Here is a 57671-nt window from a genome sequence, read left to right as displayed (position 1 = left end):
AAAAGATCCTCTCCTCTTCGGATTTTACGTATTAAGTTCTGCCTCATCTCATCCTTGACGGACCTTACCTGATAGCCTGAGGATCTAAGCTCTCCTATAGTTCTCGCCTGTCTCATAACCCTCTCTCTTTCCAGCCCTTAAAAGGGAGCTAAATAGATTACCTACAACTCGTTTCTCCAAGGGGAATACTCACGACACAACCAGATACTAGGGGCCTTACAAGACCACCGAGGAAGCCTACAACTTCTAGGCACTGCAACTGGCGAAGCGATTTACCCCTCGCCAAACACCTTCTCCCTTCCAGGGAAGACTACAAATTAGCCTACATGTTTAGTCTCAATATACTCCAACACTGAAGATATGTCCAATTAGTTCCTACCATAACGCCGCATCTTGTGCAACTGATCAGAAGTATTGATATAGTTAGTGAAAGAAAACAGGCAGCTAGAAAGAAAATGACATGAAGGTAAAGTGGATTCATACAGCTGATGTACATCTGGGATTCCACCAATATGGCATCTCAGAACGAGCTGATGATTTCGCCAGGGCATTCAAGTACGTCTGCGATTACGCTATAAGCTCCAAAGTCGACTTCATGCTCATCGCAGGCGATCTTTTCCATAAACGAAACATAGACGGACGCACCATATCTCAGGCTTACTTAGCTCTAAGGAGCTTGAAAGACGCTAACATCCCAGTAATTTGTGTCGAAGGGAATCATGAGAGAGCATTCCTCAACTCAGGTTGGTCCTTCCTAGACTTCCTATCCTCAGCAGCAGAGCTGATTCACTTGCTATCTCCCGTGCATAGGGGAGGTAGCGTTCTCATGGAACCATGGGATCACGAATCAAAGCTAGGATCATTTATAGACCTTGGCCCTGTACGAGTGTACGGCATAAAGTACTATGGCACTAGCACAGGAAAAGTACTTGAACAGATAAGCAGCAAGTTACAGGTAGACGGCAACCGATTCAATATATTCATGGTTCACGAGGGACTAGAGGGTCAAATCCCCAGAGCTATAGGAGGAATCACCAGCTACCACCTCGACCTTATTAGGCCGCACTGCAAATATTTGGCTATGGGACACGTACACAAGAGATATGAGATAGACAACTGGGCCTTCAATCCAGGCTCATTGGAGACCTGTAGTGTTGAAGAGGCCGATTGGGAAAGGGGCTTCTATGAGGTAACCGCAGACATAAATAAAGGAGAAGTGCTCGAGGTCAAGCATATCAGTGTGCCCACAAGACGTCCTTTCTACCGAATTTTCTTAGACGTCAAGTACTACGATACCCCAGAAGATCTTGAGATAGCAGTCATCGATAAGGTTCGCTCTAGGATACCCAAATATAACGAGAACCCTTCACAACCCATTATCCACATTACACTGAGCGGCAGTCTCAGGTTCTCGGAAGAACTCTTAGCACTAAAGAGCTTGCAGGAAAAGATCTACGAAGAGGTGAATCCTCTGACTGTACAGATCAAGAACAACACTCTCCCGAGCGGTTACTCTCCAGACGTGCCATTGGATAGCACTGGACAGATAGATCGAAGATCTCTTGAGCTCGAGGTTTTTGAGTCCCTTATTCAAGATTACCCTGCTTTCAAGGACAGAAGGCGCACATGGGCTGAGAGCATACAGAAGATTAAAGATCGGGCATTACTCAATGTCCCTCCTGAGGAGATAATAACCCTCATAGAAGAAGCCCTGAGAGAGGAATTTTCCCAACAAGACAACACGATAATCAATAAACTAGAGATATGAAGATACTTAAGCTGCATCTAACAAACATAAAAAGCTACGATAATACCACCATTGAGTTTGAGGCCGGCACAAACTCCATACACGGCGAGAATGGTGCTGGCAAGACCACTATCCTTGAGGCTATCGGGTGGGCGCTATTTGACTTCCTACCCTACAGCCAAGATGAATTCCTACGGGAAGGCGCTAAATACGGCACTGTCTCCGTCACACTGGTACCGCCAGATGGCAGAGAATACCAAGTAATAAGACAAATCAAGAAGTCTCCGCCATGGTACGTATTAGACCTGGAAACTGGTTACCGTGTGGCTGAAGGCAGTGCTGACGTCAAGGAATGGCTCAAGAAGGTTATGGGGCTCCAGGATGAGATGGATCTAGGGGATATATTCGAGAACGCAGTGGGTGTTCCCCAAGGGGCGTTATGCGCACCTTTCCTGATGACCTCAAGCAAGCGCAAAGATACTTTTAATGCCATGCTTCATCTGGAAGAATATAAGACTGCTTTCGATAACCTCAGAGAGACCGATAGGTACATCCAAAACCAGCTGCTAACTCTAGGGAATAGGCAGGAAACCCTCAAGGTCTTTAGAGAGAGGATACCTGAGCTCGAGGGGAAGATACATGGACTTGCGACCGAAAATAACAGAATAGATGATGAGCTAAGAGCATGCGAGGATGATCTAACGTCTGTACGCAAGATCAAGCAGCAACTGGAACAAAAACAGAGACAAATCGAAGCTCTTGAAGGCGAATATAGGCGACATGAGGAACGCATCAATAGCTTGCAGGATCATCTAGCCAAAGCCCGGCAAGATTTGGAGCTAAGCAAACAGGCGCGGAATATTATGTTGAGAACGCGTGAAGGGCACTTGGCATACGAAAGAGCCGTGCAGGAGAGAAGAGAGCTCGAGCCGCAGCTCGAAACCTACCGGCAACTTTGCCAAAATCTGCAGCTTCATCAATCCGACAGAAATTATCTCAGTATTGAGATAGATAAAAAACAAGCAGAGCTAAGCAAGGCTCTCAGTGCTCAGGAAATACTGCCACGTCTACAAGCGAAGGTAGATGAACTTAGGGAAGTTCAAAAAGAGCATCAGCAACTTGCCATTGAGGTAAGTCAGCTTAGGGCACTAGAGACAAAAAATGCAGATATCACTGAAAAGCTTTCCTCTTTGTACAGGGAGCTCAAATATTGTGACGAGACTATTCGAACTATCGAGCAAAAGCGCCCGCTGGCGGAGAAGCTTCAAACGCTAAAAGAAGAGTATGATAGCGTTCGGACCCAGCTGTTAGCAGCGACAGAAGCCAAAGAGAAACTGGATGACATTAGAAAGAAGCACTCTGCTGTTGAAGAGGAAATCGTCGCTCTCAGTGCAGAAATAACCAAGTTAGAGTCAGAAATCTCCACAATAGAGCTGCTACGAGAGAAGTCAGCAAACCTACCCCAACTACACAGTCATAGAAGCCTACTGCAGAATCGCCAGAAAGCACTGGAGATAAATATCTCCAAGCTCGAACAGAGGCTGGAGCTAGATGTGCCCTACTGCCCGCTTAATAGAGAAGACTGTCTGCATATACAGCAGGGAGAAAGAAACTGCGAATTGCTTTCACAGCAAATTCAAGAGGCCAGAGCTGAGCTCCAAATCGTAGCACAAGATCTGCAAAGCACAGAGCAATCGATTCAGCACGCAGAGGCAGCGTATGCCAAGCTACTTGAGGCTGAGAAAGCTAAAGCCGCTTATGATCCTAAGCTGTATAACCTGCGAATCAGGCAACAAGAGAAAGCTGCTCTAGAGAAGGAGTTAGAGGAGCTAATCAATAAGGTGGAACAAATACCTAGCCTCCAAAACAGCTTCAGGCGCATTAAGTCGGAGGTCAATGCCGCGGAGCAAGCAGATAAAGAACTCCACAAATTACCAGTTCTAGAGAAGAATATTTCTGCTCTTACAAGACAGATTGAAGAGCTGGAAGAAGAACAAAAGCAGATCACAGCACAAATCGAAGATCTGTATTCTAAGAAACAGCTCGTTGACAAGCTAGAAAAGCAGCTTAAAGACAAAGATACTCTCGAAGAGAAGCTAACAAAGGCCAAACTATTGGTCGAAAATCTACCTGAAATTCGTGTATCTCTGGAAGATCTAAAGAGAGCTCTGCAAAATCTGGAGAAAGATATAGAGCAACTTAATTCGCAGATCGATAATATGAAACACCTAGAGCAAAGGGACAAGGAGCTTCAAGCGATTATCCACAAGCATGAACCAGAGCACAAGCAGTATATCTCGAATGAGCAGCTCGCTATGCAGCTTGAAGAGAAAGAGGCTCAGGTTAGCAAGCTACAAAGCGAGATAGACGGCACAGTAAAGCAGCTTGAAGATATCAAATCCCAACTCGATAAGGCCGCAAAGACCTGGAACAAGCAGGACCTCGAAAATGCGGAGTTGAAGATAGAAAAGCTCAATGCCGATATATCAAGCCTTAGGACTCAAAAAGCCAACAACCTCAGACAGATTTCTGACCTTGAACAGGAACTATCTGATTGTCGAGAGAAGAGCAGAGAGTACGATAGAGTTCAACAAGATATACAGAAGTTCGAGAAGATAAAGCAGATACTGCAGCACATTCGAAACACCATCAAATCTGCACAAGAACCCATAGCTAAGTCTCTGATATACGGCATATCACTTGAAGCTCGCAATATATTCTGCGAGATTATGGGAGATTACTCTCAGAGGCTGGAGTGGACAGACGACTATGAGATCAGGTTGGAAAGAGGCTCGGAGAGGCTGACATTCCAGCAGATGTCTGGTGGGGAGCAGATGAGCGCGGCACTAGCCGTCAGACTCGCGCTTCTCAAGAGGCTCTCAGAGATCAATATTGCATTTCTGGATGAACCTACGCAGAACATGGACACCACACGCAGGATGAACCTCGCCGACCAGGTAGTAAGCCTCAAAGGCTTTGAACAGCTCTTTGTTATCTCTCATGATGACACCTTTGAGCAGAAGATGGACAGAGCCATCATCGTAAGCAAGCGCCATGGGATTAGCCAAGTGACCTATTCGTAGGCCAAGTCCTGAGGAGTTAACATGCTTCATTCCACCAAGATAGCTAAAGCGCTCGAAGAGAAGATTCAACAGTTTAGAGACTACGATATCGGCATTCGTGACGAGATGTCTGTCTATAGCAACGCACTTGATAAGCTTGAGACACTCACATACAACGAGATCCTAGACTTGGTGGAATTACCGTCAGGAGCCCTACCCTCTAGAGAGTGGAAGGAGAACAGAAGTCTTATTTACCCGTTTGATCGGGAGTTCCACAACCACGAAGAGGCTAGGGCATATGCATCGCAAATGCTATTCGACAGAACTACGTTCTCAGTAGATGGGAGTCAGATCCAGCCCGTACCAGATATTTCCATCCCTGTAGCTGCGGTGCAGGTCGGATGGTTTGAGAACCCTCATAATCCGTCCAAGAATTATGTTAAAGATATCAAGATAGATATTCTGCCTCCAGAAGACATATTCGTGGATCGCAACGGGGTTTCCGTTTTCTCTGATCAAACAGTCAGCCAACGTAGGTTTCAGCTGGAGATAGAAGTACTTTGTGACTGGATGGAAAAAGTAGAGGGTATGCAACCCACACCAATGGCTTTCCTTGATGGCTCGCTTATCCTCTCATTCACAGAGAGGCTGGACCAAGCACAGAGAGAAATATATCTAAGACTTATCTTACGTCTACTGGAAACTTCGTATAGAACCAAGATACCAGTAGTAGGATACGTATCTGAGAGCCGAGCTAGAGATCTTATGACGTTGCTAGCTCAGATCGAGAAGATAAAACACAAACCACACACTTTGAGCGATGCCATGATCCTGTATAACAGGATGCGATGGGGAGACCGAACTCCCGTTTGGATTTGCAATCGGCACGGAATCTTGACAGATTATAGAGATAAGAGCACTGATACCTACTGGGGAGATCAAATCTGCTTTTTCTACCTTAAGACTTCCGAGCAGAACGTACCCTCAAGGGTAGAGATTCCGAGATGGGTAGTAGAGGAAGGTATGACAGAAGAAGTTGCTCAGATAGTAAGAGCAGAGGTCATAGTTGGGAACGGCTATCCTTACGTCATAGAAACCGCTGATGCACTTGCAGTGCTCAGCAGCGAAGATAGAATCAGGTTCTACCAGATCTTTGAATCCTTTGCTGACAAAAATAACATCAAGCTGAGGATAGCTAGCAAGATCCAGAGCAAGATGAGAAGAAGGCAATGATAGATGGGTAAGACCATAGGCAAGATAATAAGTAGCGCATCTCAAATAGAGTACATCTGTCAGGTTTACGGTAAAGGCGAGGTTGCAAATCCTCCGGCGCCGGAAGATTACAGATTTGGGGCTTGGGTCAAAGTACCAGTTGGCTCCCTCCCTGATACATATGCAGTCGGAGTGATCAGCGATACCCAGCTGCATAACCCAGATTACGGAGTTTTTGGACCGAGGCTATCCACGCCGGAGCAGCTTGAGGTATTCTCACCGGACTATCTCAACGAAACGGCTGTACTGGTGAGAGTGCTGGTGCTAGGGCAAGTATCCGGTGGCAAAAAGACCGCCCTTGGGTTTTGTTACGTCCACCCCGAGATAGGCGCTCTCGTTACCCGTATGGAAAATGAGGAAATAGTAGCCTTTCATAGAGGAGAGGATGGATTTGATATAGGGTACTATAGCTTGATGCTCTCTATGAGATCTCCACTGGCACAAGCCCTACTCATGTCTGTGCTCAATGACTTAGCGGATGTAATCCCAGATGCAGGACCTATACTGAACGCACTCAGAGCTAATCTTGCATGGCAGTCACAGATTAGGATGGCAGCAGGGGAGAGGTAGGATGATAACAAAGCAGGAAGTATTACCTGTAGGCATAGCCAAAGGTCCGGGAGAAAGCCCACACGAATATACCTTCATAAGTCCGGACCACAGCCAACAGCTAAAAAACGGCGAGTTCGTTTACTACTACATGGATATCGATGGACACCCTCACAAGATCATAGGGCAGGTCGTATCCAGAGAGCCCGTCAAGCTTTTCCCAGATGCTTTCCTGTCTGACCCTCTTATCAGTCCTATAGATATAGCTAGGACTATAGGCTACAAGGATAAGAACAGCGAACTCTTTGAGATAGGAGTAGCGGTACTCGGATACTACGACGAACAGTTTGGAGCATTCGTTAACCCGAGGATACCTCCAAGCTGTGGTAAGCCTATCTATCTAGCAGAAGATGAGCTCCTTAGAGATACGCTTAGTAAAAAGAAGATAGGAGAGAGAGGCAGTGCCCACATAGGTTCGCTCCTTAGCAGGACTAGCGATGCCGTACCCATAGTCCTTGATGTTAAGGAGTTCACGAGCACCCACATGGCTATCATAGCTAGCACAGGCGCAGGCAAAAGCTATCTGGCCGGTGTGATCGTTGAGGAGCTGATGAGCCCTGCAAATAAAGGCTGCGTACTGATCATAGACCCACATGCCGAGTACGAGACCTTAACAGAACTGCCCAACGTAGAGCAACTTAGGGAGAAGAATAGCACAACTGACTACAGGCCTAGAACTCGTATCTTTCCTCCCAAGCACATAAAAGTCAAACTATCATCGCTTGAGTTTTCAGACTTCCGATACCTTTTGCCGAACATATCCGACAGAATGGAGCATATCCTGAGAGAGGCTCATAAACGCCTCATGAATGACAAAGATAATAATTCCAACTGGGGGAAAGATGAGCTCCAGGTCGCTATCAGGCAAGTGGCAGAAGATCTAGAGAGCTCCCAATCAGGCTCATCAGACTACTCCAGCACTGCAGAGGCCCTATGTTGGAGAATAAGTCACATATTTGGACAAAATAACTTCACTAAGTCAGAACACCTGGATCTGAAGGAGGTTCTTAAACCAGGACAATGCACTATAATCCAGCTAAACAACATTGATGAGAAGCAGCAGCAGGTAATAGTATCCACATTACTACGCAGGATCTATAGATCTAGGCAGCGCACTATGCGAAGGGAAAATACGCCTCTGGATGAGGATTATATCCCATACCCGGTATTCATCCTGATAGAGGAGGCTCACCACTACGCACCTGCAAGCGGTGACGCGGTTAGTACAGGTATACTCAAGCAGATACTGGCAGAAGGCAGAAAATTCGGGGTAGGTGTAGGACTTATTAGCCAGAGGCCAGGCAAACTTGACAGCGATGTACTCTCGCAGTGCATGACACAGTTCATCATGAAGGTAGTCAACCCGATCGATCAGAACAGCATTGCCTCCTCAGTCGAGAGCGCTAGCCGAGAGATACTACGAGAGTTACCCTCACTGAGTAAGGGGCAGGTGATAATTACGGGCAACTCGCTGAACGCTCCTGTGCTATGCCGAGTACGCACCAGATACACATCCCACGGTGGCCAGAGCATAGATGCTCCCGACGAGTGGAACAGATGGTACGAGCCTGATTCCATAGGGCTAAGACAAGCAGAGGAGTCTGTGTTCGTTCCCAATGGCAAGAAGGGCAGGAACAGCCTGTTTTAATTTATAGGCATCTGTAGCTGCTAACAAAGAATAAAGACTTTGTGAATTTTATTGGCGAACGGATTGCAAGCCGTAAACACGCATTGCTAATCTGCAAACAAGATGGCATTTACCAGGAGTACTATTCCCATGAACCCGAAACAGGTCTGGCAAGCCGTACTTGGAGAACTTGAGGTCAGACTCAACCCTGCACAGTTTGAGACCTGGATCAAAAACACTTCTCTCGTGTCGTTGGATGATGATGAAGCCGTTATATCTGTCCCCACAAGCTTCGCCCAGATGACTATAGAGAGGAAATTCGAGCCTGAGATAAGAAGATCTCTGAGCAACATATTGCATAGGCCTGTGCAGGTTAGTTTCGTAGTAAATGGCATAATCTCCTCAAATGAGCGTAGCTCCAGAAGCACTGAGAACTCTGTGGAGGCACCCTTACTGAACGCTGCGCAGAACACAAGCACCCAGTTTGGCGCGCCGAACACACCGCTCAATCCCCGCTATACCTTCGAGAACTTCATTGTCGGTAGCAGTAACAGGATGGCTCATGCTGCATGCATGGCAGTAGCTGAACACCCGGCTGAAGCCTATAACCCTTTGTTCCTGTATGGAGGCGTAGGACTAGGCAAAACTCACCTGCTGCACGCAATTGGCAACCATGCTCTGAAGTTGAAGCCATACCTGCGGGTGCTATATGTGAGCAGTGAGCAATTTACTAATGATCTAATTAATGCCATTAGAGAACACAGAACAGAGGAGTTCAGGGCTCGTTATAGGAGCATCGATATCCTTCTTATCGATGACATTCAGTTCATAGCAGGCAAGGAAAGTACCCAAGAGGAGTTCTTCCATACCTTTAATCATCTTCATGGGGCAAACAAGCAGATCGTGATGACGAGCGATCGACCACCCAAGGCTATAGCGACCCTACAGGACAGGCTAAGGTCCAGGTTCGAAGGCGGCCTCATGACCGAGGTCAACCTTCCAGACTTAGAGACCAGGATCGCGATACTCCGTATAAAGGCTGAGAACAAGGGTGTAGACCTCCCTGATGATGTACTTGAGCTAATAGCTCGCAAGGTGCAAAGCAATATACGAGAGCTAGAAGGAGCGCTGAACAGCATTGTGGCGTTAGCTAGGCTTACAGGGGAACCTATAACCCTGGCGACTGCTGCTGAAGCACTCAACGATACCACTATGGCCAGGAAGAAGAGACAAATCACTCCTGAGCGCATCCTACAAGCTGTGGCCTCATACTACGGCGTAGATGAAAAGCTGCTGAAGGGAAAGACGAGAGCAAGAGAGGTCGTAATACCTAGACAGGTAGCAATGTACATCATGAGAGAGGATACTGATCAGTCCCTTTCAGAGATCGGAGCCATCCTAGGGGGTAGAGACCATACAACCGTGCTTCATGGTATAACGAAGGTAGAGAAAGATATAGAAGTAGACACCAAGCTCCGGCAAGACGTCATGACAGTAAGAGAGATGCTCTATAACAACTAGCACACAATCCTCATGGACCAGATAGATCTCGACAAACTCCAACAGATACTATCGCACACAAAAATCCTGAGGAAGGTGGTCTTCTTCGAAGAGATAGATTCCACTAACTCGTACCTGAAGAGGATCATCAACAACGCAGATGAGGGAATAGTAGTAATAGCTGACCATCAAAGTCAGGGTCGCGGACGAAGAGGTAGAACCTGGGTTTCGCCAAGAGGGTCTTCTATAAGCTGCTCTATTCTTCTACGTCCTCCTTTGACTCCAAACAGGTCCTACATACTAACTGCGGCCTGTGCGCTTAGCGTTCGAGACTCCATTACGCCCCTGGTGGATAAACCAGTAAGTATCAAGTGGCCAAACGACGTGCTGATAGGCAACCTAAAGGTATGTGGTATCCTGGCAGAGTCACAGATAAACAGCAATCAGACTACAACTACTACCATATTGGGATTTGGCATTAACGTTTATGAGTATCCTAAGTCTGTAAACGCAACCTGCATAGCAGACCATGCCACCACCCAAATCAACAGGACAGAGCTTCTCATATCTATCCTGTTAAGTCTAGATTCCCGCCTACAGGTGATCTACTCAGGAAACTGGTTACAAGTACATGAAGAGTGGAAGAACTCTACATCTACTATAGGTCAGGAAGTAACTGTGATAACGGACAGCTCTGATATCCAAGGAATAGCAATTGGAGTCTCCACAGAAGGAGGATTGATTATAAGGACACCGGACAATGAGCTCGTTACTGTACAAGCTGGTGAAGCCTCTATCAGAAAGCCAGTCCATTAGAAAACCAAATCCTAAGGACTAGCAAAATTTTGAGAACACGCAGTCATATAGACTTATAATCATGTACGGAATTCAACAGGGGCATGTAGTATATACATTGTGAACATCAGCAAGCATGCGCATAAGGCTAGCAAAACTATCTGATTCCAAGCAGCTGGTCGATATCCTCGCATCTTCCTTTGCGGAGGAGATATCGCTCTCTAACCTGAACCGGGATTCGATCAAGGCTCAGGTGTCCCTAGGGACTATCGCCAGCTATCCCTGGTTACGGCACCTTCTCAGAGCAATCGGGGTAACCCTGGAGTTCTGGGTAGCTGAAGAAGATGGTCAGGTATTAGGTTGCGTGATGCTGCATTCTACAAAAAGAAGGCTCCCCTTGAACATAAGCAGCCTAGCAGTACATCCTGACCATAGGCACAAGGGCATCGGAAGGAGCCTAATAAGCGTCATGTTTCAAAGAACAAAACAGCTTGGCAGAAGTATCGTTACCCTCGAAGTCATGACCGACAATACTCCTGCCATGAACTTATATCGATCGTTGGGGATGGAGGAATACGACAGGAGGCTCAGCTACCGGTACATAGTCAACCCTATGACTATCGGCACAGACCTTTCTGAGGTTTCGCTCTCCCCTGTAACCAGAGCAGATATACCTCTATGGAGAGAGATCATAAGCACAAGTCCAAACGTACCTATCAAGCTAGAGGAAATTATGAGGGTGTACGAAGAGGAATACATCTCCAGAGCCTGGAGAAACTTATGGCTACCCTCAATACTTGGTAGATTATCCACTTACCAGCAGTATGCAATATATAACCAAGGGAAAACCGTAGGGTTCATTGCGGCAAGAAACATACTACGTGGCAACCCCACCGAGAGTCTTCCACCTTTGTACTCGCCTCAACCGGGATTGAACATGACGAGCGTCTTCATTAGGTTACAAGAGATGCTCCTACAATACGGAGCTCGAGTTCATCGATTATACGTCTCGGCTTTTGACGGAAACCAGATAGAAGCCGCTCAGATACTTGGATACAGATTCGAGAAGAGCTGGTCCTATATGTACAAGACCCTCTAGGTATGGGAACTCTTCAACTTTTCTAGGTACGGTTCCACTTCCTTAGGTACAAGTCCTTCTACGGAACCTCCTAGTACAGACACTTCCTTGACCAGGCTTGACGAGAGAAAAGAATACTGCGTGCTGGTAGTGAGAAACACAGTTTCTATCTCCGGACACAACTTCCTGTTCATAAGCACTTGTTGCATCTCGTAATCAAAGTCGGCTACTGCCCGAAGTCCCCGAATTATTGCCTTAGCACCTATGGACTTAGCATACTCTACTAGCAACCCATCGAAGCTATCTACTTCCACATTCGGTATGTGGGCTGTAACCCTGCGAAGCATCTCGAGCCTATCTTCCAAACTAAAAGCAGCTGGCTTCCTTGGATTTACCCCAACAGCTACAACAAGTTTCTTAAAAAGGGGACTAGCTCGCTCTATTAAGTCCAGATGACCGTTGGTAACGGGGTCAAAAGAGCCTGCGTATACAGCTATAGCCTCCAAGTTAGCCCTCTCCTGGCAATATCTACAGAGATCGTATGAATTATAAGATATTCGGCGAAACCTGTGGCACAAAGTATGATAGTGAATGCGCAGCGTACATCTATAAGGAGGATTAATAAGTGGAGGCGGATACTGAGAGATTCCTGCAACTACAGTATATGGAAAACACTCTACTAATAACCTTAAATAGGCCGCCCGTCAATGCCATCAACCTTCAGGTAATTGAACAGCTTGAAGAAACCCTCACATCATACGAAGAAGATAAAAACACCAAAGTAGTAATTATCACTGGAAATGGTAGATGCTTCTCTGCTGGAGCAGATATAAAGAGCTTTCTAGAGCAAGATCCAAATTCACCAGAGATACCGCTTATAAGAAAAGCAAACGACTTACTTAACTTCATCGAATCCTATCCTAAAGTGGTCATAGCAGCTGTAAACGGAATATGCCTTGGCGGAGGAAATGAGTTAGCTCTAGCTTGTGACCTAAGAATAGCCTCACAAAATGCTATTTTCGGTCAGCCTGAGATCAAGCTTGGGCTACTTCCTGGATGGGGAGGTATACAAAGGCTGACGCGGCTACTCGGTAAAGCTAGAGCTCTGGAGATGTGCCTGATAGGCGAGCCCCTAAACGCAGATCGAGCTCTTCAGATAGGACTAGTTAATGAGGTTGTATCTCCGGAAGGACTTATTGATAGATCGCTAGAGATATCTCAAAAACTTTCCAGCCTGCCAAATCTTGCAGTCAATCTTATAAAGCAAAGGGTTCACAAAGGGACTGGAGTCTCCCAAGGGCAAGCCATAAGAGAGGACGAGTGGGCATTCCAGGAGTTGCTTAGTTCGCCTTATGGTCAGGAAGGGATCAAAGCCTTTCTCGAGAAACGAGAGCCCAGATGGCACTAGTCTACTAGGTAAGAGGTAAATATCATGAGCAGGCAAAAAGACTACGACGTCATCATTATAGGAGCGGGACACAATGGTCTCGTGTGCGCAAACTATCTGGCCAAAGCCGGTTGTAAAGTGATTGTCCTGGAGAGAAGGTCAGTCGTGGGTGGGGCATCAGCCACTGAAGAGATGTTTGGGAAGTATAAGATCGACGTAGGCAGCGCTGTCCACACCTTGATTCACGAGACAGGCATTATAGATGATCTCAAGCTTGAAAAGTTTGGGCTGAGATATTTGCAACTCGATCCCTTTGCATTCGCCCCCTTCCCAGATGGCACATACCTGCGTTTCTACAGGGATTTGGACAAGACATGTGAGGAGATAGAGAAAGTATCTCCAAAGGATGCAGAGGCTTACAAGAAGTTCGTAGAAGATTGGACGGAGTTGAATCGTATCCTTACAGCTACCTTCACATCAAAACCATCAGCACCAAGTATGTCCTACAAAGCCCTATCAAAAGATATAGTGTCCTTGCTGAAGATGGCTGCGAGAAGATCCTTGCAGAACAGGATACACCAGCTACTTATGGACTACGGCAAGCTGCTATCTATGACTTTTGAGAGCGAACACGTCAAGGCTCCGTTGGCTTTTCTTGCTGCTCAGGCTGGAATATCTCCAAGCACTCCCGGAACCGCTAACTTCGCAGGATGGCATGCACTGAGCCACTCTACCGGCGTAACTCGTCCCCAAGGAGGCTCTGGCAAGCTATCAGAAGCCCTACAAGAGTCGTTAATTAGTATGGGCGGAGAGGTACGCTTAGATACCGAGGTCACCAGCATACTTGTCAGAAACGGCAGAGCTACAGGTGTAGAGACTTCTTCCGGGGAGAAGTTTTCCTCCGATATAGTTATTAGCTCAGTTGCTCCCGTCAAAACCCTATTGGAACTCGTCCCGTCCGAGGCGCTGAATGACAACTTCCGGAGAAAGGTTAGGTCTATCAAGGTATCCCCGATAAGCGGGGTATATATAAGAGGCATAGCAAAGAACTTACCTAAGTACAAGGCCGTTGGGGGATCCGATAACAAGGACCACTATAGAGGTATGCAACTGCTTTGCCCAACTTTAAGTAGTCTAGAGAAAAGCTTTAAAGAAGCAGCGATAGGCAACAAGCCAAGCAAACCAGCGGTGTACCTACTCACTCCTTCAGTTATAGACCCCTCGCTAGTCCCAGAGAAACATCTAGTCTACATATGGGCGCAGCCCTACCCTCTTCAGCTTGCCGGCGGTCAATCCTGGAACGACGCAACCCAAGAGGTAGTCGCAGATATCTTCAACACGGCATCAGAGTATATAGAAGGATTGGAGGACATCATAACCGAACACAAAGTTATAAGAACGCCATCTCAGTTGGCGGGTGACTTGCAACTACCATATAGCAATATAATGCACGGAGACATGACTATAGACCAGATGTTCTTTATGAGACCTATTCCAGAGTTATCGGGCTACAGGACACCCATCAAGGGGTTGTACTTGACTGGGGCAGGCACACATCCAGGTGGAGGAGTACAGGGTGCTGCGGGCAAGAACACGGCTGAAGTTATACTGTCAGACATGGCCAAGTCCAAAAGATGGATAAAGCCCGCACTCGTAGTTGCGGGCTCATCTATAGCATTTGCTGCATTGAGGAGGAGCGTTCGTATCAGCGGCTAAGGCTGCTCTTCCCCAACTCTGGCGCGCAAGTGTGGGAAGAGTATCACATCACGTATAGAAGGACGATCAGTGAGTAGCATCACCAAGCGGTCTATTCCAATGCCCAATCCACCTGTTGGAGGCATACCGTACATGAGGGCTTGTATGAAGTCCTCATCATAGGGATTTTCTTCTCCATCTGCACTCCTATTAGCGAGTTGAGCTTGAAAACGCTTGGCCTGGTCGATAGGATCATTCAGCTCGGTGAAAGCATTACCTATCTCCATACCGCCGATAAACACCTCGAATCTCTCAGTAAGCTCCGGATTATCCTCTTTTCTCTTAGCAAAAGGAGATAGTTCAACTGGATAGTCGATGACAAAAGTAGGCTGTATCAGCTCGTGCTCTGAGTTGTCCAGAAGCTCATCTATCATCTGTGCCCTTGTAGCTCCTGGCCTGAGCTCTATACCGGCCCTTCTTATAGCCTCTGCCAGTTCTACGTCATCTTTGAGGGCGTAGAAATCTATACCTGTCGCATTTAGCACCACATCCCTGAGGGGCAACCTACGCCATGGAGGTGTCAGATCAATCTCATGCCCCCTATAGGTTATCTTTAGCGTCTGAAGGACATTAGTGGCTGTAAAGGTTATAAGATTCTCGACCAAGTCCATGATGGAGTTGTAATCTGCGTAGGCTTGGTAAAGCTCCATCATAGTAAACTCAGGGTTATGCTTGGTACTCAACCCCTCGTTCCTGAAGTCCTTGCCTATTTCATAAACCTTCTCAATACCGCCAACAAGTAAGCGCTTTAGGTAAAGCTCTGTAGCTATCCTCAGGTAGAATGTCTGGTCCAGCGCATTATAGTAGGTGGTAAACGGTTTGGCGCTAGCACCGCCATACAGGGGTTGGAGGACGGGCGTTTCAACCTCTATAAAGCCAAGATCATCTAGATATCTGCGCACACTGGAGATTATTTTAGCCCTCTTAATAAATACGTCCCTAACCTCAGGATTAACCATGAGGTCTAGATAGCGCTGCCTATAGCGTTTCTCCACATCCTCCAAGCCGTGCCACTTATCTGGAAGAGGATTGAGCACCTTTGCGAGTATGCGCACGCTCTTGACATCAACAGTGGGCTCGCCGGTACGAGTCCTCATCGGAGATCCTGTGGCCTCTACTATATCACCCAGATCTATAAGCTCTTTGAAGAAACTGAGGGTATCAGGTCCAGCAGTATTAAGACGAACAAGCAGCTGGATCTTACCCGAAGCATCCTCGAGATCTGCGAACACCGACTTACCCATGTCTCGTCTAGCGGTCAGACGCCCAGCTACAGTAACCTCTTGCCCCTCAAGACTATCGACAGAGGAATACACCTCATGCGCCGTATGAGTCCTATAGGACCTAGGGGGATATGGGTTTATACCCATATCCCTCAGCTTACGTAGCTTTTCCAAGCGTATCTGTTGCTGATCATTTAGATCCTGTAGTATCGAACCTGCTAGATCCATAACAACTACTCTACAGACAATATCTTGAAGGTTAGCTTGCCTGCAGGCACTTCGACTTCTACAGAGTCTCCCACCCTACGACCAAGCAGAGCTGACCCTACCGCAGACTTGCTAGATATTCTAACCTCCCCATCTCTACCTCGACCAGCTTCAGCACCGTCAACGATAGTGTAAGTATATGTCCTACCATTCTCTTCAACGGTCACCTTAGAACCAAGCCCAACGGTGCCTGCTGGTTGGGTGCTTCTATCTATAACCTCAGCATTAGCTAGAAGCTTCTCAAGCTCCTTTATACGACCCTCAAGAAAAGCTTGACTGTGCTTGGCGTCCTCATACTCACCACTTTCAGAGATATCACCGCCCTCCTTAGCTTCCCTGATGCGGGCGGATATCTTTGCACGCTCAACTGTACGAAGACGTTCCAACTCTTCTCTCAATTCCCTCAATCCCTGTTCTGTCAGACGAACACGCTCATTTGTACTCACTTTCACCTCTCCTGCAAAACACCATATGGTGAGTTTTGGACTTTTTATATAACCTCATACACAATAAGAAAGGAACTGAGGGCTATCAGGCACCTCAGTTCCGCTCTGCCAAGAATTATATGACAACTGCTTGGGATTGTAAAGTAAGCCTAAACTATTTACGCTTCCTCCACTTACGGAATCTCAACGCGGGTAGTATTGCAGCACCAGCTAAACCTAAGGCTCCGGCGGTAGCTCGAGCAGAGCGATCAGTAGATATATATTCTCCCCAAGCCCAACCTTGGAAAGATCGACCGAAACCATCCTTGTAGATCACCGGTACCCAACCATTCACGCTCTTGCCAATTACCTGGACCGGCATACCTTCCCACATCTTGGTCACAACCTGATACTGCATACCTGGTCCCTTGCGCAGATTCAGTGCTCCAGGAGTACCCCTTATGTATGCCTGTACAGGGCTTGTCTGTGCGAAACTACTATTAGAGGCCGAGTCCCCGGATCCTCCACTAGCAGGTGTGCCCCCTGGTCGCCTGATGACCCTCAAGTTTTCGTACCATATGTAACCTGTATGCCCACCATAGACAGTCTTGACCCAACCATCGATCTTGCTCGTGATCTCCTGAATCACAGCCCCTTTTGGAACTGTGCCCAACACTTTGTAATTCATACCTGGTCCAGCCCTCAGATTTACAGCAGGTGCAACCACCACATAGGTAGGTTCCTTATTGACGCTAGTACTACTGTCTGGATTACTAGGCTCTGCCGGCGGAATAACCTTCAAGTACCCATGCCATAAATAACCGGTCTTACCCTTGTAGGTAGTCTTGACCCAACCGTCAATAGGACTAGGAATCTCTTGAACGATGGTGCCATCCGGTAGGATCGCCAGTATGGGAGATCTGTCATCTGGTCTGGCTCTCAGGTTTAATCCAGTGCCGCGAGTATTCACAACCTCGTAAGTCAATCCTGGTCCCCATGATTTAGGTGTCCCACTAGAGTTATTACTGCTACTACCAGTATCGTTGCTAACAGTAGAACCCTTGATATAACCCAGCCTTATAGCTACATCTCGCCTGATCTGAGGCAGCAATCTTCGCAGATAGTAACCAGGATCCCTATGTGTGTTACCACAACTGCCCATCAGATCGTAGTGAGTTGCTATGTTGGGAATATCATAAGGGGCATACGATCCAAGGCTGCCATGACCGAGAGGGTTAATATGGTTCTCGCTGAAGATCCATGCAATCAAATCTTCTAAGGACTTAACCATCCTTGGAGATGGAGGCATTAGAGAATGATCGCCTAGGGCAGCTATGCCTACCGTTCCCCAGTTGTAGCAGCGGGCATGACCGCCAACTACGTTTTCACCACCTGCTCTACCCTCATAGATGTTACCTTGCTCGTCTACTAGGTAGTTATACCCTATATCTCCCCAACCACGTATAACAGCATGGTAGTAGTAGATAGCCCTGATGGTAGCTGCTGGATTAGGATCATTATTAATAGTTACAGTGTCATGCAGTATTACCTTCCGGGGGGTGGTATACTGGCGAGGCCATATCTCATGCCCTTGACTATCGAACCTAAGACTCTCATCTGCCCCCCACTCCGCTCTGGTTATAATTCTAGGTTTGGGCTCAGCGGCCATAGCAACGCCGGAACGAGATGCAGACATACTGGCCGGATTAGGTCCATTTTCTGAATCTATAAACGTCAGTCTGATCCAGTTCAATTTGGGCATCTGCCCACTAACCTTACCAACTAGCTGTACCCTCAGCTGAGCCTCATCACCCCGCTGCACTACTAGGGCACCGTAATTTGTGCCACTATTCATGCCATCATTATCGTCCGGCTGCAGACTAGCCCATTGACTCCAATTACCATCATGACTTCTAGAGCGCACAAATATTCTCACTACAGAGCCTTCTGTAAGCTCTATGTTCCATGAAGGCGCTATTGCATTAAAATGGACATATGCATTCCGAACAGCAGAATCGTAGGTTTCCGTGCGATAACCGTTACGTTCTCTCCAGCTATAAGCAGCTGCGGACGATTTAGTTGCAGGGCTCCTTACAAACCAGTCCTTAGCAACTATAGTAGCCTTATTCGGAGCTCCTGTAGCCGGTAATATAGATGGATTGATAATAGCCATGAACATTGCTAACAAAGGTAATAGCCTAATGCTTAAACGCATACTAGCTCTCAAAAGCATACAAACCTCCACAAACAGTTGTGCTAACTACAACTTTTCTTGGAGGTTACACTCTGAAGCTAAAAGACAACGTAAAAAGCTTCCGGTCAGCGTAAAGTTGATGTAAACCCAAAACAGGGAGGTCAGCTGTGAACAGACAAGAGGCATGGGAACTGTTGAACGAGTACGTAAAATCTCCGAACCTTATAAGGCATTGCCTAGCAGTGGAAGCAGCAGTAAGAGGCTACGCTCGTCTGTATGGTGAAGACGAAGATTTATGGGGATTGGCAGGGTTGCTACACGACTTCGACTACGAGATACACCCTACGCTTGACCAGCACCCATCGATGGGCAAGCCCATACTCGAAGCCAGAGGAGCGCCTCAAGAAGTTATATATGCTATTCAAAGCCACTCCGACTTCACGGGAGTACCTCGAGTACACCTATTGGACAAAGTGCTCTATGCTTCTGATGAGATCTCAGGTTTCATAGTAGCTGTAGCACTCGTCAAACCCTCTCGCAGCATCCATGAGGTAGACGTCAAATCGGTCAAAAAGAAGTTGAAGGATAAGGCTTTCGCACGCAATGTGAACCGAGATGACATATATAGAGGAGCTGAAGAGCTGGGAGTAGACCTAGACACCCATATTGCTAACGTCATTGAATTCCTGAAGCCCATCTCAGATGAGCTTATTCCAAAGGAGCAAAATGTCTCTTCCTAGCATTAGGGCTCCAATCCTAGGCACAGGTCTTGAGGATATATTCGGAGAAAACAATCGTCTGGAGGAGTAACATGATCATACGTGGCAAATCTGAGATGGGCGAAGCTGAGATCATCGAACATGCCATGAAGTACTTCATAGGAGATCACAACCTAGAGGTCATATCACAAACAGTTAATGCCATTAGCTTCTCAGGGAACAAAGGTACAGTAAATATTACCGTGGATGAACAGGGCCCAGATAGTGAGGTGCAGATAATCACAGAAGGTCTAGAAGCCGAGAGCAAGGCATTCCTTCAAAGCGTAGCATACGAGATTACTCAAGGAGAAACATCTTCTTGATACAAGATCAAATTTGCTAAACTATGTCCAGTTTAGTCAGATAGTGTAATCCGACTAATGCTTGCGTTATATGGAGGAATGAGTGGATCTAGAAAGTAAAGTGGCCCTGGTGACAGGAGGATCCAGGGGAATAGGACGAGCCACAGCCATCAAATTAGCATCACTTGGTGCTAAGGTAGTGATCAATTACAACCGCAGCAAGGAAGCTGCAGAGGAGGTAGTGCGCGCGATCTCAGAGGCCGGTGGTGAAGCAGTAGTCGCGCCTGGAGATGTAAGCACCAAGGAAGGTGCTGAAAATGCGGTCAACACAGCCCTTAACACATGGGGCAGAATCGATATTTTGGTGAACAACGCCGGCATCACTCGCGATACCCTCCTAATGAGGATGTCCGAAGAGGAGTGGGAAGCTGTAATAGACACCAACCTAAAAGGAGCCTACCTGTGCAGCAAACTGGCCGTACGGTCTATGCTACGTAACAGGTGGGGCAGAATCATCAATATATCGTCGGTCGTGGGTCTGGTGGGAAACGTGGGACAAGCGAATTATGCCTCCGCGAAGGCAGGGTTACTCGGCCTGACGAAATCTATAGCCAGAGAATTTGGCAGCAAAAATATAACGGCCAATGCCATCGCACCAGGATACATAGAGACTGACATAGTGGCCGCCCTCTCTGAGGACATAAAGAAAGCCATTCTGTCACAGATACCAGCGGGGCGCTATGGCAAGCCTGAAGAGGTAGCAGAGTTAGTTGCCTTTCTAGCTAGTGATAAAGCGGCTTATATAAATGGCCAGACCATCAATATTGATGGTGGGATGGTCATGATATAACCAACGGAGGACCAATGATAATGAAGCTACTAGACCCCGCTGTAATAGGTACTATTATTGGTATGTCATCCAGGAGGATAGCCCTCGTCTTCCCTGGCCAAGGCTCCCAGTATGTAGGTATGGGCAAGGCATTACATGACGCCTCCGAGGCAGCTAGAGAAGTCTTCAAAAGAGCTGACGAGATACTGGGCTTCCGCCTCTCACATCTTTGTTTCTCGGGCCCAGAGGAAGATCTACAGGACACAATCAACGCGCAGCCAGCGATATTCACTGTCAGTCTGGCAACTCTTGCGGCGATAAAAGAAAAATTACACGAAGCAGGCGTAAAGCTGAATCCATCGTTCGTAGCTGGTCATAGTCTAGGAGAATACACAGCGTTGGTAGCAGCCAACGTTATAGACTTCGAGGACGGTCTGCGCCTCGTCCGCGAGAGAGGAAGACTAATGAAAGAGGAAGGCGAGAAGATTCCAGGTGGGATGGCAGCTGTTATTGGCCTTGAGGAAGAGGTCATCCAAAGAGCATGTGAAGAAGCATCAAGTGAGGGGATAGTAGGTATTGCCAACTCAAACTCACCAGGACAGATAGTGATCTCAGGAGAGCTAAAAGCACTGCACAGAGCTATGGAACTCCTGCAACAACAGGGGGCCAAGAAGGTGATCAAACTCCCCATAAGCATAGCCTCCCACTCACCGGTCATGCAGCGTGCAGCTGCCCAATTTGCTGAGATCGTGAGCCATATGAGACTTCGAGATCCGCAGATCCCCATAGTCGCTAACGTGACTGGCCAGATATTGACTAACGTGGAAGACATAAGACGAGAACTATCTCATCATATAACTGGCCCAGTACAGTGGACGAAGAGCATTCGGGAGATGCTATCACATGGTACGAACGGTTTCATTGAGCTGGGACCCAAGAGAGTCCTAACAGGACTTATACAGAGGATAAGCCCTGGCGTAGATACTATCAGTACTGATTCCTAGTGAGAGGGAGCCAAGTTGTTTGACAGAAGGGTAGTAGTAACAGGACTAGGAGCTATAACACCTGTAGGCAACAATTTAGAAGATACTTGGAAAGCCTTAGTAGAAGGCAGGTCAGGAATCTCTTATGTAACCAGATACGACCTAGGCGATATCCCAGTCAAGATAGGGGGGGAAGTAAAGGGCTTTGATCCTGCATCGGTAGTAGATCCCAAGGAAGCCCGTTACATGTCCAGAGCTACCGTTTTCGCAATAGCTGCAGCAGACGAAGCTATAAAGCAGGCAGGGCTGCAGATTACCGCAGAAAACGCCGAACGTGTGGGTATTTATATGGGTAGTGGCGCAGGTGGTATAGAGCTGCTCCTAGAGCAACAAAAGGTCTTAGAGCAGAAAGGCCCAAGGAGGGTTAGTCCATACCTGATGCCTAACTTCATTGTGGACTCCGCCAGCGGCCACATGGCAATAAGGTACGGAGCTCAGGGACCTAACATGGCTCCCGTATCCGCCTGTGCAACCGGAGGCCACTCTGTAGGTGAGGCCTACGAGACGATCAGGCGAGGAGATGCTGACGTCATGATAGCTGGAGGTACTGAGGGTGGTAGCCATCTACCCATTATGTTTGCTGGCTTTAGCGTGATCAAAGCACTAGCTAACGATGACCCTCCAGAGAAAGCATGTAAACCATTTGACCTAAACAGATCTGGATTCGTGCTATCCGAAGGAGCGGCAGTACTAGTACTTGAGGAGCTGGAGCATGCTTTATCAAGAGGCGCCAAGCCTCTGGCTGAGGTAATAGGCTACGGCACGGGAAATGATGCTTTCCATATGGCAAGCCAGCCCGAAGGTGGGGCGGGTGCAGCCAGGGTAATGCGCATGGCAATTCGTAAGGCCAACATAGCTCCTGAAGAAGTCGACTACATCAACGCCCATGGCACAGGTACCCAGATAAACGACAAAGGGGAAACTGCAGCTATTAAGGAGGTGTTTGGCGATCACGCTTATAAGCTCGCTATCAGCTCCATCAAATCCATGATAGGACACACCATGGGAGCAGCAGGCGCAATAGAAGCGGTAGCATGTGTCAAGACAATCATCGAAGGGTGTATCCCCCCTACAATAAATTATGAGACACCGGATCCCGAATGTGATCTTGATTATGTTCCTAACACAGCAAGATCTGCTGATGTAAGGGTAGCACTATCTAACTCCCTAGGGTTGGGAGGTCATAATTCCTGTCTTATCTTTCGAAAGTTCGAGTAGTTATACATATTCTGCTTTGGAGCGAGGAAGCCCACCTAGCAAACAGCTAAGGATTAACTCAATCAGGGCTGAGTACGTACTCAGCCCTCACTCCTTAAAGAGACTCGATATAAACAGAGCAAAAAAGCCTCCTTCTGCTTTAGTAGAGGCTTTAGTCTTACCTCAAAAAGCTCAAAAGGCCGGATTAAGACTCATCAGCTTCTTCCTGATTTTCGGAGGTGGTGGATACTGGTAGTCTCTTCACGAGCACTCTCCCTACCCTCCTCTTCTCTATATCAAGCACCTTCATCAGTACGCCCTCCACTTCCACCTCATCACCAGGTACTGGCAGTCTCTCAAGTTGGGCGGTAATAAAACCTCCAAGCGTATCGTACTCTTCTGCCGGCAGACGGATCCCTAACAACTCATTGACATCATCCAGATCGATCTTCGCTCGGATTATCCACTCATCCTCAGATATCTTCTCGATATCTGGAAGCTCGACATCATACTCATCCTGTATCTCACCCACTATCTCCTCAAGAATATCCTCTATAGTAACTAGTCCAGCAGTGCCACCGTACTCATCCACCACGATCGCCATATGTACCTTGCTGCTCTGAAATTCCTGCAATAGCTCACCTAGCCTCTTGCTCTCGGGAATAAACACAGCTGGCCTGGCTAGGTCACGAAGACTCAAGTTGCTAGAGGATACGATCGCCCTTGCCAAGTCCTTCAGATATACTATGCCCAACACATTATCGAGACTTTCCTCATAAACTGGGAGTCGAGAGTGGCCCTTCTCCAGTGCAATGTCAAGCGCTGTCCGGAGATCCGTATCGACATCCACAGCTACTATGTCTGGCCTTGGAACCATCACTTCATGGGCAGCTATATCACCAAACCTCAGGATACCAGCTATCATATCGCGTTCTTCCTGCTCTATTACACCTTCCTCTTCACCCGCATTCACCAGCATACGCAGGTCATCCTCAGTGATGAAGGGGTTACGAGGCATATCCTTTACACCGAAGATACTCAGAAAGGTATTGGTCACCCACTCTGCTACTCGTGCAATCGGGCTTATGAGGAAATACGCTACACTCAGCATACGGGTGATACGCAGAGCCGTCCTCTCAGGTCTTCTAACGGCTAGAGATCGAGGGACAAGCTGCCCAAAGATAAGCACAAAGAGAGCTAGCACGATAATAGTAAGAGTTATCAACCACCACTGCGCACCATTGCTTGACAACTGAAGCGCGAGGATCGCAGTGAGGGCTGACAATCCCGCCAATGCAAAAGTGTTGATTATAAGGGTAGTTGCCGTGATCCTATGTGGATACTCCAGCAGCCTATCCATAGCCTCTGCCCTACCGAATCCCTGCTCAATCAGCGCTCTCAACCTCACCTGATTTAGCGCGCGCAATGCTGCATCAGCCATAGATGAAAACACAAGTAGGCAGAACAAACATACACCCACTAGGCCAGAAAGCCATAATGAGCCACTCACTTTGCTTTCTCCGGGAGACAGGTATATGAAAGATGGAGGTTTAGGTAGGTACTTGAGGGAGGTTCATCCTCTTGGGGTATAGTAAACATCGGTTAAGACCTTCCTAGTAGCGTTATCGAAACAGCTCACTGACAGAGAGATCTTTATGGATCCTCATTATAGCCTCTGCCAGCAGAGATGCTACCGATACTATCTCGATCTTGGAATCAACTTCCTCAGGGGGAATATATATAGTATCAGTCACAACTATCTTCTCTATAGCATTACCTTCAAGAATCTTCTTGACCTCCTCGGCAGCCGGCGATCCCACAAAGGCAGCATGGGTGGCAACTGCATGCACCGACTTGGCACCCCTTGAGAGTAGCATATCGGCAGCCTTTGCCAAGGTACCACCAGTACCGATTAAATCGTCCACTATAATGGCGTTCTTGCCCTGCACATCCCCTACCATATCTAGCACTTCGGCGGTGTCGGGCCTAGGACGTTGCTTAGCAATTATTGCTAGTGGCACACCAAGCCTGAACCTGAAATCATTAGCCCTCAGCACTCCACCAGGATCTGGAGATACCACTACAGCATCTGGGAGGGGATTCCTCTTGTAATAGTCGACCAGCAACGGAGCAGCACGCAAGTGATCCACTGGAATATCGAAGAAACCCTCTATTGCAGGCGCATGCAGATCTACTGCCAGAACTCTATCCGCTCCAGCCTGCATAATGATGTTAGCCACTAACTTAGCGGATATAGGCTCGCGACCAGTGGTCTTCTTCTCTTGCTTGGCATAACCATAGTATGGGATGACCGCGGTGATCCTGCTTGCGGATGCCCGACGAGCAGCATCTATCATCAGCAGGAGTTCCATAATATGGTGATCCACAGGCATTGAGGTGCTCTGGATTATAAATACGTCACACCCTCGGACATTCTCCTCAAGCCTTACCCTAGTTTCACCGTTTTTGAAGGTGGTTACAAGCGCATCTCCGATCTCTATATCGAGGTTGCGGGCGATATCGCAGGCCAGCTTCCTGTTTGCGTTACCAGTAAAGATGCGCAAGCGATTCATCTATTTCTCATCCTCCAGTTCTTCTGAAGCCTCGTCTTTGCGAGCATGTTGAGGTACTTGCCTAGCGGGCACACCTACCACGAGCTTGCCAGCAGGTACATCCTTGGTGACAACTGCTCCAGCTCCTGTCTTGGCACTCTCTCCCACCTCTACAGGCGCTATGAGCATCGTGTCGACACCTATAAATGCCCTTCTACCGATCTTTGTCGGGTTCTTGTTCACACCATCGTAGTTAGCAGTAATCGTTCCTGCGCCGATGTTAGCCTCCTCACCAACCTCGGCATCCCCAAGGTAGCTGACATGACCACACTTGACCCCAGCGTGGAGCACCGTGTTCTTAGTCTCTACAAAGTTACCTATATGGACGCCAGCTTCTACCCGGGTTCCCGGTCTCAGATGCGAGAACGGACCAACGTCCGAATCCGCTCCTACGTAGGACTCTTCTACAACCGACATCTGCACTTTGCAGTTTTCGTCTAGATAAGAGTCCCTAATGTAGGAATAAGGACCTACAACAGCTCCGCTTGCCACCTTTGTCTTACCAATGAGATGGGTTCCTGGTAACAGGATCGCATCTGTACCTACCTGTACATCCACATCTACGTATGTACTATCAGGATCAGTCACAGTTACACCTGAGAGCATGAGAGACTCGAGTATACGCTGCCTCATAATCTTTTCTGCAATCGCCAGTTGCAGTCGGTTGTTGATTCCCAGAGCCTCGCTAGGATCCTCGACTTTCACGTACTGCACAGGCCATTTGGTATCCATAGGTTCAGAGATCTCTTGAGAAGCCGTCTCCGGCGTATATGCACTCCAATGTCCATCTATATCCTCTCGTACAGCTATATTTACCAAATCAGTGAGTTGGTACTCGCCTGATACTGGGGAAGGCTGGAGGCTCTCAAGATGTTCCCACATCCAATCTGCTTGAAATACTGCTACACCGCTGTTGCGCTCCCTTATCTTGAGTTGCTCTTCCGTGGCTTGCTTTTCTTCCACAACAGCAATTACTCTACCCCACTCATCCATCAGTACCCTACCGGGATCATGCGTCTCACCAATCAAGATAGTAACTCTTGGGCTTTCAGCAAGGTGGTGATCGATCAGCCTACGCAGTGTCTCGGGCCTGATGAGGGGAGTGTCTCCATAAAGTACCATTACATGCTTCACGTCATCCATTGCAGGCCTGCTAACTCTCACGGCATCGCCCGTGCCTCGAGGGGAATCTTGGAGCACAAAATCTACTTGATAATTACGCTTTATTACATCAGCTACCTGGTCTGCATTGTGTCCCAGCACAACTACTAATTTGGAGGGTTCTAACTGGAGGGCGCTACGAAGCACATGCTCGATCATGGGGATACCGGCTACAGTATGTAGCACCTTGTGAATGTGCCCCTTCATCCTAGTGCCCTGACCAGCAGCAAGGATGACGATGCCTAATGATTCGGGCAAGACAATAAACCTCCGGGCACAGTATAACTATATGTTATTTCGGATTCTTCCACAGATTAATTATTACAAAAAGATACTAAAGACAAAAGTAGCACATGTCAACAAGGCGCAGTCAGGCAAATACCTGCTAGAATGTCCGCTGGATCATATTTTCGATCCTAAAGTGCACAGGAGGATTCATGAGCAATAGATACGTTATAGGTGTAGACCTCGGAGGTAGCCGAGTAAGAGCAGTATTGGCCAACGAGAAGGGAGAGTTTTTGGATCGTTGTGAGTTCCCTACGCTAGCAGATAAGGGGCTCTACTTTGTGCTAGAGAGGATCTTGGAGTGCGTCCGATCTGTATCCTCCAATGCCCCTAGAATAGATGCTATCGGCGTTGGAGCACCTGGCCCTATCAACTCCAAGGAAGGTGTGGTGAGTAATCCTCCAAACCTGCCTGGGTGGGTCAATGTACCGCTTGCAAAACTCATAGAAGAGAAGACGGGCATCCCTACTTTCTTGGGTAACGATGCTAACCTGGCAGCACTTGGAGAGTTCACTTATGGCTCTGGTAAGTATGTGCAGCACCTGATTTACATCACCGTCAGCACAGGTGTAGGTGGTGGCATCATTATAGACGGGCAGCTGCTGGAGGGGCACAATGGTGCTGCTGGGGAGGTGGGCCACATGGTCGTTCAGCCTGGAGGACCTAAGTGCTCCTGTGGAGGATACGGCCATCTCGAGGCGCTCTCTTCTGGCACAGCCATAGCCAAACGGGCTCGGGAGGCCGCGTCCCTTAACAAAGACACAGTCATGATTGAGCTTGCGGGCTCCGTAGACAAGATCAATGCCAAGATCGTGGATGAGGCTGCCAAGAAAGGCGACCCACTCGCCCTCAAGCTTCTGGAGCAAGCAGGACAATGGCTAGGATACGCACTCATCAACCTAATACACATCTTCAATCCTCAAATGATCTCCATAGGAGGGGGTGTATCCGAAGCTGGCGAGCTGCTGCTAGGACCCGCCAGAAAGGTCGTATTCGAAGGACTAATGCCGGTCTTCAAGCAGGACCTACAGATAGTTAAAGCTAGCCTGGGAGGTGATGTGGGCTTGGCGGGGGCAGTAGCCCTAGCTCTTCAGCAATCTGCCAAATCTAAAGTCTAAGATAGTTGTGTCAGGAATATTCCTGACACAACTATCCAATGGGAATGAGGTCGCAGTAATAGAACCTGTTGTCCCGAACTACTACCTCTCCCTTCTTAAAGGAAACTCTGCGACTGAAGATAGGGCCATCGTACACAAATGAGTGAAACTCTCCATTCTCCCCTGCAGGATCGACTCCTTCAGGTAAAGAACTTAGAAACCCTAGATCAATATCGCTACCCAAGAAGGAAGGATCTAGTAGGGTAGAATCCACACAAACTACCACAGATCTAAAGCCATACTCACAAAGACTAAGCGTGATGTCCTTCGAACTCCTCCCCCAAAGCGGAAACAGCGCCCTTACACCAACCTCTAACAAGCGGGATTCCCTATAGGCTCTTATATCTTCCAGGAATATGTCACCAAATGCGACTGTATTTATACCTAGGCTCATCAGCTCAGAGAGGGCATATCTCATTCTATCGTCATACACTTGGTTTGAGCAGTTCTGGGGAATATAGATCCTGTAAAGCGGAATACCTAGAGAAGCTGCTTGTGCCTCTATCAATTCTACTCTCACCCCATGCATGCTCACTCGTTCGTAGCCTTCGGTCACAGTACAGATGAGCCTCTCTACAGAGAATCTATCATCCATTAGGAGCTTGTATAGTGCCAGGCAGCTATCCTTACCACCACTCCAACTAAGTGCCAACCTGTTTCTCATGACGAGTTGATCCTATCTCCTCTCCATAGCAAATATAGTGGCTCTCATACCTAGCACCCACACCTTAACTGTGACTAGCTCCCTCCAATCTCGCCTGGTCAAGTGATGCATCAGTTTATCCTCCGTAGTCACTAGTACCAGCCTGCCACCAGGCTTGAGTATTCTACCAGCCTCCTGCAGAAAAGCTGGGTAGAGCTCTTTATTACTCTCTTTGGAGCCATAGCGGTGACCAAAGGGAGGATTGGTTACTATCGCATCCACAGAATCGTGCTCAAGAGGTATGTAGGTGGCATCCCATTGATGAAGCTCTATTGGTTTATACCTTGGCCCGATGTTAGACCTGGCCACCTCAATAGCTTCTCCAGATTTATCACTACCTATGATGAGTCGGTATCTACCAGCTAGAGCCCGTTCTATCAGTATGGTACCGGCCCCACAGAAAGGATCAAGGAACACGTCATCGCTTCTCGGGCGAGACAACCACACCATAGCCGCGGCTATCGATGGCCTTAGCGATGCCTCTACATGATATTGTTTGTAAGCATATCTTTTCGAATGCTCAGGAGTAAGCCTTACACCTCCCCAGATCTCATTGTCTATAACAGTAATCCAAACTTCTACAAGGGCTTTGTCCTCAACTAGTCGCCAATTTCCAGGCAAAGTTGAGACTAGAATTTCTTCTGCAGTAGCCCTGAGCTGAGCTCTAGTGAAAGCATGACTGCCCTGGAGTCGAACTACAGGACGAAAGGTAATTACCCTATGTTTTCTTCGGCTTGTAGGCAGTTGCTCAAATCTGTACCTAACGGCTTCTTGCCACCTGTCTGTTTTGATAGCTGACGCCAAGACTCGACCTAAATCCCTTAGCCCCTGCATGTTAGGTTTTATGTTATCCCTGTAAAGGAACAGGAAGAACGCATCCTCCACGACCCTGGATATTAGGACCTCCTGCGGAGAGTCAACATCGACTACCAATAGGTCGTTTTTATCGCTGACAAATCTTCTGGAGAGAAATCTAATATTCCCTGCAGACGACCGAAGCTGTTTCTGAAGGATCTCACCAAGTCCTGGCGCTGTATGTAGCATAAATCTCATGTTTCAAAGCGCCTAATCACAATCGAAGCATTTATTCCACCAAAGCCGAATGAATTACTCAATATCGTATCGACCTTGGCTTTACGCCCCCTATTTGGCACGTAGTCTAGGTCACAATCGTCCGAGGGGGAGATCAAATTTACAGTAGCAGGTATATAGTCACATGCTAGTGCCATACAGCATATAGCAATTTCTATAGCCCCACTAGCCCCGAGAGCATGCCCGTGCATAGACTTAGTAGCGCTTATTGGGATCTTATATGCTCGTTCTCCAAACACCTTCTTGATAGCCAAAGTCTCGGTAGAATCATTAAGTGGTGTGGAACTGCCGTGAGCATTTATATAATCTATCTCATAGATCGAGCAGCCAGCATTAGCCATGGCTAAGGCCATACATCTCGAGGCCTGCTCCCCAGTAGGCAGAGGAGCCGTCATGTGATATGCATCACTGGTACTAGCATAACCTATAATCTCACCCAGTATCTGGGCATTACGCCTAAGAGCATGCTCTAGGTCCTCTAGCACCAGTACAGCAGCGCCCTCACCCATCACAAAGCCATCCCTATCTCGATCAAAGGGCCTACAAGCTGTCTCAGGATCATCGTTACGAGCACTCATCACCTTGATCAAGGAGAAAGCTCCAAAGGTAAGAGGGTACAGAGGAGCCTCTGCACCACCTGCCAAGATGATATCAGCTCTACCAGATCGTATCGCCATAAAAGCTTCTCCTATGGCGATAGTGCCGCTGGAACATGAATTGGCATTGGAAAGCTGAGGGCCAGTTATACCAAAGTGCATAGATATATTGCTACTGCTAGCTCCTCCAAACACGGAGAGAGCAAGAGAAGTGCTTACAGCCCTCAAACCCTTCTCCACAAATATGGAGTGCTGTTCCTCGGCATAACCTACCCCTCCCAAAGCGCTTCCTATGAATATGCCGACTCTATCCCTATCTAGAGCATCAATATCCAATCCAGCGTCATCTACTGCCTGCATAGCAGCTACTATTGAGAACTGTGAGAACCTATCCAACCTGGCAAGTTTCTTAGGGGGCAGATAGTCCGAGGGGTCGAAGTCTTTGACCTCAGCAGCCACTTGTGACCTGAATTGTGAAGGATCGAAACGCGTTATCCTACCAACTGCAGACTTCTCCTTACATACCCCCGACCATAGTCCTTGACGCGTAGTTCCAATAGGTGTGACTGCTCCTATACCGGTTATAACCACGCGCCTATCAGTTTTCATGCTGGCTATGCCTTTCTTCGCTCGACTCGGCAAGTTCCTTAAACCTTCTCAAGGTCCTGGAAGCTATGTGCTCTATAAAGAACTTGGTTATGACCAACTCGCCGATCTGCCTGAACACTGGCGGCCACCTTAGTCGCAGGTCGTGGTAAATCTCCACGTCGGTGCCTCCTTCTGATGGCCTCAAGCGCCACTCCACGTACATCCCCTTGGTGATACCCCCTACATGGGTGAACCTAAGTTTACGGGACTCAGGAAAAGCCTGAAACTCAGCCACCCATGATACAGGTATACCACTTCTGGAGGCCCCCATCTCAAAAGTTCTAACGCTTCCATCATCCCCAAGAGCTCTTACATACCTGTAATGAGGCAGATACTCCTGCCACCTCTGAACATCACCCACCAAATCCATTATCTTCTCTGGAGGCGCTTTGATGAATATACTGTTAGTTGCTTGCATAGCTTATGTCCTTCAGGTACTAAAATAATCAAGGTCTAAGCAACCTAAAGAGAAACCTGAGATTTAGATTGTACAGCGGATCTTGAAGATCTCCAATTCCACGACTAAGGGACAAGCGAAGCGATTCTCTATCCTGCAGCTTGTCCGCTACATACTCCAGCATGTAAGGGTAGGAGATAAAGACCTGTATCAGAGATACAAGCAAAGACTTGCGCCGAAACACACGTGCTCTTTCAGTCGCATACCTTTCCAGACCTTCTTTAATCCTATCAACCTTTAGGTAAGGGGATACTACCTCCCCCAACAAGATCCCACCCCTAACAGCTTTGTATATTCCCTCCCCAGTGAAAGGATCAAAGAACCCTGCTGCATCACCTACTAGCGCCCAATTGCGGCCACATACTTCTTTAACCCCATGTCCGATAGGTGATATACCCATGATACGATCAAAGCTAGCAGCTCCACATATCTGCTTATGGACCTTAGGAAAAAGCTTGAGGGAATCCTGAAAAATGGCTTCTCTACCACGTGTAAGCACCATCCTCCTCAAATCGAGCACTATCCCTACGCTAGCACTTGAGTTACTAGTTGCCGCTACCCCGCAGTAACCCCATGGATGCAAATACATATCTCCGTAGTCTGCATCTATCCCCGAAAGGTTGATATGAGTAACAAGTCCCATTCGTTTGGGCCAGATGAGGGGATACCTTCTGGACAGATTACGCGCCACCACTGACCTCAGGCCATCGGCTCCTATCACCAGCTTGGTTCGTATATCCATCTGCGCTCTGTCCGGAAGCTGCACTCTAAGGAGGGAACAGTTATCTTGGGGTACAACCGACACCACTTTGGCCTGATATCTAACCTCTACACCCTTATGGGCAGCACGATCAAGGAGCATCTTATCGAACACATGCCTCTCCATAGTGGGGGCATAATATCTTCCGCGATGCTCATCTATGTACTCGATAGTTATCTGGCTTCCTGCAGGGGTATGTATCCTCATACCCTTTAGCATATGCATACCTGAGAGATCAGCATCTATCCCGAGATTTGAGAGCAAAGGAAGGATTCCAGGACTCATGTATTCGCTACAGGGTTTTGTCCTAGGGAATTTAGACTTATCCAGAAGCAACACATCATGCCCAAGAGAAGCTAACACGTTCGCAACTGAGGACCCTGCGGGTCCACCACCCACAATAACTACTTCTCGTTCCTCTATCACAGGGAACTCCTTCAGAGCTGCTAGGCTGATAAGTCTTTTTCACCAAGTGTCTCACCTAGCCGCTGAGACATTGAAACACGATGCTTCAGATAAGGCAAGATCTCAGCTACAAACAGTCCCGCCATCATGAAGACAGCACCGATCCACTGAAGTACAGTCATCCTGTCGCCCGCAAAGGTATATCCGCCGATGGCCGCAAACACCGGCTCCATCGCCATTATGACAGCAGCCCTAGCAGCAGACATCCTTTGTTGAGCATAAGTTTGCATCCAGAAGCCAAAGGCACTTGCCCCCAAACCTGTTATCAACAACGCCAACCATACACCCAAGTTGTTAGTTATCAATGGAGTCCCAGTCAAAAAAACAACTGGTAAGTACATGAGCATCGAAGTAACTGTTTGTACGAATGCTAGCGCTGCAGAGTCTAGACCAGGGGAATACCTACTAAGTAGTGCTATCTGGATACCAAAGAGCATGGCACACCCTAACGTCAGAGCATCTCCAGGATTCACACTATAGAAACCGGCCTTACTTACCAGGAATAATCCTATAGTGCTCAGTATTACAGCCACCCATATTCTGGGATGAAACCTAATGCGAAAGCAGATGGCAGATATTATCGGTGCAAATACCACATACAGGCTTGTGATAAATCCCGAGTTTGTAGCAGTTGTGGAGCGAAGTCCAACAGTCTGAAGTAACATACCTAGCCCCAAGGTAGCTCCTACGGGCACGCCCACAAGCAACTCCTTCTTGCCGATACGGGTTGCTGAGAAGGGAAGTAATGCTAGAGCTGCAAGAGCAAACCTCAGGGTAAGGAAAGAGAAAGCGCTGTAATCAGCTACAGCACTTTGTACAGTAACAAAGGTCAAACCCCATATGGCGGTGACGATCAACAGGCCAAACGTTACCAACTCTATCTTTCTCCACTAATTTTCCAGGTTCTCTTCATGGGCTGTAGAAGTCCTGTCGACGTAGTCTCAAATAGAGAGGCCTCAGCAAGAAACTCTCTGCCTATAGTCAGCAGGTCTGTGGTAGTCACTAATGCCTGTTGTGACAGCTGTAGCACGTTCTGGAGCAGATATCGCCTTCTCTCAGGGTCGAGCTCAGACACCACATCGTCCAATAGCAAGATGGGGAGATCTCCAGTAATGCTCTTCATAAGATCAACCTCAGCAAGCTTTATGGCCAGTATCACAGAGCGTTGCTGCCCTCTAGAGCCATAAACTCCGATATCGACGCCTCCCACAAGAAAGCTTATGTCATCTCTATGGGGGCCAACCAACGTCATGCCGCGTCTAAGCTCCTCTCGACGCAGATCATGAATCTTCTTTATGTATAGATCCCTTATTTCCTCCTCGCGCGGATTATCTAACTGTAGGGACATTGAGTCGAATAGTGTGGATTTGTAAGCAATACTCAGTTCCTGAGATGATCCAGTCAGCTTCCTATGCACCATGTTAGCTAGCTCGTTCATCCTACTCAGGATCTCCAACCGCCTGGCAAGCAGGTATGCCCCTTGATTGACTAGCTCGTTGTCCCAATAGGCAAATTGGTCGTTTATAGACTCATCACTCAGCTTAAAAGCTCTTTCAGATAGGGCCTTGATTAGGGTATTACGTTGGAGCACTACACGCTCATAGGTCTGAAGCGTCCTTACATACTGATGATCCAATTGAGAAATCGTAATGTTAAGATAACGCCTTCGGAGGCTGGGAGCTCCGACTATAAGGTCGAGATCCTGGGGCCCGAACATGACCACGTTCACCTGCCCTATAAGGTCTATAGCCCTCTTATTTACACCGTTGATACGTATACGCTTGCGTACGTTCTCACCCTGTACGGTGGATTCCTTCAGGATAGTGATCTCCACCTGTATTGGACTACGCCTTCTCACCTCTGCTGCCACACGTGCGAAAGCCGGCACACCCTCTTCGCTCTCCGCGTTCCAATTGATGAGCTCTCGATCCGAGCCAGCCCGATGTGATTTAGTAGTAGCAAGTAGATATATAGCCTCAAGCAACGTAGTCTTGCCGCTCGCGTTGGGGCCAAGGACGAGTATAGGGCCGTTGGGCAAATCGACCTGCAGATTAGTGTAGTTTCGAAAGTTGGTAAGACTTATAGAGGAACAATACACACTCAGGGATTATACCATTGAGATGATAACGATACTCTATACCCCTACAAAAAGGATAAGCAGTAGAATGGCTACGAAAAGCACCCAGCCCACAACAATACTGGCAAAGGCTTTTTCTACCCCTTTCACCTTACGACTGCGTACCTTTTCATCAGCAAAGGCCATTAGTCCAAGTACGTGTCCGGTCACAGCTGAAAGCGCAAGGATTATCAGCACTATCCAACCAAACGTCGAAAAGGTTCTACCATAACCCTTAGGAACTACGAGGATTTCATTAGTTATAGCCCCTATGATCAACAATACGACACAAAATATACCAACTAACAGACTACTGAAAGCATAGCGAGCCAGGTTACTCTCGTTACCTCTATTAGACTGCATATCTGCTAACACCCACCAGGGAAAATCTAGCCCTCACCCATAGGGGAATTATTGTCCGGAGGATCGATCCACCTGCCATGAGCCTTGATCAAATCTACTAGTTTGTCTGCAGCTATTTCTTCCGGTACATTCTTCTCGACACAGGTCTTGCCTACAAATAGATTTACCTTACCCTCGCCGCTTCCCATGTAGCCGAAGTCGGCATCTGCCAGCTCCCCAAGGCCATTCACGATACAACCCATCACGGCTATCTTGACGCCTTTCAGATGACCGGTTTTACTCTTGATCTTTTCAGTGGTCGTCTGTAAATCAAAGAGCGTTCTACCACAGCTAGGGCAGGCTATGAACTCTGCCTTGCTGATCCTAGCACCCGAAGCCTGGAGGATATTGAACACCAAACTTATCTTTTCCTCATAGGACTTATTGCCTTCTATAGAGACCATAGAACCTATACCATCGCACAACAGAGAACCGAGGCCAATCGAGGCATCGATCAGGTCATCTTCGGTGACCGTCAAAAGGAGGTTCCAATCCTTCCCTAGCTCCCTTAGCCTCGAATCTAGTAGTCTATAGGCCCTAATACGGTAAGACCTATCAGGTATTCTCAGAGCAAGGATAAGATCACTTACCCCAACCTGCTCACCCTTCAGTGCATAACTTATTAGCTCATCAACCACAGAATAATCATGCTTACTCTCAAGATCGCGTGCTTGATCATAGGAAATATCAGCAATAAGTTCTAGAACAAGCGGACGCTTGTGCTCAACAGCAAGCCGTGCAACCATAGACAAACTATCCTCTTGGCCCTGTTCTATGGAACACATATAGGCCGCGGCTTCAAGATTTCCTACATCCACAGGGGATCTAAGGGTCGCAATCAAGGCTGGCTTGTTGGATGCAAACTGCAAACCACTAGCCGACGTCTGAAAAACGTCCTTGTCCTTCTCAGATACCACCTCTAGAGACAGTGCATCTGCCCTCAGGCTATCGCGACCAACGGGCCTATTTATGCTGACCACCCCATTAATCGATAGAGGAGATGACTGCTTGTAGAGCACTAGGGGAGGATTATTAGCTCCAAGCACGTGCTCTCCCAGGAATATTTTCCTGGTCGGTCTTGGAGAGTAGTCAAAAGGTGACCTAAGATCCAGCAGAGTACCTATAGATGAGGCCTCATCGCTGTCCGGGACTATACCATAAGCATATCTCTTGATCAGTTCGTAGGCGAACGGTATTTCATTTTCAGGATCTTCAGTAAGGGAAACCCTTACAGTGTCGCCTATCCCATCCTCAAGCAAAGTACCTATACCAATAGCTGACTTGATACGCCCATCTTCACCATTGCCAGCCTCTGTGACACCCAAGTGGAAGGGATAAGTCATACCGTACTCAAGCATCCTGGCAGCGAGGAGTCTGTAGGCAGCTATCATTACCTTCGGATTGGAAGCTTTCATAGAAAGTATTATGTCCTTGTATCCCCACTCTTCGCACATACGCACGAACTCGAGGGCAGACTCCACCATGCCCAGAGGGGTATCGCCATACCTGGACATTATTCTGTCGGAGAGAGAACCATGATTAGTGCCGATGCGCATTGATATTCCTCTCTCCTTGCAACGCATCACCAGAGGATATAGCTTCTCAGCTATCTTCTCCAGGTGCTTAGCATACTCCTCATCGGTGTACTCTTTTATGTGAAAGAGCTTAGTATCCGCAAAATTACCTGGATTGATCCTTACCTTGTCCGCCCATAGCGCAGCCTCCATCGCTGCGTGAGGACTGAAGTGAACATCAGCCACTATAGGAATGTGTATATTCTTGGACTGAAGCTCCTTCTTGATATCCTTTATGGCCCTGGCATCAGCAGGCGTGGGAGTAGTAACTCTCACTATCTCGCATCCCACATTTACCAAGGACACTATCTGGTTAACAGTCGATTCCACATCCTTTGTCCTGGTCGTGGTCATCGACTGAACTCTTATCGGATTATTCCCCCCAACTCCCACATTACCAACCATTACCTCATGAGTACGCCGCCTCTTGTAGGAGTAGGGGTCTACACAATATCTGTTGCTAGCAATTTCCTGACTCTTTGCCATACCTCTAATCCAGAATCACCTTGAAAAAGAATCTTAATAAGTTGTTTCAATCTTATTGTACCAAGGTGGATAATTAGCATCGTCTCGCGCCTACGAATCAGCACTTTTAGTTTGACAAACACTAATGTAAGTAGCACTATAGTACCATAGAATTCAAAAAGGGATCACAAAATGGCACAGCAGTCCACTAATAATAGCATAGCCCTTACAAGAGGAGAAAAAACCACTAATATCAAGGTCAAGCTGTTGTTCCCAACTAAGGAGATAGCTGAACAGTATTATCTCCCAATCGCTTACACTGCAGCCAGGACATGCTATTCTGAGAAATACCCAGAAGATATATGGGAAGACGCTCTTTCAGGGAAGATTCCCGAAGAGAAGATGCAGAAGCTCATCGAGAGCATAATAGAGAGTGGGCATGGCACAGTAATAGAGCACCTGTGGTTCACATTCGCCATCTCCGGAGTGTCAAGATCCTTATCTCATCAGCTGGTACGCCACAGGATGGGCGTGAGCTTTGACCAGCAATCTCAAAGGTATGTTCGTTATAAACACCCACAGTATACAGTGCCTGAATCCATAGCCGAAGATTCAGATCTCTTGGAGAAGTTTGTCCAGGCTATAGAAGGTAATATGGAGCTTTACTCCGAGATGCTATCCCAAGGAGTGCCTGCAGAGGACGCACGCTTCCTATTTCCCAACGGCATACAGACCAATCTTGTAATGACCGTCAATCTACGCGAGCTTATACACATGAGTGGATTGAGGCTGTGCACCATGGCGCAGTGGGAGATCCGCAAGCTATTCGCACTCATCAAGGCTGAGGTGCGCAGAACACATCCCTTCCTAGCGCAGTTTCTAGTAATAAAATGCGTTAGGATGGGCTACTGTGATGAGGCTCGTAACGCGGATGAGCATTGCAAAGTTCGACCTCATAAGAACACAGTCTTCAAACTAATAGAAGAATATAGGCACTCACAGAGGACCACAATCAGAGATCAGAATACCAGCGAATAAAGCTTTATCTGACTGGAGAGTTGTAGATCACCCCTGGATCAACAGCTGTTCCAGTGGGTATAGGAATCACCTTGCCCGGGGCCGGTGAGACTACCGAGGGAGTGTTGCTAACGATTGACTGTGAAAGGAAATATCCGAAAGCAAACCAGGCAGTTATAGCAGCCACCAGCACCAGTCCTACAACAAACAGCACAATACTACCTCTCATCTAATCTCCCCGAGGTTGTTTCTAATTTCTAGGGTGTTTCTTGACGTTTATAGCCCCCTTGTCTTCTTCCTCGTCAGGAAGAAGACCTTCTTCTATGAGAAGCTTGCGCCTCAAGGCATTCCTCTTAGCTTCTCTTCTATCAAAAACCCAAAATCCGAGAAACACAGCGAGAATATCAAGCACCACCCAACCTATGATCAGAGCAGCGGGCAGAAAAATGAGTTCTGGTTTGTTTATGCCTATACTTGTAAGGATACCAGCACTAAGGAAGAGAATCTGAGCTCTAGTTTGAGGAACTATACAAAGTGCTATGGACGCTATACCTACCGAGAGGGTAACAATAAGTCTTATCAAATGGAACCTACTCATGATACAGCCCCAAAAGTCTCCTTCTTCTCCCTCTGCATTCTACGTCAAAAAGTATTATGAGTAAACTAGATGCGTTTGGATAACGATAAATGCTAGAATGCTCAGAAGAAAATGAAAACATATACTCCAAAAGGTGAATCATATGGCGATAAGCGAAAGTAAAGTAAGGTTTCCCTCGCTGGCAGAATTCGACCCTGAAATATATGAGGCTATACAGAACGAAAAGCATCGCGAGATGAGTACTCTGGAGCTTATAGCTTCGGAGAACTTCGTTTCCAAAGCGGTGATGGAGGCTCAAGGTTCTGTACTTACTAATAAGTACGCCGAAGGACTCCCAGGCAAAAGATACTATGGCGGCTGCAAATATGTGGACGTTGTGGAGAGCCTGGCTATAGAGAGAGCTAAGCAGCTATTTGGGGCCGACCACGTCAACGTGCAGCCTCATAGCGGTGCACAAGCAAATACCGCAGTATACCTAGCTACCCTTAAACCCGGAGATACGGTGCTGGGCATGGACCTTACTCATGGTGGCCACCTCACACATGGGCATCCAATTAACATATCAGGTATGTACTTCACTTTTTTCCGTTATGGTGTCTCGAGAGAGACTGGATACATAGACTACGACCAAGTAAGGGACCTAGCTAAGCAGCACAATCCCAAGATGATTATTGCTGGCGCTAGCGCTTACCCAAGAGAGATAAGGTTTGACATCTTCAGAGAGATAGCAGACGAGGTCGGAGCCTATCTGTTCGTAGATATGGCCCACATAGCAGGACTGGTGGCCGCTGGACTGCATCAGTCACCCATTCCATACGCCGATTTCGTTAGCACTACCACCCACAAAACCCTTCGTGGCCCAAGGGGAGGGTTAGTCTTCTGTAAAGCAGAACATGCCAAGGCTCTCGATAAAGCCGTATTCCCTGGCGTGCAAGGTGGACCACTAATGCACGTCATCGCTGCTAAGGCTGTGGCCCTCAAGGAGGCTCTACAGCCTGAATTCAAGGAGTATCAGAGACAGATAGTGAGAAACGCCTCAACTCTTGCCCAATCCCTGACAAAGCATGGATTCAACCTCGTCAGTGGTGGAACAGATAACCATCTGATGCTCGTGGATCTAAGGAATAAAAACATCACTGGCAAGGAGGCCGAATCTCTGCTGGACGAGGTGGGAATCACTGTTAACAAAAATACCGTGCCCTACGATACACAGTCCGCCTTCGTCACCAGCGGTATAAGAATAGGCACTCCTGCAGTGACCACCAGGGGGATGAAGGAACCAGAGATGGAGGAGATCGCCGATATAATCTCTACGGTAATAGATGCAAGACAAGGTGAAGTACTCGACGAGGCTCGAGAAAGAGTGAGGCGCCTGACAGGCAAGTTTCCTTTCTACACAGACTAGATGATTAGGCATTAAGACGCACGATAGGGGGGGCAGCCAGCTGGCCCCCCTATCGCTTACTTCAAGTGATAGGGCACGTTTATTACCACCGTGCCAGGCCTAAACAATAGCGCTGCCTTCAACCTGAGTGCAGTCTGATTATGTAGCAGCCTTTCCCACCAATGCTTAGGCACGAACTCGGGCAGTACTACAGTTATGGTATCATCCGGTCTCTTCCTGTCTACCGCATCTATATAAGCCAATATCGGACCAACGAGAGACCTATAAGGAGACTCCATGATAACCAGGCTACATGGGCTGCCAAACTTTTCCCATTCCTTCCTAAACTCTTCCGCTTCTTCTTGATTCTCTACTACGTGTATAGCTGTGACGTTCGGGCTTATAGATTTAGCATATGCAAGACTTTGCAAAGCTACTTTATTCAGGCTGGCTACCGGTACTATGATCGTGTGCTTGATATCAGATGGATTAATGGGAATCTCGGGTTGTAGCTCCCTCTGCGCTCTCTCGTAGTGGCTACGGATTGACATCAACATCAATATCATAAGAGGTACGAGTACAAGAACTATCCAAGAGCCTGCATGTACGGTGAAACTGCCTATGTTGAACAGGGGAACACCACTGGAGAACTTAGTCACTGCCACTATCACGGCCACTATGCCCGTGATAGTGGCCCCTACACCGTTTACAGCAGCCTTCACCCTCCATCCTTTTCCTCTCTGTCTACGCCAATGAGCAACCATGCCGGACTGGGAAAGAGTGAAAGCCACAAACACACCAACCGTATACAGAGGGATTAGAGCTGTCACGCTACCACCAAATATTATCAGCAAGAGGGAAGCTATTACTGACAAAGAGATTATCCCCACAGAAAATGCCAGCCTATCACCTCTATGCAAGAACTGGTGAGGCATATAGCCATCGCGTGCTAGGAAATAAGCCAATCTAGGGAAGTCGGAGAAAGCCGTGTTAGCAGCCAATACCAGTACTACCGCAGTAGCTGCCTGAACTAGCAAGTAATAAGGGCCTGTACCTACAAGGGTACGAGCCAGTTGGCTGAGGACAGTCTCTTGTTCCTCAGGGGCAGGAATTATGTGCAGTTGACCCGAAAGGAAGCTTATACCTAGGAATAGTATCCCGAAAGTCCCTGCCATGAATATAAGGGTTATCCTAGCGTTTTTCCATTCAGGTGGTTTGAAGGCCGGCACCCCATCTGAAATGGCTTCAGTACCGCTTAGACCTACAGAACCTGAGGCGAAAGCCCTTAGTATTAGCAATATACTTAGTGCACCTAGAGATCTATGCTGCCATTCCTCTACCCAACCAGGAGGCGGGTTATACTCAGGCAGATCGCCGTTAACAAATCTGTAAAAGCCATAAGCTAGGAGACCAAGGATAGAAATTATATAGATGTAAGTAGGAGCCGCAAAAATTGTTCCAGCCTCTCGCACTCCCCGCAGATTACCTATCATGATGATCATTATCAACACAATTGATACGAGCACTCTATGGTTATAGAAGAAGTCACCAGCGCTTGATCCCAGGAAGAACGGAGCCGCAGATCCTAATGCCGCCACACCGGCAGCAATAGATACCGAAACAGTAAGCACATAATCGTTGAGAAGAGATGCAGCTGCCGTCAGTCCTGGAAGCTTCCCCAACTCGTTGGACGCTACTATGTAGGCGCTAGCGCCATGAGGATAGGCTCTTATTGTCTGTTGATAGGAAATAACAACTATTATGAGGACACCTATAACTGCTAAGGTTATAGGTAGGGTTAGAGACAATGCAGATATTCCACCCAGCAACAGGATCCTCATAATTTCTTCAGTAGCATACGATGAGGAGGAGATATTATCCGAACCTAGAATTGCCAGTGCTTTTATCTTCGTGAGGCGCTCATGAACCTCCCTTGCAGTCTCTATTGGCGAACCAATTAGAAACCTTCTAACACTCCTTAGCGCCTTGCCAACGAAAGTCCTAGGCTCGGTTGCTCTGGGAGTAACCGATATATATCCACGGCCAACTTTTTGAAATCCTGGATTATGCTGGACTCTTACATACCTATCACCCGGATGTCTGCCCCGCCTAACTTCCTTTACATCTAACTCTGAGCTGGGATCATGACCGTTAGTCATGTTTTAGAAATCCTCCAGCATTTATAAAGTTCATCTCAAAGATCACACAACAGTATAGCCTTTTATGAGTCAAGCATACAGATCGTTTGTTATATATCGTTGTCTCCGGTTATTCCCTCATACAGATAAGGCTTAAGTACTCCTATATAAGGAAGGTTCCTATATAGATCTCTAAAGTCCAATCCGTATCCAACAACAAATTTATCTGGTATCTGAAATCCCAGATAATCTATAGGCACATTCACGCGCCTTCTGCTGGCCTTATCCAGCAAAGCGCATACTTTGATGCTGGCTGGATGCCTGGCTTGCAACGTCTCAAGAAGGTAGGATAAGGTCAAACCCGTATCGATTATGTCCTCAACGATCAATATGTGTCTGCCGCTGATATTACGATCTAGATCCTTGATGATCTTCACTACACCGCTACTTTCAGTGCTATCCTGATAAGAGCTAACTGCCATAAAATCTATGTTGAGCTGAATGGGGCAAGCCCTTATAAGGTCAGACACAAACATAACTGCTCCATTTAGCACCCCTATCAACACTGGTATCTTATCCTTATAGTCCTCAGCTATCCGGCTACCAAGTTCCTTGATCTTGGCCTGGAGTTCGGACTCAGTTATGAGAATTTGCTCTATATCGGAATTCATTAAGTATCCCCCGTTGGAATCTAAGTGCAATTTTTACCATAATAAGGATACTAGAACCATAAGTAAGATGCTTTATCAAAATGCTTAGCAACAACCTTAGCTCGTATCTCGAAATAGGACCATCTAGCTTCGTATCCCTAGTAGGTGCTGGCGGGAAAACCACCACTATGTTCCGAATAGCCCATGAGCTATCGGACAGGGGACTAAGAGTCATAACCACTACTACAACCGCTATACAGATGCCGTCCAAAAATCAAACACCTTTGCTACTGACTCGTGAGGAGATTGAGCAGAAGGTTAATTACTTACCTGAAGCTTTAGAGAAGTACCGACACGTAACTATAGTTGGCGCAATATCACGCAAGGACAAGTTGCAGGGAGTAGATTTTGATTTTCTTTGGCATATCAAAAATACCGCCGACTCAGTGATAGTCGAGGCCGATGGGGCCAGGCATAGATTCATCAAGGCTCCCGCCGAGCACGAACCTGCTGTACCTCCATATACTACTCACTTCGTTGCCATAGCAAGCCTCAAAGCTCTGGGCATGTCTCTATCAGAAGCGTGTCACCGGCCAGAAGAAGGTCAGAAACTAGCTTGTATGGATCCTTCATCTCCTCTTACAGTTGAAGCGTTTGCAAAGATACTAGCATCTCCTCTGGGCATACTAAGGGGCAAACCTGAAGGAGTCAGAAGCTATCTCCTGCTCACAGCATTGTCGCAGGACAATAAGTTGGAGGCTGAAGAGATCGCTCGCAAAGTAGTCTCCATTAACAGAGAGGGTTTTGATACTATGATCGGAATAACTAAAGATGGAAACTTGATAGTCCTATAGTCAAGATCTATTGGTTACCAGATCTCCCTTTGCCATAGAGATGAAGTAGAGGTGCATGGTGGGATCTTGAGTAAGTTCTGGGTGAAAAGATGTTGCTAGTATATTACCTTGCCTCACGGCGACTACCGTACCATCCTGAAGCCTACCCAATACCTGCACCCCTGGCCCAACTGATTCCACTATCGGAGCTCTTATAAACACTGCGTGTACAGGGCGTTCGCTAACCTCCGGCATTTCTATATCAGCTTCGAAGGAATCAAGCTGCCGGCCAAACGCGTTCCGCCGTACCTTTACGTCGAGCAGCCCAAGTAAGGGCTGCTCCATACCCACATCTTTTGAGAGGAAAATCATACCCGCACATGTACCCCACACAGGCTTCCCCTGAGCGGCAAAATCTTTCAAGGGCTCCATCAGGCCATAGTTAACAGCCAGCTTCCCGATAGTAGTGCTTTCTCCCCCAGGGATGATAATCCCATCTAGTTCGTAGAGGTGTTCGGGCTTCCTAACTTCAACAGGAATAATACCTATCCTGCGAAGCATCTGCTCATGCTCTCTAAAGTCCCCCTGCAGGGCCAGAACACCTATCTTCAAGTCCCTATGATCTCCAACGTTTGTGATGCCTTTCACCTCTGAACCTCTACGATGAGCTGTTACCAGCCTCTAGGAGCCATCAGCTCTTCCTGAGATAAAGTCCTAATATCGATGCCATGCATAGCTTCACCAAGCCCCTTACTGACTCTAACCAACACATCCGGATCATTATAGTGGGTGGTAGCTTCCACTATAGCCTTAGCTCTCTTGTAAGGGTCACTTGATTTGAATATACCGCTACCCACGAAAATACCATCCACCCCGAGTTGCATCATGAGCGCAGCGTCCGCTGGTGTAGCAATACCACCGGCGGCAAAGTTAACTACTGGGAGCTTACCGGTACGTGCCACCTCAGCAACTAGCTCATATGGCGCCTGAATCTGCTTAGCATAAGCCATCCATTCATCTTCAGGCATAGTGGATAGTCGACGAACCTCGCTGTATATAAGGCGAGCGTGCCTAACTGCCTCTACTATGTTGCCAGTACCTGCTTCTCCCTTGAGCCTCAGCATACTAGCACCTTCGCCCACACGTCTTAGAGCCTCGCCAAGGTCTCTAGCCCCACAGACAAAAGGCACCTTGAACTTCTTCTTGTCTATATGGTGCATCTCGTCAGCGGGCGTCAATACCTCACTTTCATCTATATAGTCAACTCCGAGAGCCTCCAGGATCTGAGCTTCCACAAAATGTCCGATCCTCACTTTGGCCATCACTGGGATGGTGACCGCGTTCATGATCTCCTCTATGAGAGCAGGGTCGCTCATTCGAGCCACACCACCTTGCGCTCTTATATCCGCTGGGACCCTTTCTAGGGCCATGACTGCGACAGCACCAGCAGCTTCTGCAATACGTGCCTGCTCAGCATTCACGACGTCCATTATGACGCCACCCTTAAGCATCTCTGCCAAACCACGCTTGGTTAATTCCGTAGACTTTTCCACTTCAATAGCCTCCTGAATATATGGAGTATCATGGGTTACTCCAATAGATCATTTTAGCGCATACAAATACAGGTGTCGCGGAAAAGTTTTTATAAGAAACTCTTATGCTAAAGATAAAAGTAATTACGCAAACTATAACTACTTTAGTAGCTACATATAAGCTGTATTTAGTAAAGTGGTTACGGTATATGGTCAATGGGAGGTTAACCTTGAGCCTAGTTGATAAAATCGTTGAAGAGCCGACAAAAGAAGAATTGGACGGAATAAATGCCGAGCTAGAAGATACGACACCACAAGAGATCATCAAGTGGGCCGTAGATAGATTTGGCGACGGTTTGATTTTAGCATGCTCCTTTGGGGGCATCTCTGGTATGGCCATTCTAGACATGGCCGTGAAGATCAAGCCTGATATAGATATCTTTTATATAGATACTGATTTCCTGTTTCCAGAGACTCATCAGACAAAAGAGGAGGCGATCAAGCGCTACGGTATAAAGCCTATAGCTTTCAAGTCTGCACTTACTCCGGAAGCACAGGCAGAGAAGTATGGGGATGAGCTCTGGAAGAGAAACCCAGATCTCTGCTGCCATCTTAGAAAGGTGGAACCAACTCGAGAGGCGCTCAAGGGCAGGTCAGCCTGGATAACAGGACTTAGAAGGGACCAGTCATCAACACGACGAAACGTACGACCTGTGGAATGGGATTCTAAGTTTGGACTCTACAAAATAAACCCATTGGCCTATTGGACAGAAAAAGATGTATGGAGGTACATCTTCAAGCATAATGTTCCCTATAACCCGCTACATGATCGGGGATACCCTAGTATAGGATGCACCCATTGCACCTCGCCTGTCTATGGATCAGATGATAGCCGTGCTGGCAGATGGGCAGGTACTGGTAAGGTGGAGTGCGGACTGCATATCAAGCTACCTCAAACGGAATCTTCCAGACAATAAGAGCAAAAAAACCAGGTGAGATAGTCTCACCTGGTGAGTATTAGCACTGAGAAAACTTTTCAACAAACTTCGCATAATCTATAAACTTACAAAACAAAAGGAGGAAGCGCATTTTGGATCAAAAAGGCTTTACGGTTTGGTTTACTGGACTTTCAGGTGCTGGCAAGACCACCCTTGCTGATCGTCTTGAGCCGATCCTTAGGGAAAGGGGACTCAAAGTCGAGAAGCTAGATGGTGATGTGGTGAGAACCCACTTATCAAAGGGCCTGGGCTTTTCTAAAGAAGATAGAGATACTAATATACGCCGCATAGCCTTTGTGGCACAACTGTTGACCAGAAATGGCGTAGCAGTTATAACCAGCGCCATATCTCCTTACAGAGAGACAAGACAAGAAGCTAGAGAGATGATAGGTAATTTTGTGGAAGTGTATGTCAAGTGCTCCATAGAAGAACTTGCAAGAAGAGATGTAAAAGGTCTATATGCTAAGGCTCTGAGAGGAGAGATCTCCAACTTTACTGGCATATCCGATCCTTACGAGGAACCTCTAAACCCTGAAATAGTTGTAGATTCGGAGAAAGAAACCGTTGAGGAAAGCCTCAATAAGATAGTGACGCGTCTCGAAGAGCTAGGATACCTTCCCAAGGTAGATGTTGCCGTAGGCGCAAAGTAGCTTTCAAGAGCGAGATTTTACTCCAGGAGTTGTTCGAATGCAGCAAGAGCTGATAGATCCCCATGGTGGAAAGTTGATCAACAGAATGGCACCGCAAGAGCTGCTGGAAGACTTGCGGGCTGAAGCTGCAAACCTGCCTAAAATCCCTATAAATGCCAGGGAGCAGTCCGACCTTGATCTAATAGCAGTAGGTGCATTTAGCCCGCTTGAAGGCTTTATGAGCTCGGATGATTACAGGAGCGTGGTAGATAACATGCGGCTCTCCAATGGCTTACCCTGGAGCCTACCTATCACGCTTTCGACCACTGAAGATGTAGCAAGATCGCTAAGTATAGGTTCAAAGGCCGCTCTAACTAGAGATGAGAAAATCGTAGCGACAATAGAAGTCCAAGACATATTTAGCTACGACAAGGTCTCTGACGCAGAAAAAGTGTTTCGAACATCAGAAGAAGCTCACCCGGGTGTGAGGGCTATGTACGCCCAGGGAGAGATACTTATCGGCGGGACAGTCACTGTTTTCGAAAGGGCTCCGCTACAGTTTCCTAAATACAACCGAACTCCTGCAGAGACCAGAAGGCTAATCCAGGAGAGGGGATGGAGAACCGTCGTAGGATTCCAGACCAGGAACCCAGTCCATAGAGCTCATGAATACATACAAAAATGCGCACTAGAGACAGTAGACGGTCTACTGCTTCACCCCCTAGTAGGGGAAACCAAGAGTGATGACGTACCAGCAGATGTGAGGATGAAGTGCTATGAGGTGCTGTTGGAAAATTACTATCCACGCGATCGGGTCATCCTTGGCGTGCTACCAGCAGCCATGAGATATGCTGGTCCTAGGGAAGCTATCTTTCACGCACTTATACGTAAAAACTATGGATGTACACACTTCATAGTAGGCAGAGATCATGCTGGTGTAGGTAACTACTATGGTACCTATGATGCTCAAAAACTATTTGATGAGTTTGAGCCTTCGGAGCTAGGCATTACACCAATGAAATTTGAGCATGCTTTCTGGTGCAATCAATGCGAGGCCATGGCATCAACTAAGACATGCCCGCACCCCGAATCCAGCAGGGTTGTACTAAGTGGTACTAAGGTAAGAAATATGCTGGCCGCTGGGCAAATGCCTCCTAAAGAGTTCAGTAGGCCTGAGGTGGCGCAAATACTAATCGAAGCTTACAGATCTCGGCAATCAGTCGCGGATCTCGCATAAATCAAAAGCATAGTGTTCCCATGAGAAATCTGGCCAGACGCTCAGAAGAGTGGCATTTGAATAGAGACTGGGTAGTATTCCTGCTATCAATACTCTTCCTGATAGCAGTCAAGCTTGGGCTGGCCATACCTTGGAATGAGCTATTGCCAGCATGGGCACAAGGGGGCGCACACTTTCAAATAAGAATAGCCCTTGGGGGGCTTCTTGTTGGCATCCTCGTTGGCATGACAGGAATGGGGAGTGGAGCTCTAATGGCTCCACTCCTAATACTTATACTCAAAGTAAAACCTTCGCTGGCTATAGGCTCAGATCTTATATATGCCACTATCACTAAGGTGTTTGGAGCTTTTCAGCATTATAAACATGGATCGGTGCATGTCCGATTAACGGCGTGGTTAGCTATAGGTAGCGTTCCAGGAGCGCTTCTGGGAGCTGAATCAGTAGAGCTGATTCATAGGTCTTATGGGGACGATGCCGAACGCTTTATAACCAAAGTACTCGCTGTAACTTTCATGTTAGTTAGTACGTCAATAATCTTGCGGACATTTCTTCCCATAAAAAGTTACTCTAAGGCCAACATGGAGAATTTCTCGCTAGCTAGGAAGGTACTAACCCCTATCCTAGGATTCTTTGTTGGATTTCTTGTTGGTCTGACCAGCGTAGGCTCAGGTAGTCTCCTAATGCCTATCCTGATAATGTTCTACCCAATGCCAACGTCTACGCTAGTAGGAACTGATATATTCCATGCTGTGTTATTAACCGCAGCCGCAGGAGCTTCACACCTCATGGCAGGTAATGTCGATCTAATACTTGTCAGCAACCTGCTGATTGGATCAGTGCCAGGCATAGTCCTGGGCAGCAGGCTAGTAAAGGTGGTACCTGAAAGACTGCTACGAACCATCTTGGCTATAGTACTATTTCTGACTGGTTGGAAGCTATGGCTGAATTAACGGAGATACACCCTCACATCGAAGCTGTTAGCCAGGAGATTAAGGAAACTCCCATACACGTGTTTATATGGAGAAGAGTCCAAAGATACGCTCCTGGAATACTTTTGTTGGTAGCTGTCGGCTACTTTGCGCTCGTGTGTTCATACTTTCTGACAGGGCTAAGCTATATCCCCATGTCAATACTCGTGGGAGCATTCATAAGTAATAGTTTCGGATTGCATCCGGTATTAGAAAAGGGAATCAGCACTTATGAGCTATGGCTCAAGGTAGGCATAGTCCTTCTTGGAGCTCAAGTTGCCTTCACACAGTTGGGTATATATTGGTTAAAGGTTCTACCTTCAGCAATGCTCATAGTACTATTAGGTTTCTTTATAACTCTAGTAATAGGTAAATGGTTTAGGTTACCCCGATCTCTAGCTATTCTCATAGCTGCCGGCTCCGGTATATGTGGAGTCTCGGCAATTATAAATACGTCTAAACGAATAGATGCCAGCGAAGAAGAAACAGAATATGCAATAGGCACGGTGCTAGTTTTTGGAGCTTTGGCTATAGTCTTGTACCCAATCTTGGGCAGACTCCTGGGTCTATCAGAGCATATTTACGGCACATGGACTGGACTATCCGTCAACAACACTGCAGAGGTGGTTGCTACCGGTTATACGTTGGGGGCAGCGGCCGGTGCTATAGCTATAGCCACTAAACTATGCCGCATACTCACGCTTGGAGCTGTGATCTCAATTATCGATCAAATAGATAACAAAGAAGGCACCTCAAAAGGCGCAGCTATCCGCAACATCTGGAAGCACACGCCCAAATTCATATTGGCCTTTGTGGTTTTATCTATCATTTCCAGCCTTGGCTTTTTATCGGCAGAAGATAAAACATCTCTATATAATCTATCTTCATGGTTCTTCCTGATGGCATTTGCGGGAATAGGGTTTAGACTAAGATGGAGTGACTTGAGCAAGGTAGGATATAAGCCGCTATTGGCAGGCGGTATAAGTACGCTTTTTATAGCTTCAACATCACTTATAATCTCGATGATAATATCTTAACTCAGTTCCACCCACCTATCGAAAAGCACATTATATTACGCCATGCTAAGTGCATATGCTAAAAGCTGTCCGCAACAAAAGATGTTTTCTTGCAATTTATTATTTGCCACGAAAATAGGACACTACTAAAGTCGTAGAAGTTCCAAAGTCCTAGCTAGCTGAGTGGCATATTAAGTGCTTAATATGCCACTCAGCTAAGTACAAACCAAGACCTAATAGTGTATCAGGATCGGCGTACCCACCTCTGCCCAGGAATACAACCAAGCCATCATACTATAAGGTACGTTGACACATCCGTGAGACCCAGTACGCGCGTCACCTGGAGGCCCGGATCCATTAGTCCCCGGTCCATAAACGCTCCTCCATGGCGCATCGTGTATATAGTAGCCTCCGGATCTAAACAAAAGCGCAAAATTAGCCTTAGACGGTGGGTAGTACCATTCGGAATCCTTAGGCCATGGAGATATGAAGACCTTAGGGCTAATCTTTGATAGCACGTGGAACAAACCAGTGGGAGTAGGCAGTTCAGGTCTACCACTAGTAATTAGAGAAACCTTGACCTGCCTCGACCCCTCATATGCAGCCAAACTCTGAGAGGAAAGATTTATGTCTATCCATTTAGTGGGGAAATCTCCTTTCCAGAATGACTCATAACCCTTATGTTCCTGATCATTTGTGTTATCTTTGATGGGTTCAGCCACTATGGCGATGTGCCTATTACCGTTGATGATTGCCTTCATAGCCACCTGAGCGGTAGCTGAATAATTTATATCCATATTCGTTACAGAATCCTGAGGTACCCATCGCCTTATCTGTTGCTCTAGAGCGCTCTCGTCCAAGTAGACTACAGTATTTTCGCCAGTTCCATACCATCTCAGGGCCAGCACCAAATCGCTCGGATCCAACCACCAAGTTCTACCGTCCAATGACATGTAGAACCTTTCCCCTGTCCAGTAGAGCATCTTATCTAGAGTGGGTTTTAGATCATCCGAGGTTACCTGAGGATAAGAAGTTGTTACATCCAAGGTAACATTCCTGGTAGGGGTAGAAGCAGCGTTGATTATCTTTTGCGTGGTAGATTCTATATTAACAGCGACTCCAACCGTCTCAGGCACGATATGGGCATAACCATCAGCTACACTGAGATAGGCATCAGAAGGGTCCTTATTGACTTGTTGGGCTATCTGGTAAACAAAGCTTCTTACACTGTCATAATCGAGAACAGGCGTTATATTCTTCCCCTTACCTTCCCAATGAAGCCAGCTCGCAAGCGTTGTTGAATCTATACTCCAGCTTCCACCAGAGTAGCTAACTGTTATAGGCTTAGATATAAGCTGGTTAGCAAGATCAACGGCAGGTCTTAGATCTGCGCTCTTGATCTTAGGCTCCCATCGCTGTACCTGAAGAGCGAATTGCCTGGTATTACCAGAGCTAATAGCAGATATCAGGGCCTTCAAATTGGTATCTATGTTTAGTCTGACACCTATCCTTGCTGGGATTATCCTTACCTTGCCGTTATCGACAGTTACCCTGGCGTTTATGGGAGAACGCTCTATGCGCTCAGCAATTCCAGATAACCACGCACGCAACTTGTTCCTAGATATGTAGGGTGTAGGTGGAGTATCATCTTGGTTCCACCTTAGCATTTGGATTAGATCTTGAGGTTCGAGAGTCCAACTGCGATTACGGTAGAATACCTCAAAGGGTTGGCTGACCATAACGTTGGCTTTATCAACTACAGGCTTAAGACTTTCGGTGGTAATGTTAGGGTGGGTAACCTGCACAACCACATCTATAGTGCCACTCTTAAATGCTTCTGCTTGTATGCGCTCTGCAGTCTGATCTTCAAGAAGCGTATAACCATCTTTATGAGGCATTAGCTCGACAGACTGCGACAGAACTTTTATCCTAGCATCAACAGGGTCAGAATCTACCTCTTGACTAATATCCTCCAACCAGTTCCTAATTGGAGCTTCAAGTAGATATGGCTTAGGCAACTTACCCGAAGTATCCAACCGCAGCAGCTGCCTGACCTCAGATACCGGCATAGACCATTGCTTATCACCAAACTTTAGAGTTAGAGGTCTGTTCCAAGCAGCTACCAATCCTTTATAGATCGGTTGTAAATCGCTGTCCTTAATAGAAGGACGGGTGTATACGACCTTAAGTGATACAGTAGTACTCTTTTCGTATGCTCTCGGGATGGAATTAGAGAGACTTTTAAGGTTGGCATCTACATCTAACCTGACTCCCACTTGTGAAGTAATAAACCTGGGACCATCCTCACCTAGTATGATCTTGGCATCCCTAACTGGGCGATCAACAGTAGAAGCTATAGATTCCAGAGCATTTCTAGTCTTAGCATTATCAAGAGCTACGACAGGAGTTACTTCATGTTCCTTAAAAGGTGCCATGAAACGCTGAAACCACCTTGAGGCAAAAGCATCCGAACGGCCAAACTGGTAGGCCGAATTCACCATTGCCTGGATATCAAAATTGACTCCAAGATCTGAGGATTTTACTTGGAATCTATGTTTGTCGGCAGTGAGAACTACAGGAGACTCTAAGAGTTCATCTGCCCTAGATTGGAGTAATCTTGCGGCTTCCTGCTTAGTCTTTCCAGAGAGATCAACTCCAAGGACTTTTACGCCAGGATAAATCTTGCCAGAATAAGCGATAGCATACACACCCAAGGCAGCTAGCAAGAGCAGTATAAATGCTAGCATTCCAGCTAGTAACAGCCTACTACGATTCCAGGACCATTTAGCTAGCCCGAAGGCAGAGGGCAGAGTTCTTACTTGACCAGTTTCCATAGATCCAACCCCTACTCAAACACCAACAAGAGTGAAAATAAAATATGTTACTTTATAAGACAAACCAATAATAAATATTTATTGACTAATTGAGTGGTTCCTTTTGAAAGCCATGGTTATACCAATAGTTAAAACTGCACGAATAGCAGGAAGTTACGATGCAAAGGAGCAAAATCTATACCAAAATTATGTATCTAAGACTAAGTCAAGGTTAGGATCAACATCTAGATCTAACTGGTCCGTCTTGCCTCGGATGTACCTATAGTAAGCTAGCCCACCTATCATCGCAGCATTATCCGTACAGTATTCAAACTTAGGAACACGTACCTTCTCTCCGAGCTCCTGCTTTATCCTTTCCCTCAGCCTTGTGTTGGCCGCTACCCCACCAGCTATGACTACCTCCTTTGCGGCAGTGTGCTCGGCTGCAGCTACAGTCTTGCGAACAAGTATATCGACCACTGACTCTTGGAATCCATTAGCCAAAGCATATACATCGACATTCTCGGAAGTCTCAACAGCCCTTAGTAGCGCTGTTTTTAGGCCGCTAAAGCTGAAGTTGAACGTTCCCGGCAACTCAGCTCTCGGTAATACAAACTCCCTTCCTTCTGCTTTCTCAGCCGCCTTCTGAATTGCTGGACCTCCTGGAAATCCCAAACCCAAAATCCTAGCGGCTTTATCAAAGGCTTCACCTGCAGCGTCGTCAAGAGTACGTCCTAGCCTCTCATAGACTCCATGATCCTTCATTAGGATGAGTTCCGTATGTCCACCCGACACTATTAGGGCAAGCAGTGGAAATTGTGGTATATGTCGAGGAGCGTTGGGATCTTCCTGCAACCAGTTGGCATATATATGCCCTTCTATATGGTTGGAGCCTATAAGAGGCAAATCCCTTGCCCAAGCTATCCCCTTAGCAGTATTAACACCAACCAGTAAGGAACCCACTAATCCAGGGCCCTTAGTTACGGCTATTGCGTCTATATCTTCCCATCCTACCTGAGCTTTAGATAAAGACTCCTCTATGGTAGGCAATATCGCTAATACGTGCTGCCTACTAGCAACCTCCGGGAAGACACCACCAAAGCGACGGTGTATATCTATCTGAGAAGCTACTATGTTTGACTTGACCAAGTAGCCATCTGCGATTACCGCCGCACTAGTCTCATCACAACTTGTCTCTATAGCCAATATGTTCATGGCACCTCCTTATCTGAAGGAGCTAAGGAGACTCCCTATCTACATGCTCTATACTCCCTCCAACATGTTCATGGGAGACATCTTTTATAGAATCATCCTCCAATATCAGCTGTCCATTCAGCTTTTCAAAAAGCTCGCGCTTGAGACTTTCAAACTTGTTGGCAAACTCATCTGTGTCTATACGGTCCGACCACATTACAAGGGCATCTTCCCCATTGTCGCTGTAATAGCGCCTTCTGTAACCGGCATTTTTGAAGGTATACTTGCGATACAGGGACTGAGCTACATGATTCGAAACCCTAGCCTCAAGAGTCATCCTATGAACACCATTTTTCCTAGCATAGTCTATAAGACTGACTAACAACAGCTCACCTAATTTCTTTCCTCTGAACTGGGGAAGAACTGCTATAGTCGTCACGTGTGCCTCCTCCCCAATGATCCAAAGCCCTGCGTATCCAATAATGGGATTTGGATTGGGTTCTAACTTCTCATCCTTTAGAAAAGGCAGGATATTAGCTAGTACACCATGCCTGACCATCTCCCTGTCCTTAAGGGGCCCTTCTCCGACTCTGCGAAGCACTATGTAATAATTCCTATCCGGATGCTCTATCTCTCTTCTGTAAGCACTGGGAGGCCAAGGAGTCGAAAAAGATATACGATCAATTTCAGCCACTTCAGGGATGTCTTCAACCTTCATGCGCTCGATTTTGAAGGGCATAGCTCTACAACCTTTGCTTTTTCTTTGTCGTCATACTTGTAGAACCCTACTTACGATCAAGATATTCCGCTTGTAAAGTGGCTGGATTATCTATAGCCCCTGATCTAAATCTCTGCCAGGCAATCTCAGCAAGGACTGCCAGACGTCTACTAGACTCTGCAGGGGATGGTAATAAATACTTAGTACTATCCTTTAGATTCTCCCTTAAATCAACTGGAATATCCCCACACAATAGAACCCTAGCGTAAGGTAGAGAATCTAATTCGCTAACCAGCTCCTGCAAGGATAAACTCCTGCACCATTCTAAGCTAAGGTTTCCTCCACCTTCAGATGCATAAAGCGCAGCAGCCACTCTCCCCCTACCTAGCACAAGACAGGCCACAATATGCTTACAGAAGTACCTGTAGGGCCATGCAGCGTAGAGAAGAGTGGATACGCCTATGATGGGTACATCTAGTGCTTTACATATGCCCTTAGCAGTTGCCATGCCCACCCTCATAGCAGTGAACGACCCAGGACCAGTAGTTACAGCAACTGCAGATATACTATCCTTAGAGAGCCTCAACTGTTTGAATGCGTAATCTAGCCAGGGCATAAGTTGAACAGTATGCGACCTGCCGGAATCCCAAGATAAATCAAGCAAATTCTCACCATCGCGGTTAATAGCCAGCCCGCATCTACGATCAGAAGTATCTAGAGCAAGTATTAGATCCTTTGCCAACTAACTCTCCTTATCAACAGCAACTTTATCCTGCCTAAGTTTATCTTTCAGGTCAGTTAGAAGCGTCAAGAACCTTTTACCGCTAGCAGCAAGCGTTATCTTGCGGTTGTTTTCGTCTATCCATTCAAAGTTTACATCTAACCTCTCTGGAGGCAACAAATCCTTTATGACCTCAGGCCATTCTACAAGAGCAACGCCTTCGTCCATTATGAGCTCATCAGCTCCAAACCCTTCAGCTTCCTGCCTGCTACCTATTCTGTATAGGTCTAGGTGGTAAAGGGTTATCTCCGGCCTTCTAGTACCATGGTAGATGTTCACCAGACCAAAGGACGGACTAACTACAGCCTCGCGTACTCCAAGTCCCTCTGCCAAGCCCTGGGTAAAAGTAGTCTTCCCAACTCCGAAACCACCCCATAGTGGTATCACATCGCCAGGCTGCACTAGTTGTGCTAGAGTTCTACCTAAGTTTTTGGTCTCTTCAGCGTTATGAGTCAGTAGTACAAGCCTATCCAACTGCTGCAGCATTAGTATTCACTCGACTTCCGATCTAAGGTTTTTAGCTACTGCTAGGTTAGCCTATCATAGTTAGACTATCATAAATGATAGATTACAGCTGACTACTTGATCAAACAGGAGAAGGCAAATTATGAATCATGGTCCAGAGGACAGAATACTTGAGGAAACCCTAAGTAAACAGAAGGAACTGATTGACTTCTACAAAAAGGCCATAAAGCAATCCACAGATCAAGAATGCAAAGATCTATTCAAGAGCTTGGCAAAATCACTGGACTCAGACATGACCTCAGTAGCTGAAGAGATAGCTAAGCATAGGATGAAGAGAAAATTGAGAGAGCAATAGAAGCTTTTATGTTGTATATCGTTACAACCTCTACTACAATATATTGTTAGTGGAGAATTCCTGTGCATTGCCCTAAATGCGGATCTACCAAGACTAGAGTAACCGACTCTCGAGAGACTACTAACGCGATCCGGCGCAGAAGAAAGTGCGAGGATTGTGGCTACCGTTTCACGACGTACGAGAGGATAGAGCAAATCATGCCTCTAGTTGTAAAGCGAGACGGCACTCGAGAGGAATGGGATAGAAATAAGCTACTCACAGGAATAAGACTAGCATGCAACAAAAGACCGGTGTCCTACTCTACTATGCAGCAGATAGTAGATGAAATCGAAGAACAGTTCTCTGGACGCCAGGAAGTAGACAGCTCAGAGATAGGCCAAGCTGTAATGAAAAAGCTCCGGGTACTCGATGAAGTGGCATATATAAGATTTGCATCCGTATATCTTAGATTCCACGACGTAAATGGCTTCATCGAGGCAGTAGAACAAGTAAGGCGTCCACAGAAACCACCAGAAGAACAGATACCCATGAACATATAAAATCTTTTGCTTACACCCCTCCAACCTGTTGCAACCAAGCCTCACTGGTGATACACTAGTATTAGTATTAGAAACATAGAGTCACTACTATATGTTGTATATAGATGGCTCGGGTGGGAACAACAGGAGGGTCAAATTGAGTGGGACAACATACATAGATACAAGCGGCATAAACACTATAGAGGACCTTGAACGAGAAGTGCAGGCCCTGATCGACTCCGGTAGGGCCACGCGGCTGGAGGG

Annotated in this window: 54 protein-coding genes and 1 pseudogene (2 of these 55 cut by a window edge); 27 read left to right on the top strand and 28 right to left on the bottom strand. The window is 47.1% G+C overall.

What is annotated here, in order from left to right:
• Positions 1-116: the 5' end (the start) of a magnesium chelatase ATPase subunit I gene (locus tag N2245_RS01935; RefSeq protein WP_494535042.1), read on the bottom strand. Its footprint begins 1279 nt before the window's first position; the window shows 116 of its 1395 coding nt (coding positions 1-116); it begins with the start codon at positions 114-116; its stop codon lies beyond the left edge, outside the window.
• Between the two features lie 344 nt (positions 117-460).
• On the opposite strand from N2245_RS01935, the gene N2245_RS01930 reads away from it, so the two are divergent.
• From N2245_RS01930 to N2245_RS01895, 8 genes are all read left to right on the top strand, one after another.
• On the top strand, positions 461-1768 hold the full coding sequence (locus N2245_RS01930) for a metallophosphoesterase family protein (protein WP_494535041.1): 1308 nt from the start codon (positions 461-463) through the stop codon (positions 1766-1768).
• Entirely contained in the window at positions 1765-4830 is a 3066-nt protein-coding gene (locus tag N2245_RS01925; protein WP_494535040.1) for an AAA family ATPase, read from the top strand. Before N2245_RS01930 ends, N2245_RS01925 begins: the two co-directional genes overlap by 4 nt.
• 21 nt (positions 4831-4851) lie before the next feature.
• Positions 4852-6042, top strand: coding sequence for a DNA double-strand break repair nuclease NurA (locus N2245_RS01920; RefSeq protein WP_494535039.1), 1191 nt, complete (start codon positions 4852-4854; stop codon positions 6040-6042).
• A gap of 3 nt (positions 6043-6045) precedes the next feature.
• Positions 6046-6651, top strand: coding sequence for a DUF8166 family protein (locus N2245_RS01915; protein ID WP_494535038.1), 606 nt, complete (start codon positions 6046-6048; stop codon positions 6649-6651).
• 1 nt (position 6652) lies between these two features.
• Complete coding sequence (locus tag N2245_RS01910; RefSeq protein ID WP_494535037.1) at positions 6653-8338, top strand: ATP-binding protein; 1686 nt, start codon at positions 6653-6655, stop codon at positions 8336-8338.
• A 129-nt stretch (positions 8339-8467) separates the two neighbouring features.
• The gene (gene dnaA, locus N2245_RS01905) at positions 8468-9838 is read left to right on the top strand and encodes a chromosomal replication initiator protein DnaA (protein WP_494535036.1); all 1371 of its coding nucleotides are present in this window, start codon (positions 8468-8470) and stop codon (positions 9836-9838) included.
• Positions 9839-9850: 12 nt separating this feature from the next.
• The gene (locus N2245_RS01900) at positions 9851-10633 is read left to right on the top strand and encodes a biotin--[acetyl-CoA-carboxylase] ligase (RefSeq protein ID WP_494535035.1); all 783 of its coding nucleotides are present in this window, start codon (positions 9851-9853) and stop codon (positions 10631-10633) included.
• A 115-nt stretch (positions 10634-10748) separates the two neighbouring features.
• Positions 10749-11711, top strand: coding sequence for a GNAT family N-acetyltransferase (locus N2245_RS01895; RefSeq protein ID WP_494535034.1), 963 nt, complete (start codon positions 10749-10751; stop codon positions 11709-11711).
• Here N2245_RS01895 and coaD read toward each other — a convergent pair.
• The gene (coaD, locus tag N2245_RS01890) at positions 11708-12196 is read right to left on the bottom strand and encodes a pantetheine-phosphate adenylyltransferase (RefSeq protein WP_494535033.1); all 489 of its coding nucleotides are present in this window, start codon (positions 12194-12196) and stop codon (positions 11708-11710) included. The genes N2245_RS01895 and coaD overlap by 4 nt on opposite strands.
• A 119-nt stretch (positions 12197-12315) precedes the next feature.
• Between coaD and N2245_RS01885 the strand changes: the two genes are divergently transcribed.
• Positions 12316-13098, top strand: coding sequence for an enoyl-CoA hydratase/isomerase family protein (locus N2245_RS01885; RefSeq protein ID WP_494535032.1), 783 nt, complete (start codon positions 12316-12318; stop codon positions 13096-13098).
• Positions 13099-13122: 24 nt separating this feature from the next.
• The gene (locus tag N2245_RS01880) at positions 13123-14793 is read left to right on the top strand and encodes a phytoene desaturase family protein (protein WP_494535031.1); all 1671 of its coding nucleotides are present in this window, start codon (positions 13123-13125) and stop codon (positions 14791-14793) included.
• On the opposite strand, the gene lysS is transcribed toward N2245_RS01880, so the two are convergent.
• The 3 genes from lysS to N2245_RS01865 form a co-directional block, all read right to left on the bottom strand.
• Positions 14790-16283, bottom strand: coding sequence for a lysine--tRNA ligase (lysS, locus tag N2245_RS01875; RefSeq protein WP_494535030.1), 1494 nt, complete (start codon positions 16281-16283; stop codon positions 14790-14792). The genes N2245_RS01880 and lysS overlap by 4 nt on opposite strands.
• Before the next feature lie 5 nt (positions 16284-16288).
• Positions 16289-16768, bottom strand: a complete 480-nt coding sequence (gene greA / locus N2245_RS01870) for a transcription elongation factor GreA (RefSeq protein ID WP_494535029.1) — start codon at positions 16766-16768, stop codon at positions 16289-16291.
• 154 nt (positions 16769-16922) lie between these two features.
• Positions 16923-18962 (bottom strand): SH3 domain-containing protein, encoded by a 2040-nt coding sequence (locus tag N2245_RS01865; protein WP_494535028.1) that lies wholly within the window; start codon positions 18960-18962, stop codon positions 16923-16925.
• A gap of 146 nt (positions 18963-19108) precedes the next feature.
• On the opposite strand from N2245_RS01865, the gene N2245_RS01860 reads away from it, so the two are divergent.
• From N2245_RS01860 to fabF (N2245_RS01840), 5 genes are all read left to right on the top strand, one after another.
• Positions 19109-19681, top strand: coding sequence for an HDIG domain-containing metalloprotein (locus tag N2245_RS01860; protein ID WP_494535027.1), 573 nt, complete (start codon positions 19109-19111; stop codon positions 19679-19681).
• A 71-nt stretch (positions 19682-19752) separates the two neighbouring features.
• A complete protein-coding gene (locus N2245_RS01855) occupies positions 19753-20022 on the top strand; it encodes a hypothetical protein (protein ID WP_494535026.1) in 270 nt (89 codons plus the stop codon).
• Between the two features lie 82 nt (positions 20023-20104).
• Positions 20105-20851: a 3-oxoacyl-[acyl-carrier-protein] reductase gene (fabG, locus tag N2245_RS01850; protein ID WP_494535025.1), complete on the top strand. Its 747-nt coding sequence runs from the start codon at positions 20105-20107 to the stop codon at positions 20849-20851.
• A gap of 20 nt (positions 20852-20871) precedes the next feature.
• Complete coding sequence (fabD, locus tag N2245_RS01845; protein ID WP_494535024.1) at positions 20872-21834, top strand: ACP S-malonyltransferase; 963 nt, start codon at positions 20872-20874, stop codon at positions 21832-21834.
• Positions 21835-21849: 15 nt separating this feature from the next.
• Entirely contained in the window at positions 21850-23091 is a 1242-nt protein-coding gene (gene fabF, locus N2245_RS01840; protein WP_494535023.1) for a beta-ketoacyl-ACP synthase II, read from the top strand.
• Positions 23092-23275: 184 nt separating this feature from the next.
• Here the strand turns inward: fabF (N2245_RS01840) and N2245_RS01835 are convergent, their stop codons facing one another.
• From N2245_RS01835 to glmU, 3 genes are all read right to left on the bottom strand, one after another.
• Entirely contained in the window at positions 23276-24580 is a 1305-nt protein-coding gene (locus N2245_RS01835) for a hemolysin family protein (RefSeq protein WP_494535022.1), read from the bottom strand.
• Between the two features lie 112 nt (positions 24581-24692).
• Positions 24693-25643, bottom strand: coding sequence for a ribose-phosphate diphosphokinase (locus N2245_RS01830; protein ID WP_494535021.1), 951 nt, complete (start codon positions 25641-25643; stop codon positions 24693-24695).
• Positions 25644-27101 (bottom strand): bifunctional UDP-N-acetylglucosamine diphosphorylase/glucosamine-1-phosphate N-acetyltransferase GlmU, encoded by a 1458-nt coding sequence (glmU, locus tag N2245_RS01825; RefSeq protein ID WP_494535020.1) that lies wholly within the window; start codon positions 27099-27101, stop codon positions 25644-25646.
• A gap of 179 nt (positions 27102-27280) precedes the next feature.
• On the opposite strand from glmU, the gene N2245_RS01820 reads away from it, so the two are divergent.
• Positions 27281-28246 (top strand): ROK family protein, encoded by a 966-nt coding sequence (locus N2245_RS01820; RefSeq protein WP_494535019.1) that lies wholly within the window; start codon positions 27281-27283, stop codon positions 28244-28246.
• Between the two features lie 31 nt (positions 28247-28277).
• Here N2245_RS01820 and N2245_RS01815 read toward each other — a convergent pair whose 3' ends face one another.
• From N2245_RS01815 to ispG, 9 genes are read right to left on the bottom strand one after another with little or no spacing between them, the layout of a single operon-like run.
• Positions 28278-28949, bottom strand: coding sequence for a Dph6-related ATP pyrophosphatase (locus N2245_RS01815; protein ID WP_494535018.1), 672 nt, complete (start codon positions 28947-28949; stop codon positions 28278-28280).
• A 12-nt stretch (positions 28950-28961) separates the two neighbouring features.
• A complete protein-coding gene (locus tag N2245_RS01810) occupies positions 28962-30032 on the bottom strand; it encodes a methyltransferase (RefSeq protein WP_494535017.1) in 1071 nt (356 codons plus the stop codon).
• A gap of 5 nt (positions 30033-30037) precedes the next feature.
• Positions 30038-31285: a beta-ketoacyl-ACP synthase II gene (gene fabF / locus N2245_RS01805; RefSeq protein ID WP_494535016.1), complete on the bottom strand. Its 1248-nt coding sequence runs from the start codon at positions 31283-31285 to the stop codon at positions 30038-30040.
• Positions 31275-31742, bottom strand: coding sequence for a type II toxin-antitoxin system RatA family toxin (locus N2245_RS01800; RefSeq protein WP_494535015.1), 468 nt, complete (start codon positions 31740-31742; stop codon positions 31275-31277). The genes fabF (N2245_RS01805) and N2245_RS01800 overlap by 11 nt, the downstream gene beginning before the upstream one ends.
• A gap of 28 nt (positions 31743-31770) precedes the next feature.
• On the bottom strand, positions 31771-32967 hold the full coding sequence (locus tag N2245_RS01795) for an NAD(P)/FAD-dependent oxidoreductase (RefSeq protein ID WP_494535014.1): 1197 nt from the start codon (positions 32965-32967) through the stop codon (positions 31771-31773).
• A 20-nt stretch (positions 32968-32987) separates the two neighbouring features.
• Positions 32988-33881: a DMT family transporter gene (locus N2245_RS01790; protein WP_494535013.1), complete on the bottom strand. Its 894-nt coding sequence runs from the start codon at positions 33879-33881 to the stop codon at positions 32988-32990.
• A gap of 2 nt (positions 33882-33883) precedes the next feature.
• Positions 33884-35104: a DNA replication/repair protein RecF gene (gene recF, locus N2245_RS01785; protein WP_494535012.1), complete on the bottom strand. Its 1221-nt coding sequence runs from the start codon at positions 35102-35104 to the stop codon at positions 33884-33886.
• 36 nt (positions 35105-35140) lie between these two features.
• Positions 35141-35485 carry a hypothetical protein gene (locus N2245_RS01780; RefSeq protein ID WP_494535011.1) on the bottom strand — a complete coding sequence of 115 codons (345 nt, stop codon included), beginning with the start codon at positions 35483-35485 and terminating at the stop codon, positions 35141-35143.
• Positions 35486-35511: 26 nt separating this feature from the next.
• Positions 35512-37584 carry a (E)-4-hydroxy-3-methylbut-2-enyl-diphosphate synthase gene (ispG, locus tag N2245_RS01775; protein WP_494535010.1) on the bottom strand — a complete coding sequence of 691 codons (2073 nt, stop codon included), beginning with the start codon at positions 37582-37584 and terminating at the stop codon, positions 35512-35514.
• 171 nt (positions 37585-37755) lie between these two features.
• Between ispG and thyX the strand changes: the two genes are divergently transcribed.
• Positions 37756-38601 carry an FAD-dependent thymidylate synthase gene (thyX, locus tag N2245_RS01770; RefSeq protein ID WP_494535009.1) on the top strand — a complete coding sequence of 282 codons (846 nt, stop codon included), beginning with the start codon at positions 37756-37758 and terminating at the stop codon, positions 38599-38601.
• 4 nt (positions 38602-38605) lie between these two features.
• On the opposite strand, the gene N2245_RS01765 is transcribed toward thyX, so the two are convergent.
• A complete protein-coding gene (locus N2245_RS01765) occupies positions 38606-38809 on the bottom strand; it encodes a hypothetical protein (protein WP_494535008.1) in 204 nt (67 codons plus the stop codon).
• 21 nt (positions 38810-38830) lie between these two features.
• Positions 38831-39178, bottom strand: coding sequence for a hypothetical protein (locus N2245_RS01760; protein WP_494535007.1), 348 nt, complete (start codon positions 39176-39178; stop codon positions 38831-38833).
• 142 nt (positions 39179-39320) lie between these two features.
• Between N2245_RS01760 and glyA the strand changes: the two genes are divergently transcribed.
• On the top strand, positions 39321-40583 hold the full coding sequence (gene glyA / locus N2245_RS01755) for a serine hydroxymethyltransferase (RefSeq protein ID WP_494535006.1): 1263 nt from the start codon (positions 39321-39323) through the stop codon (positions 40581-40583).
• A gap of 56 nt (positions 40584-40639) precedes the next feature.
• Here glyA and N2245_RS01750 read toward each other — a convergent pair whose 3' ends face one another.
• A complete protein-coding gene (locus N2245_RS01750; RefSeq protein WP_494535005.1) occupies positions 40640-42721 on the bottom strand; it encodes an APC family permease in 2082 nt (693 codons plus the stop codon).
• Between the two features lie 89 nt (positions 42722-42810).
• Positions 42811-43371 carry a hypoxanthine phosphoribosyltransferase gene (hpt, locus tag N2245_RS01745; RefSeq protein ID WP_012873991.1) on the bottom strand — a complete coding sequence of 187 codons (561 nt, stop codon included), beginning with the start codon at positions 43369-43371 and terminating at the stop codon, positions 42811-42813.
• Between the two features lie 80 nt (positions 43372-43451).
• On the opposite strand from hpt, the gene yqeC reads away from it, so the two are divergent.
• Positions 43452-44204: a selenium cofactor biosynthesis protein YqeC gene (yqeC, locus tag N2245_RS01740; RefSeq protein ID WP_494535004.1), complete on the top strand. Its 753-nt coding sequence runs from the start codon at positions 43452-43454 to the stop codon at positions 44202-44204.
• Here yqeC and pdxT read toward each other — a convergent pair whose 3' ends face one another.
• Positions 44205-44795, bottom strand: a complete 591-nt coding sequence (gene pdxT / locus N2245_RS01735) for a pyridoxal 5'-phosphate synthase glutaminase subunit PdxT (RefSeq protein WP_494535059.1) — start codon at positions 44793-44795, stop codon at positions 44205-44207.
• Between the two features lie 59 nt (positions 44796-44854).
• Positions 44855-45736, bottom strand: coding sequence for a pyridoxal 5'-phosphate synthase lyase subunit PdxS (gene pdxS / locus N2245_RS01730; RefSeq protein ID WP_494535003.1), 882 nt, complete (start codon positions 45734-45736; stop codon positions 44855-44857).
• Positions 45737-45945: 209 nt separating this feature from the next.
• On the opposite strand from pdxS, the gene N2245_RS01725 reads away from it, so the two are divergent.
• The 5 genes from N2245_RS01725 (at position 45946) to N2245_RS01705 (ending at position 50584) form a co-directional block, all read left to right on the top strand.
• Positions 45946-46692 (top strand): phosphoadenylyl-sulfate reductase, encoded by a 747-nt coding sequence (locus N2245_RS01725; RefSeq protein WP_494535002.1) that lies wholly within the window; start codon positions 45946-45948, stop codon positions 46690-46692.
• Positions 46693-46772: 80 nt separating this feature from the next.
• Complete coding sequence (gene cysC, locus N2245_RS01720) at positions 46773-47363, top strand: adenylyl-sulfate kinase (RefSeq protein ID WP_494535058.1); 591 nt, start codon at positions 46773-46775, stop codon at positions 47361-47363.
• 37 nt (positions 47364-47400) lie between these two features.
• Positions 47401-48579, top strand: a complete 1179-nt coding sequence (sat, locus tag N2245_RS01715; protein ID WP_494535001.1) for a sulfate adenylyltransferase — start codon at positions 47401-47403, stop codon at positions 48577-48579.
• A gap of 56 nt (positions 48580-48635) precedes the next feature.
• On the top strand, positions 48636-49529 hold the full coding sequence (locus N2245_RS01710) for a sulfite exporter TauE/SafE family protein (protein ID WP_494535000.1): 894 nt from the start codon (positions 48636-48638) through the stop codon (positions 49527-49529).
• Positions 49517-50584, top strand: coding sequence for a YeiH family protein (locus N2245_RS01705; RefSeq protein WP_494534999.1), 1068 nt, complete (start codon positions 49517-49519; stop codon positions 50582-50584). Before N2245_RS01710 ends, N2245_RS01705 begins: the two co-directional genes overlap by 13 nt.
• Positions 50585-50796: 212 nt before the next feature.
• Here N2245_RS01705 and N2245_RS01700 read toward each other — a convergent pair whose 3' ends face one another.
• The 5 genes and pseudogenes from N2245_RS01700 to tsaE form a co-directional block, all read right to left on the bottom strand.
• On the bottom strand, positions 50797-53397 hold the full coding sequence (locus N2245_RS01700; protein WP_494534998.1) for a peptidoglycan binding domain-containing protein: 2601 nt from the start codon (positions 53395-53397) through the stop codon (positions 50797-50799).
• A 186-nt stretch (positions 53398-53583) separates the two neighbouring features.
• Positions 53584-54591 (bottom strand): tRNA (adenosine(37)-N6)-threonylcarbamoyltransferase complex transferase subunit TsaD, encoded by a 1008-nt coding sequence (tsaD, locus tag N2245_RS01695; RefSeq protein WP_494534997.1) that lies wholly within the window; start codon positions 54589-54591, stop codon positions 53584-53586.
• A gap of 190 nt (positions 54592-54781) precedes the next feature.
• A pseudogene (gene rimI, locus N2245_RS01690) lies at positions 54782-55309 on the bottom strand (ribosomal protein S18-alanine N-acetyltransferase); the annotation flags it as partial.
• A 46-nt stretch (positions 55310-55355) separates the two neighbouring features.
• A complete protein-coding gene (gene tsaB / locus N2245_RS01685) occupies positions 55356-56030 on the bottom strand; it encodes a tRNA (adenosine(37)-N6)-threonylcarbamoyltransferase complex dimerization subunit type 1 TsaB (RefSeq protein WP_494534996.1) in 675 nt (224 codons plus the stop codon).
• On the bottom strand, positions 56031-56555 hold the full coding sequence (tsaE, locus tag N2245_RS01680) for a tRNA (adenosine(37)-N6)-threonylcarbamoyltransferase complex ATPase subunit type 1 TsaE (protein WP_494534995.1): 525 nt from the start codon (positions 56553-56555) through the stop codon (positions 56031-56033). It abuts the gene before it with no gap.
• A gap of 121 nt (positions 56556-56676) precedes the next feature.
• On the opposite strand from tsaE, the gene N2245_RS01675 reads away from it, so the two are divergent.
• The 3 genes from N2245_RS01675 to N2245_RS01665 form a co-directional block, all read left to right on the top strand.
• Complete coding sequence (locus tag N2245_RS01675) at positions 56677-56889, top strand: hypothetical protein (RefSeq protein ID WP_494534994.1); 213 nt, start codon at positions 56677-56679, stop codon at positions 56887-56889.
• Between the two features lie 62 nt (positions 56890-56951).
• Positions 56952-57428, top strand: a complete 477-nt coding sequence (nrdR, locus tag N2245_RS01670; RefSeq protein ID WP_494534993.1) for a transcriptional regulator NrdR — start codon at positions 56952-56954, stop codon at positions 57426-57428.
• Positions 57429-57564: 136 nt separating this feature from the next.
• On the top strand, positions 57565-57671 hold the 5' end (the start) of the coding sequence (locus N2245_RS01665; RefSeq protein ID WP_494534992.1) for an adenosylcobalamin-dependent ribonucleoside-diphosphate reductase. Its footprint extends 2329 nt past the window's final position; 107 of the gene's 2436 nt are visible here — the first part of the coding sequence; the start codon lies at positions 57565-57567; its stop codon lies off the right edge, out of view.

Source organism: Thermobaculum sp. T2p, from assembly GCF_059335935.1.
This window is presented reverse-complemented; position numbering and strand designations above follow the sequence as displayed.

What these genes read in the sequence shown, in the direction of transcription:
- N2245_RS01930 (WP_494535041.1), top strand. Translation starts at nt 461, where the DNA reads ATGAAGGTAAAGTGGATTCATACAGCTGATGTACATCTGGGATTCCAC.
- N2245_RS01925 (WP_494535040.1), top strand. Translation starts at nt 1,765, where the DNA reads ATGAAGATACTTAAGCTGCATCTAACAAACATAAAAAGCTACGATAAT.
- N2245_RS01920 (WP_494535039.1), top strand. Translation starts at nt 4,852, where the DNA reads ATGCTTCATTCCACCAAGATAGCTAAAGCGCTCGAAGAGAAGATTCAA.
- N2245_RS01915 (WP_494535038.1), top strand. Translation starts at nt 6,046, where the DNA reads ATGGGTAAGACCATAGGCAAGATAATAAGTAGCGCATCTCAAATAGAG.
- N2245_RS01910 (WP_494535037.1), top strand. Translation starts at nt 6,653, where the DNA reads ATGATAACAAAGCAGGAAGTATTACCTGTAGGCATAGCCAAAGGTCCG.
- dnaA (WP_494535036.1), top strand. Translation starts at nt 8,468, where the DNA reads ATGAACCCGAAACAGGTCTGGCAAGCCGTACTTGGAGAACTTGAGGTC.
- N2245_RS01900 (WP_494535035.1), top strand. Translation starts at nt 9,851, where the DNA reads ATGGACCAGATAGATCTCGACAAACTCCAACAGATACTATCGCACACA.
- N2245_RS01895 (WP_494535034.1), top strand. Translation starts at nt 10,749, where the DNA reads ATGCGCATAAGGCTAGCAAAACTATCTGATTCCAAGCAGCTGGTCGAT.
- N2245_RS01880 (WP_494535031.1), top strand. Translation starts at nt 13,123, where the DNA reads ATGAGCAGGCAAAAAGACTACGACGTCATCATTATAGGAGCGGGACAC.
- lysS (WP_494535030.1), bottom strand. Translation starts at nt 16,283, where the DNA reads ATGGATCTAGCAGGTTCGATACTACAGGATCTAAATGATCAGCAACAG.
- N2245_RS01865 (WP_494535028.1), bottom strand. Translation starts at nt 18,962, where the DNA reads ATGCGTTTAAGCATTAGGCTATTACCTTTGTTAGCAATGTTCATGGCT.
- N2245_RS01855 (WP_494535026.1), top strand. Translation starts at nt 19,753, where the DNA reads ATGATCATACGTGGCAAATCTGAGATGGGCGAAGCTGAGATCATCGAA.
- fabD (WP_494535024.1), top strand. Translation starts at nt 20,872, where the DNA reads ATGAAGCTACTAGACCCCGCTGTAATAGGTACTATTATTGGTATGTCA.
- N2245_RS01830 (WP_494535021.1), bottom strand. Translation starts at nt 25,643, where the DNA reads ATGAATCGCTTGCGCATCTTTACTGGTAACGCAAACAGGAAGCTGGCC.
- N2245_RS01820 (WP_494535019.1), top strand. Translation starts at nt 27,281, where the DNA reads ATGAGCAATAGATACGTTATAGGTGTAGACCTCGGAGGTAGCCGAGTA.
- N2245_RS01815 (WP_494535018.1), bottom strand. Translation starts at nt 28,949, where the DNA reads ATGAGAAACAGGTTGGCACTTAGTTGGAGTGGTGGTAAGGATAGCTGC.
- N2245_RS01810 (WP_494535017.1), bottom strand. Translation starts at nt 30,032, where the DNA reads ATGCTACATACAGCGCCAGGACTTGGTGAGATCCTTCAGAAACAGCTT.
- fabF (WP_494535016.1), bottom strand. Translation starts at nt 31,285, where the DNA reads ATGAAAACTGATAGGCGCGTGGTTATAACCGGTATAGGAGCAGTCACA.
- N2245_RS01800 (WP_494535015.1), bottom strand. Translation starts at nt 31,742, where the DNA reads ATGCAAGCAACTAACAGTATATTCATCAAAGCGCCTCCAGAGAAGATA.
- N2245_RS01780 (WP_494535011.1), bottom strand. Translation starts at nt 35,485, where the DNA reads ATGCAGTCTAATAGAGGTAACGAGAGTAACCTGGCTCGCTATGCTTTC.
- ispG (WP_494535010.1), bottom strand. Translation starts at nt 37,584, where the DNA reads ATGGCAAAGAGTCAGGAAATTGCTAGCAACAGATATTGTGTAGACCCC.
- thyX (WP_494535009.1), top strand. Translation starts at nt 37,756, where the DNA reads ATGGCACAGCAGTCCACTAATAATAGCATAGCCCTTACAAGAGGAGAA.
- N2245_RS01765 (WP_494535008.1), bottom strand. Translation starts at nt 38,809, where the DNA reads ATGAGAGGTAGTATTGTGCTGTTTGTTGTAGGACTGGTGCTGGTGGCT.
- N2245_RS01760 (WP_494535007.1), bottom strand. Translation starts at nt 39,178, where the DNA reads ATGAGTAGGTTCCATTTGATAAGACTTATTGTTACCCTCTCGGTAGGT.
- glyA (WP_494535006.1), top strand. Translation starts at nt 39,321, where the DNA reads ATGGCGATAAGCGAAAGTAAAGTAAGGTTTCCCTCGCTGGCAGAATTC.
- N2245_RS01750 (WP_494535005.1), bottom strand. Translation starts at nt 42,721, where the DNA reads ATGACTAACGGTCATGATCCCAGCTCAGAGTTAGATGTAAAGGAAGTT.
- hpt (WP_012873991.1), bottom strand. Translation starts at nt 43,371, where the DNA reads ATGAATTCCGATATAGAGCAAATTCTCATAACTGAGTCCGAACTCCAG.
- yqeC (WP_494535004.1), top strand. Translation starts at nt 43,452, where the DNA reads ATGCTTAGCAACAACCTTAGCTCGTATCTCGAAATAGGACCATCTAGC.
- sat (WP_494535001.1), top strand. Translation starts at nt 47,401, where the DNA reads ATGCAGCAAGAGCTGATAGATCCCCATGGTGGAAAGTTGATCAACAGA.
- N2245_RS01705 (WP_494534999.1), top strand. Translation starts at nt 49,517, where the DNA reads ATGGCTGAATTAACGGAGATACACCCTCACATCGAAGCTGTTAGCCAG.
- N2245_RS01700 (WP_494534998.1), bottom strand. Translation starts at nt 53,397, where the DNA reads ATGGAAACTGGTCAAGTAAGAACTCTGCCCTCTGCCTTCGGGCTAGCT.
- tsaD (WP_494534997.1), bottom strand. Translation starts at nt 54,591, where the DNA reads ATGAACATATTGGCTATAGAGACAAGTTGTGATGAGACTAGTGCGGCG.
- tsaE (WP_494534995.1), bottom strand. Translation starts at nt 56,555, where the DNA reads ATGCTGCAGCAGTTGGATAGGCTTGTACTACTGACTCATAACGCTGAA.
- N2245_RS01675 (WP_494534994.1), top strand. Translation starts at nt 56,677, where the DNA reads ATGAATCATGGTCCAGAGGACAGAATACTTGAGGAAACCCTAAGTAAA.